The 55,595-nt window shown below is 72.1% G+C and carries 55 protein-coding genes (1 of these 55 running past the window's edge); 26 read left to right on the top strand and 29 right to left on the bottom strand.

Annotation, left to right across the window (positions count from 1 at the left end):
- The 3 genes in view from AC1DP1_RS17930 to AC1DP1_RS17920 are tightly spaced (each overlapping or abutting the next) and all read right to left on the bottom strand, a layout consistent with a single transcriptional unit that may run on beyond the window.
- Window positions 1-370: the beginning of an ABC transporter ATP-binding protein gene (locus tag AC1DP1_RS17930; protein WP_477507986.1), read on the bottom strand. 1,640 nt of this gene lie to the left of the window's left edge; only the first 370 of its 2,010 coding nucleotides appear in the window; it begins with the start codon at window positions 368-370; its stop codon lies off the left edge, out of view.
- The gene (locus AC1DP1_RS17925; RefSeq protein ID WP_477507985.1) at window positions 367-2,100 is read right to left on the bottom strand and encodes an ABC transporter ATP-binding protein; all 1,734 of its coding nucleotides are present in this window, start codon (window positions 2,098-2,100) and stop codon (window positions 367-369) included. The genes AC1DP1_RS17930 and AC1DP1_RS17925 overlap by 4 nt, the downstream gene beginning before the upstream one ends.
- Window positions 2,100-2,687 carry a TetR/AcrR family transcriptional regulator gene (locus tag AC1DP1_RS17920; protein WP_477507984.1) on the bottom strand — a complete coding sequence of 196 codons (588 nt, stop codon included), beginning with the start codon at window positions 2,685-2,687 and terminating at the stop codon, window positions 2,100-2,102. The genes AC1DP1_RS17925 and AC1DP1_RS17920 overlap by 1 nt, the downstream gene beginning before the upstream one ends.
- An 85-nt stretch (window positions 2,688-2,772) precedes the next feature.
- Between AC1DP1_RS17920 and AC1DP1_RS17915 the strand changes: the two genes are divergently transcribed.
- Complete coding sequence (locus AC1DP1_RS17915) at window positions 2,773-5,700, top strand: hypothetical protein (protein ID WP_477507983.1); 2,928 nt, start codon at window positions 2,773-2,775, stop codon at window positions 5,698-5,700.
- Window positions 5,701-5,708: 8 nt separating this feature from the next.
- Here AC1DP1_RS17915 and AC1DP1_RS17910 read toward each other — a convergent pair whose 3' ends face one another.
- Together AC1DP1_RS17910 and pdxH are read right to left on the bottom strand one after the other, a co-directional pair.
- Entirely contained in the window at window positions 5,709-6,665 is a 957-nt protein-coding gene (locus AC1DP1_RS17910; protein ID WP_477507982.1) for an ATP-binding protein, read from the bottom strand.
- A gap of 104 nt (window positions 6,666-6,769) precedes the next feature.
- The gene (gene pdxH, locus AC1DP1_RS17905) at window positions 6,770-7,408 is read right to left on the bottom strand and encodes a pyridoxamine 5'-phosphate oxidase (RefSeq protein ID WP_477507981.1); all 639 of its coding nucleotides are present in this window, start codon (window positions 7,406-7,408) and stop codon (window positions 6,770-6,772) included.
- Window positions 7,409-7,461: 53 nt separating this feature from the next.
- Here pdxH and AC1DP1_RS17900 point away from each other — a divergent pair, with 53 nt between their 5' ends.
- Window positions 7,462-8,568: a citrate synthase 2 gene (locus AC1DP1_RS17900; RefSeq protein WP_477507980.1), complete on the top strand. Its 1,107-nt coding sequence runs from the start codon at window positions 7,462-7,464 to the stop codon at window positions 8,566-8,568.
- A gap of 4 nt (window positions 8,569-8,572) precedes the next feature.
- Here the strand turns inward: AC1DP1_RS17900 and AC1DP1_RS17895 are convergent, their stop codons facing one another.
- From AC1DP1_RS17895 to AC1DP1_RS17885, 3 genes are all read right to left on the bottom strand, one after another.
- Entirely contained in the window at window positions 8,573-9,208 is a 636-nt protein-coding gene (locus tag AC1DP1_RS17895) for a VldE C-terminal domain-containing protein (RefSeq protein WP_477507979.1), read from the bottom strand.
- Between the two features lie 87 nt (window positions 9,209-9,295).
- Window positions 9,296-9,661: a thiol-disulfide oxidoreductase DCC family protein gene (locus AC1DP1_RS17890; protein WP_477507978.1), complete on the bottom strand. Its 366-nt coding sequence runs from the start codon at window positions 9,659-9,661 to the stop codon at window positions 9,296-9,298.
- A gap of 21 nt (window positions 9,662-9,682) precedes the next feature.
- A complete protein-coding gene (locus tag AC1DP1_RS17885) occupies window positions 9,683-10,177 on the bottom strand; it encodes a GNAT family N-acetyltransferase (RefSeq protein WP_477507977.1) in 495 nt (164 codons plus the stop codon).
- A gap of 105 nt (window positions 10,178-10,282) precedes the next feature.
- Between AC1DP1_RS17885 and serC the strand changes: the two genes are divergently transcribed.
- Entirely contained in the window at window positions 10,283-11,419 is a 1,137-nt protein-coding gene (gene serC, locus AC1DP1_RS17880; RefSeq protein WP_477507976.1) for a phosphoserine transaminase, read from the top strand.
- An 8-nt stretch (window positions 11,420-11,427) separates the two neighbouring features.
- Here the strand turns inward: serC and AC1DP1_RS17875 are convergent, their stop codons facing one another.
- From AC1DP1_RS17875 to AC1DP1_RS17860, 4 genes are read right to left on the bottom strand one after another with little or no spacing between them, the layout of a single operon-like run.
- Window positions 11,428-12,423: a DNA topoisomerase IB gene (locus AC1DP1_RS17875; RefSeq protein ID WP_477507975.1), complete on the bottom strand. Its 996-nt coding sequence runs from the start codon at window positions 12,421-12,423 to the stop codon at window positions 11,428-11,430.
- 35 nt (window positions 12,424-12,458) lie between these two features.
- The gene (locus AC1DP1_RS17870; RefSeq protein WP_477507974.1) at window positions 12,459-12,971 is read right to left on the bottom strand and encodes an O-acetyl-ADP-ribose deacetylase; all 513 of its coding nucleotides are present in this window, start codon (window positions 12,969-12,971) and stop codon (window positions 12,459-12,461) included.
- A gap of 3 nt (window positions 12,972-12,974) precedes the next feature.
- Complete coding sequence (locus tag AC1DP1_RS17865) at window positions 12,975-14,390, bottom strand: protealysin inhibitor emfourin (protein ID WP_477507973.1); 1,416 nt, start codon at window positions 14,388-14,390, stop codon at window positions 12,975-12,977.
- A gap of 44 nt (window positions 14,391-14,434) precedes the next feature.
- Entirely contained in the window at window positions 14,435-15,268 is an 834-nt protein-coding gene (locus tag AC1DP1_RS17860) for a hypothetical protein (RefSeq protein WP_477507972.1), read from the bottom strand.
- 285 nt (window positions 15,269-15,553) lie between these two features.
- Here AC1DP1_RS17860 and typA point away from each other — a divergent pair, with 285 nt between their 5' ends.
- Both typA and AC1DP1_RS17850 read left to right on the top strand, forming a co-directional pair.
- Entirely contained in the window at window positions 15,554-17,446 is a 1,893-nt protein-coding gene (typA, locus tag AC1DP1_RS17855; RefSeq protein WP_457190913.1) for a translational GTPase TypA, read from the top strand.
- A 7-nt stretch (window positions 17,447-17,453) separates the two neighbouring features.
- Entirely contained in the window at window positions 17,454-18,107 is a 654-nt protein-coding gene (locus AC1DP1_RS17850) for a hypothetical protein (RefSeq protein ID WP_457190911.1), read from the top strand.
- Between the two features lie 17 nt (window positions 18,108-18,124).
- Here the strand turns inward: AC1DP1_RS17850 and AC1DP1_RS17845 are convergent, their stop codons facing one another.
- Entirely contained in the window at window positions 18,125-21,334 is a 3,210-nt protein-coding gene (locus AC1DP1_RS17845) for a reprolysin-like metallopeptidase (RefSeq protein WP_477507971.1), read from the bottom strand.
- A gap of 79 nt (window positions 21,335-21,413) precedes the next feature.
- Window positions 21,414-22,766: an MFS transporter gene (locus AC1DP1_RS17840; protein WP_477507970.1), complete on the bottom strand. Its 1,353-nt coding sequence runs from the start codon at window positions 22,764-22,766 to the stop codon at window positions 21,414-21,416.
- 94 nt (window positions 22,767-22,860) lie between these two features.
- Here AC1DP1_RS17840 and AC1DP1_RS17835 point away from each other — a divergent pair, with 94 nt between their 5' ends.
- Genes AC1DP1_RS17835 through AC1DP1_RS17825 form a run of 3 tightly spaced genes read left to right on the top strand, consistent with a single transcriptional unit; the run spans window position 22,861 to window position 25,140 of the window.
- Window positions 22,861-23,355: a DUF1707 SHOCT-like domain-containing protein gene (locus AC1DP1_RS17835; RefSeq protein ID WP_477507969.1), complete on the top strand. Its 495-nt coding sequence runs from the start codon at window positions 22,861-22,863 to the stop codon at window positions 23,353-23,355.
- 42 nt (window positions 23,356-23,397) lie between these two features.
- Window positions 23,398-24,558, top strand: coding sequence for an acyl-CoA dehydrogenase family protein (locus tag AC1DP1_RS17830; protein ID WP_477507968.1), 1,161 nt, complete (start codon window positions 23,398-23,400; stop codon window positions 24,556-24,558).
- A 57-nt stretch (window positions 24,559-24,615) separates the two neighbouring features.
- Window positions 24,616-25,140 (top strand): type 1 glutamine amidotransferase domain-containing protein, encoded by a 525-nt coding sequence (locus AC1DP1_RS17825; protein WP_477507967.1) that lies wholly within the window; start codon window positions 24,616-24,618, stop codon window positions 25,138-25,140.
- Window positions 25,141-25,143: 3 nt separating this feature from the next.
- Here the strand turns inward: AC1DP1_RS17825 and AC1DP1_RS17820 are convergent, their stop codons facing one another.
- The gene (locus AC1DP1_RS17820) at window positions 25,144-25,827 is read right to left on the bottom strand and encodes a dihydrofolate reductase family protein (protein WP_477507966.1); all 684 of its coding nucleotides are present in this window, start codon (window positions 25,825-25,827) and stop codon (window positions 25,144-25,146) included.
- Window positions 25,828-25,858: 31 nt separating this feature from the next.
- On the opposite strand from AC1DP1_RS17820, the gene AC1DP1_RS17815 reads away from it, so the two are divergent.
- The gene (locus tag AC1DP1_RS17815) at window positions 25,859-26,761 is read left to right on the top strand and encodes a dihydropteroate synthase (protein WP_477507965.1); all 903 of its coding nucleotides are present in this window, start codon (window positions 25,859-25,861) and stop codon (window positions 26,759-26,761) included.
- Between the two features lie 25 nt (window positions 26,762-26,786).
- Here the strand turns inward: AC1DP1_RS17815 and AC1DP1_RS17810 are convergent, their stop codons facing one another.
- Both AC1DP1_RS17810 and galE read right to left on the bottom strand, forming a co-directional pair.
- A complete protein-coding gene (locus tag AC1DP1_RS17810) occupies window positions 26,787-27,554 on the bottom strand; it encodes an N-acetylmuramoyl-L-alanine amidase family protein (protein ID WP_477507964.1) in 768 nt (255 codons plus the stop codon).
- Complete coding sequence (gene galE, locus AC1DP1_RS17805) at window positions 27,554-28,567, bottom strand: UDP-glucose 4-epimerase GalE (RefSeq protein ID WP_477507963.1); 1,014 nt, start codon at window positions 28,565-28,567, stop codon at window positions 27,554-27,556. Before galE ends, AC1DP1_RS17810 begins: the two co-directional genes overlap by 1 nt.
- 42 nt (window positions 28,568-28,609) lie before the next feature.
- Between galE and gmd the strand changes: the two genes are divergently transcribed.
- Window positions 28,610-29,590, top strand: a complete 981-nt coding sequence (gene gmd, locus AC1DP1_RS17800) for a GDP-mannose 4,6-dehydratase (protein ID WP_477507962.1) — start codon at window positions 28,610-28,612, stop codon at window positions 29,588-29,590.
- The gene (locus AC1DP1_RS17795; RefSeq protein WP_477507961.1) at window positions 29,587-30,522 is read left to right on the top strand and encodes a GDP-mannose 4,6-dehydratase; all 936 of its coding nucleotides are present in this window, start codon (window positions 29,587-29,589) and stop codon (window positions 30,520-30,522) included. The genes gmd and AC1DP1_RS17795 overlap by 4 nt, the downstream gene beginning before the upstream one ends.
- Window positions 30,523-30,534: 12 nt before the next feature.
- Here AC1DP1_RS17795 and AC1DP1_RS17790 read toward each other — a convergent pair whose 3' ends face one another.
- From AC1DP1_RS17790 to rfbA, 5 genes are all read right to left on the bottom strand, one after another.
- Window positions 30,535-31,050 (bottom strand): hypothetical protein, encoded by a 516-nt coding sequence (locus tag AC1DP1_RS17790; protein WP_477507960.1) that lies wholly within the window; start codon window positions 31,048-31,050, stop codon window positions 30,535-30,537.
- A gap of 11 nt (window positions 31,051-31,061) precedes the next feature.
- The gene (locus AC1DP1_RS17785) at window positions 31,062-32,837 is read right to left on the bottom strand and encodes an alpha/beta hydrolase (protein WP_477507959.1); all 1,776 of its coding nucleotides are present in this window, start codon (window positions 32,835-32,837) and stop codon (window positions 31,062-31,064) included.
- Window positions 32,834-33,145 carry a hypothetical protein gene (locus AC1DP1_RS17780; protein ID WP_300047301.1) on the bottom strand — a complete coding sequence of 104 codons (312 nt, stop codon included), beginning with the start codon at window positions 33,143-33,145 and terminating at the stop codon, window positions 32,834-32,836. The genes AC1DP1_RS17785 and AC1DP1_RS17780 overlap by 4 nt, the downstream gene beginning before the upstream one ends.
- Window positions 33,142-33,720 (bottom strand): hypothetical protein, encoded by a 579-nt coding sequence (locus AC1DP1_RS17775; RefSeq protein ID WP_477507958.1) that lies wholly within the window; start codon window positions 33,718-33,720, stop codon window positions 33,142-33,144. Before AC1DP1_RS17775 ends, AC1DP1_RS17780 begins: the two co-directional genes overlap by 4 nt.
- Before the next feature lie 78 nt (window positions 33,721-33,798).
- The gene (rfbA, locus tag AC1DP1_RS17770; RefSeq protein ID WP_300047305.1) at window positions 33,799-34,665 is read right to left on the bottom strand and encodes a glucose-1-phosphate thymidylyltransferase RfbA; all 867 of its coding nucleotides are present in this window, start codon (window positions 34,663-34,665) and stop codon (window positions 33,799-33,801) included.
- A 65-nt stretch (window positions 34,666-34,730) separates the two neighbouring features.
- Here rfbA and AC1DP1_RS17765 point away from each other — a divergent pair, with 65 nt between their 5' ends.
- Genes AC1DP1_RS17765 through AC1DP1_RS17755 form a run of 3 tightly spaced genes read left to right on the top strand, consistent with a single transcriptional unit; the run spans window position 34,731 to window position 39,038 of the window.
- Window positions 34,731-36,629: a DUF4012 domain-containing protein gene (locus tag AC1DP1_RS17765; protein ID WP_477507957.1), complete on the top strand. Its 1,899-nt coding sequence runs from the start codon at window positions 34,731-34,733 to the stop codon at window positions 36,627-36,629.
- Between the two features lie 10 nt (window positions 36,630-36,639).
- Window positions 36,640-37,638 carry a dTDP-glucose 4,6-dehydratase gene (gene rfbB / locus AC1DP1_RS17760; RefSeq protein WP_477507956.1) on the top strand — a complete coding sequence of 333 codons (999 nt, stop codon included), beginning with the start codon at window positions 36,640-36,642 and terminating at the stop codon, window positions 37,636-37,638.
- A complete protein-coding gene (locus AC1DP1_RS17755; protein ID WP_477507955.1) occupies window positions 37,635-39,038 on the top strand; it encodes a sugar nucleotide-binding protein in 1,404 nt (467 codons plus the stop codon). Before rfbB ends, AC1DP1_RS17755 begins: the two co-directional genes overlap by 4 nt.
- An 85-nt stretch (window positions 39,039-39,123) precedes the next feature.
- On the opposite strand, the gene AC1DP1_RS17750 is transcribed toward AC1DP1_RS17755, so the two are convergent.
- Both AC1DP1_RS17750 and AC1DP1_RS17745 read right to left on the bottom strand, forming a co-directional pair.
- Entirely contained in the window at window positions 39,124-39,438 is a 315-nt protein-coding gene (locus AC1DP1_RS17750) for a GIY-YIG nuclease family protein (protein ID WP_477507954.1), read from the bottom strand.
- A 392-nt stretch (window positions 39,439-39,830) separates the two neighbouring features.
- Window positions 39,831-40,124: a DUF2516 family protein gene (locus tag AC1DP1_RS17745; RefSeq protein WP_191193302.1), complete on the bottom strand. Its 294-nt coding sequence runs from the start codon at window positions 40,122-40,124 to the stop codon at window positions 39,831-39,833.
- A 77-nt stretch (window positions 40,125-40,201) separates the two neighbouring features.
- Between AC1DP1_RS17745 and AC1DP1_RS17740 the strand changes: the two genes are divergently transcribed.
- The 6 genes from AC1DP1_RS17740 to AC1DP1_RS17715 are packed head-to-tail and all read left to right on the top strand — an operon-like array spanning window position 40,202 to window position 44,563.
- Window positions 40,202-40,504, top strand: a complete 303-nt coding sequence (locus tag AC1DP1_RS17740) for an urease subunit gamma (RefSeq protein ID WP_457190876.1) — start codon at window positions 40,202-40,204, stop codon at window positions 40,502-40,504.
- Between the two features lie 10 nt (window positions 40,505-40,514).
- Window positions 40,515-40,838: an urease subunit beta gene (gene ureB / locus AC1DP1_RS17735; RefSeq protein WP_477507953.1), complete on the top strand. Its 324-nt coding sequence runs from the start codon at window positions 40,515-40,517 to the stop codon at window positions 40,836-40,838.
- Window positions 40,831-42,528 (top strand): urease subunit alpha, encoded by a 1,698-nt coding sequence (locus AC1DP1_RS17730; RefSeq protein ID WP_477507952.1) that lies wholly within the window; start codon window positions 40,831-40,833, stop codon window positions 42,526-42,528. Before ureB ends, AC1DP1_RS17730 begins: the two co-directional genes overlap by 8 nt.
- On the top strand, window positions 42,528-43,160 hold the full coding sequence (locus AC1DP1_RS17725) for an urease accessory protein UreF (protein WP_477507951.1): 633 nt from the start codon (window positions 42,528-42,530) through the stop codon (window positions 43,158-43,160). Before AC1DP1_RS17730 ends, AC1DP1_RS17725 begins: the two co-directional genes overlap by 1 nt.
- Window positions 43,153-43,866 (top strand): urease accessory protein UreG, encoded by a 714-nt coding sequence (ureG, locus tag AC1DP1_RS17720; RefSeq protein ID WP_477507950.1) that lies wholly within the window; start codon window positions 43,153-43,155, stop codon window positions 43,864-43,866. The genes AC1DP1_RS17725 and ureG overlap by 8 nt, the downstream gene beginning before the upstream one ends.
- Entirely contained in the window at window positions 43,841-44,563 is a 723-nt protein-coding gene (locus AC1DP1_RS17715) for an urease accessory protein UreD (RefSeq protein WP_477507949.1), read from the top strand. The genes ureG and AC1DP1_RS17715 overlap by 26 nt, the downstream gene beginning before the upstream one ends.
- Here AC1DP1_RS17715 and AC1DP1_RS17710 read toward each other — a convergent pair.
- The 3 genes from AC1DP1_RS17710 to AC1DP1_RS17700 form a co-directional block, all read right to left on the bottom strand.
- Entirely contained in the window at window positions 44,545-47,118 is a 2,574-nt protein-coding gene (locus AC1DP1_RS17710) for a hypothetical protein (protein WP_477507948.1), read from the bottom strand. The genes AC1DP1_RS17715 and AC1DP1_RS17710 overlap by 19 nt on opposite strands.
- 190 nt (window positions 47,119-47,308) lie before the next feature.
- Window positions 47,309-48,031: a hypothetical protein gene (locus AC1DP1_RS17705; RefSeq protein ID WP_477507947.1), complete on the bottom strand. Its 723-nt coding sequence runs from the start codon at window positions 48,029-48,031 to the stop codon at window positions 47,309-47,311.
- Between the two features lie 53 nt (window positions 48,032-48,084).
- A complete protein-coding gene (locus AC1DP1_RS17700) occupies window positions 48,085-48,570 on the bottom strand; it encodes a helix-turn-helix domain-containing protein (protein ID WP_477507946.1) in 486 nt (161 codons plus the stop codon).
- A 145-nt stretch (window positions 48,571-48,715) separates the two neighbouring features.
- Here AC1DP1_RS17700 and AC1DP1_RS17695 point away from each other — a divergent pair, with 145 nt between their 5' ends.
- Window positions 48,716-49,216, top strand: coding sequence for a VanZ family protein (locus AC1DP1_RS17695; RefSeq protein WP_477507945.1), 501 nt, complete (start codon window positions 48,716-48,718; stop codon window positions 49,214-49,216).
- On the opposite strand, the gene AC1DP1_RS17690 is transcribed toward AC1DP1_RS17695, so the two are convergent.
- Window positions 49,151-50,137, bottom strand: coding sequence for an asparaginase (locus AC1DP1_RS17690; RefSeq protein WP_477507944.1), 987 nt, complete (start codon window positions 50,135-50,137; stop codon window positions 49,151-49,153). The genes AC1DP1_RS17695 and AC1DP1_RS17690 overlap by 66 nt on opposite strands.
- Window positions 50,138-50,177: 40 nt before the next feature.
- Here AC1DP1_RS17690 and cysC point away from each other — a divergent pair, with 40 nt between their 5' ends.
- The 4 genes from cysC (at window position 50,178) to AC1DP1_RS17670 (ending at window position 54,495) form a co-directional block, all read left to right on the top strand.
- Window positions 50,178-51,392, top strand: a complete 1,215-nt coding sequence (cysC, locus tag AC1DP1_RS17685; RefSeq protein ID WP_477507943.1) for an adenylyl-sulfate kinase — start codon at window positions 50,178-50,180, stop codon at window positions 51,390-51,392.
- Window positions 51,385-51,921: an arsenate reductase/protein-tyrosine-phosphatase family protein gene (locus AC1DP1_RS17680; protein WP_477507942.1), complete on the top strand. Its 537-nt coding sequence runs from the start codon at window positions 51,385-51,387 to the stop codon at window positions 51,919-51,921. The genes cysC and AC1DP1_RS17680 overlap by 8 nt, the downstream gene beginning before the upstream one ends.
- On the top strand, window positions 51,914-52,924 hold the full coding sequence (locus tag AC1DP1_RS17675; protein ID WP_477507941.1) for a sulfite exporter TauE/SafE family protein: 1,011 nt from the start codon (window positions 51,914-51,916) through the stop codon (window positions 52,922-52,924). The genes AC1DP1_RS17680 and AC1DP1_RS17675 overlap by 8 nt, the downstream gene beginning before the upstream one ends.
- 179 nt (window positions 52,925-53,103) lie before the next feature.
- Window positions 53,104-54,495: a tyrosine-protein kinase domain-containing protein gene (locus AC1DP1_RS17670; RefSeq protein ID WP_477507940.1), complete on the top strand. Its 1,392-nt coding sequence runs from the start codon at window positions 53,104-53,106 to the stop codon at window positions 54,493-54,495.
- Between the two features lie 25 nt (window positions 54,496-54,520).
- On the opposite strand, the gene AC1DP1_RS17665 is transcribed toward AC1DP1_RS17670, so the two are convergent.
- Window positions 54,521-55,342, bottom strand: coding sequence for a beta-keto acid cleavage family enzyme (locus tag AC1DP1_RS17665; protein ID WP_477507939.1), 822 nt, complete (start codon window positions 55,340-55,342; stop codon window positions 54,521-54,523).
- A gap of 23 nt (window positions 55,343-55,365) precedes the next feature.
- Between AC1DP1_RS17665 and AC1DP1_RS17660 the strand changes: the two genes are divergently transcribed.
- A partial coding sequence (locus AC1DP1_RS17660) for a hypothetical protein (protein WP_477507938.1) occupies window positions 55,366-55,595 on the top strand: 230 nt, incomplete at its 3' end.

Here is a 55,595-nt window from a genome sequence, read left to right as displayed (position 1 = left end):
GCATGTCGGCCTGGTTGTCCTCGCCCCGGGCGCGCAGCGCCTCGATGGCCTGCTCCTGCGTCGCCCCGGTCGCGAGCACGTCCCTGCCGATCAGCCCCGCGAAGATCAGGTCGGTCGCCCGGCCGAGGATCCACGGGCCGATCGCGGTGGCGATGACGCTGAGCACCGTCAGCACCAGCACGGCGTACGCCTTGTGGCGCTCGGGGTGCAGCCGGGACAGCAGCCGCTTGAGCGAGGGCCAGAACGTGTCCGCCTTCTGCCCGATCATGCCGCCGCCCATCGGGCCGCGGCCGGGACCGCCCGGTCCGGACTGGACGCGCTCGGTCTCCTTCAGCTGCCCGTCCTTGACGGGCGCTTCCTTCGTGCTCATGCCACCTCCTCGGCGGTCAGCTGGGACTCGACGATCTCGCGGTAGGTCGTGCAGGTCTCGAGCAGCTCGTCATGCGTACCGCTGCCGACGACGGCGCCGTCCTCCATCACCACGATCCGGTCGGCGTGACGGATGGTCGCGACGCGTTGGGCCACGATCACCACCGTCGACTCCCGCGTCACCGGCCTCAGCGCCGCCCGCAGCCGGGCGTCGGTGGTGAGGTCGAGCGCCGAGAAGGAGTCGTCGAACAGGTAGATCTCCGGGCGGCGGATCACCGCACGCGCGATCGCCATGCGCTGGCGCTGCCCGCCGCTGAGGCTGGTCCCGCCCTGGGCCACCTCGGACTCCAGCCCGTCGGGCATCGCCTCGACGAACTCCTTCGCCTGGGAGATCTCGAGCGCCGCCCACATCTCCTCCTCGGTCGCGTCGGGCTTGCCGTAGCGCAGGTTGTCGGCGATGGTCCCGCGGAAGAGGAAGGCCTTCTGCGGCACCAGGCCGAGCCGGGACCACAGCGTCTCGGGGTGGATGTCGCGTACGTCGACCCCGCCGACGCGCACCGCTCCCCCGGTCGCGTCGAAGAGGCGCGGGACGAGGTTGACGAGCGTCGACTTGCCGGCGCCGGTCGACCCGACGATCGCCACCGTCTCCCCGGGCCGGGCCGTCATCGTGACCTCGCGCAGCACCGGCTCGTCGGCGCCGGGGTAGGCGAAGGTGACCGCGTCGAGGTCGAGGGCGAGGCGCTCGGGCAGCTCGGTGACGGCGTCGGCCGGCGGGACCACCGACGAATCGGTGTCGAGGACGTCGGTGATCCGGTCGGCGCACACCGCGGCGCGCGGGACCATCATCAGCATGAACATCGCCATCATCACCGACATGACGATCTGCATCAGGTAGGAGATGTAGGCGGTGAGCGCCCCGACCTCCATGTGGCCGGCCTCGACGCGGTGCCCGCCGAACCACAGCACCCCGACGGTCGCGACGTTGGCCACGACCATCACCGTCGGGAACATCGCGGCCTGCCAGCGGCCGGCGCGGATGGCGACCTCGGTCAGCTGCGCGTTGGCGTCGGCGAACCGCGTGGTCTCGTGCTCCTCGCGGACGAACGCCCGCACGACGCGGACGCCGGTGATCTGCTCGCGCAGCAGGCGGTTGACCTCGTCGATGCGCTCCTGCATCAGCCGGAAGCTCGGCACCATCTGGCGGATGATGAGACCGATGGAGATGCCGAGGACCGGCACCACGGCGAGGACCAGCCAGGACAGGCCGATGTCCTCGCGCGCGGCCATGATGATGCCGCCGACCATCATGATCGGGGCGGCCACCATGAGCGTGCCGCCCATCAGCACGAGCATCTGCACCTGCTGCACGTCGTTGGTCTCGCGGGTGATCAGCGACGGGGCACCGAAGTGCTGCACCTCGCGGGTCGAGAAGGAGCCGACACGGCGGAAGATGGCGGCCCGGAGGTCGCGGCCGAAGCCCATCGCGTTGCGGGCGGAGAACCACACCGCGGCGATCGAGCAGACGACCTGCACCAGCGAGACCGCGAGCATCAGCCCGCCGTGGCGCACGATGTAGCCCGTGTCGCCGGTGACGACGCCGTTGTCGATGATGTCGGCGTTGAGGCTGGGCAGGGCGAGCGCGGCCATCGTGCCGACGAACTGGAGCGCGACGACGGCGGCCAGCGGGGCGGCGTACGGCCTGAGATAGGTACGGACGAGTCGGAGCAGCATCAGGAGTCCTTGTCCTGCCGGGGCTTGAGCACGCCGTTGAGCACGGTGTCGACGATCTCCTCGGCGGACAGCGGGTTGCCGTCGGAGATGTGGGGATGGGTTCCGGAGAAGGTGAGCAGCCTGACCATGTGCATCAGCTGGCTCGGCGGCACGCGCAGGGAGTCGCGGTGCCGCTCGGCGAGACCCTCGAGGATCACGGCCACCCGCTCGCGCTCGGCCTCCATGTGCCGGTGGGCCTTGGGCGGTCCGACCATGCCCATCCGGCTCATCAGCTGGAACACCCGGGAGAAGCGCCGCTGGAAGAGCTCGACGACCTCCAGCAGCATGGCACCGAGCTCCTGGTCTGGCTCGACCTGCTGGAGCTGGGCGATGAACGGGTCGAGGTCGAGCGCGTGCTCGAGGGCCGCCAGGACCAGGTCGTCCTTGGAGTCGAAGACCCGGAAGATCGTCCCCTCGGCGATGCCGGCGGCGTCGGCGATCTGCCGGGTGGTCACGGTGCGCCCGTGCTCGAGCAGCAGCGGGACGGTGGCGTCGACGAGGGCTGCGCGGCGGTCGTCGGGCGAGAGGGGCTTGGCGCGAGGCGGCACGCGCTCCACTGTAAGTGAGTGAGTGCTCACTCACCAACTCTTTTTTTTCGCCCCGGTCGGACGCGCCCCTCACTAGAGTGCGCTCGTGATGAAGCGGGGGCTCCAGGTCGTCCTCACCCTCCTGGTGCTCGGCGCACTGGGCGCGGCGACGGCGTACGGCATCTCGAGCGCGCTGGGCATCCGGGTCGAGCCCAAGGAGGTGCCGGCCGAGGTGCTGCGCGCGGCACCGCCGCGGGAGTCCGTCGCTCCCCCGCGCGTGCGCGTCACGGCACCCGACGGCGTACGCCTCGACGCCGCGCGGGCGGAGCTGCGCGACGCGACCGCCGACGGCGAGGGGGCGGCGACCCTGCGGGTCCGCTTCGGCGACGGCGATGATGACGACGACTCCTACCGCCTGACGGGCACCGCCGACCAGCTGCGGATCCGTGCGGCGTCCGAGACCGGGGCGGTCCGGGGCGTCTACGACCTCGCCCAGGCCGCATGGGCGCACCGGCCGCTCACCGAGCGGCTCGGCGAGACGGTGACCTCCCGGTTGCCGTTCCGGATGGTCGACCTCGGCGCGGCGGGGGTCGACCCCGACCCCGAGCAGTGGCGCGGCGGCACCGACTACTCCCACTACTCCCGCGCGTTCGAGGACGTCCTGCTGCCCGAGGCGCCGTGGATCGACGAGGCGGCCCTCGCCGCCGCCCGCGAGGACCTCCGCGACTTCGCCGAGCACGTGCTGGCGCAGGGCTACAACGCCGTCACCGTGCCCGGCTTCCTGGAGTACGTCACCTTCGCGGAGGTGCCGGAGGTCTACGCCGACGACCCGGAGTACGTCGCCCGGGCAGAAGCGGTGCGGGACGCGTTCGGCCCGCTGTGGGCCGAGCTCGACGAGCTGGGCCTCGACGTCTACCTCCGCACCGACATGCTCGTGCTCAGCACCCCGCTCGAGCGCCACCTCACCGAACGGTTCGACCTCGACCCGACCGACCCCGGGCTGTGGGACGTCTACGAGGCGGCGCTCGACGAGCTGTACGAGGAGCTCCCGCAGCTGTCCGGTGTCGTGCTCCGCATCGGCGAGGGCGGGTCGATCTACAACACCCCGGGCATCGACTACTTCTCCGAGATCACGGTGACCACGGCGCCCGCCGTCCGGGCGATGCTCGACGCCTTCACCGGGCAGGCGGAGCGCGCCGGCAAGGACGTCGTCTTCCGGACCTGGAGCGTCGGCGTGGGTGCGGTGGGTGACATGCACACCAACCCCGAGTCGTACGACGAGGTGCTTGCGGGCGTCGACTCCCCGCGGCTGGTGGTGTCGACGAAGTACAGCCTCGGCGACTTCTACTCCTGGCTCCCGCTCAACGAGACGCTCGAGCAGGGCACCCAGCGGCGCATCGTCGAGATGCAGAGCCGACGCGAGTTCGAGTCGTTCGGGACGGTCCCCAACGACCTCGGCGTGCTCCACCAGCTCGCACTGCGCCGCTTCCTCGCAGCCAACCCGCACGTCGAGGGGGTCTGGACGTGGACCCAGGACGGCGGTCCGTGGCGCGCCGGGCCGAGGTCGCTGCTGCTGACGACCGGCTTCTGGCAGCTCTACGACCTCAACACCGAGGTCGCCGGCAGGCTGGCGCGGGACCCGGACGCCGACCCCGCCGAGCTCACCGCCGACTGGGTGCGGCGCTGGCTCTCCACCGACCCCGACACGGTCGCGAAGGTCACCGAGGCCCTCGCCCTCTCGCGCGAGGCGGTCACCCACGGGCAGTACGTCCCGCAGTTCGCCGAGGTGCGCGCCTTCGCCCTCGGCCTCGAGCCGCCGCCGCAGATGCTGCTGTTCGAGTGGGACATCCTCACCGGCGACAGCGCGGTCCTCGACGTCCTCTACGCCGTCACCCGCGACTCCTCCCCTGCGAACGGCACCGTGGAGGGGGTGACGGAGGCCATCGACGACGGGCAGCACGCGATCGACGTGGCCATGACCATGCGCGACCTCGTCGACGACACCGACCAGACGACCTACCGCGACCCCGCGCTGCGCGAGCAGCTGCTCGCCTCGCTCGACTACCAGGTCGACCTGCACGCCCTCCTCGGCGCCTACCGCGAGATGGTGCTGCGCCACGCGCAGTGGCTCGACACCGGCGACGGCCGCCACGTCTGGGAGAGCGCCCGTCGGCGGTTCGACGCCGCCGCAGCGCAGCACGAGGAGACGTACGGCGACGACCTGGCACTGCCGGCCTACAACCTCACCGCCGCCCGGATCGGCGAGGAGCGCGCGGCCCGCGACCTCCCGATGGCGTGGCTGGCCCGCGCCGGCCTCGTTGCTCTCCTGCTCGGCCTCGGCCTGACCCGCACCGGCCGCACCCTCGTCCGCACCGCGGTCACGCCGTGGCGCGACCCCGGCCCGGTGTCGCGGTGGCTGGTGGTGGCGCTGCCGGTGGCCGCGGTGGCGTGGAGCCGACTGGTGCTGACGTGGTTCCTGGCGCCGAGCCACCTGCTCGCCGTCGGCCTCGGCTGGGGCGTGCTCGCCACGGTCGTCGCCGTCGCGACGTGGCGCACCCGGTCGTGGCACGTCGCGACCGCGGTCGGCGGCGCGGTGGTCCTCCGGTCGCTGCTGCTGCTCGCGGTCCTGGCCTGGCGTGGCCCGGGTGGCTACTGGTTCGTCTTCTGGACCGAGCCCCTCGTGCGGACGGCGTACGTCGTGGTGGCGGTCGTCCTGGCCGGCTGGGTCCTCGCCGCCCTGGTGTGGTCACTGGCCGCTCGGTCCGTGGGTCGGCGGGCCGCGGCGACGGCGGCCGGCACCGTCGGTGCCGTGATGCTCGCGCTCGGTGCCCTGCTGGCGGCGGTCGGCCTCGAGGACTCGCTGACCGTCTGGAACGACCAGCTCGCGCTGCTCCCGTGGGGCATGGCGCGCATCCTCGGGATCACGACGTTCCTCGGCATCCCCACCGGCCTGCCCACCTGGCTCGCGGCGGCCGGAGCCGGGGTGGTGGTCGCCGCGCTCGCGCTGGGCCTGCCGCGGCGGCGCGCTGCCTGAGGCGACCCTCAGGCCGCGGGCGTGTCGGCGAGCCACGCCGGCCAGGACATCGGCGCCGCTCCCCTGCTCGTCTGCCCGAGCACCTCGTGGGTCATCCAGGCCCGCAGCGCGCGCAGCTCGGCCGGGGACGCCAGCGTCAGCAACCGGCCCTCCTCGCACAGCCGGTCGGCCCGGGCGACGGCCCGTTGCAGCTGCTCGACCAGCACGCCGAACTCGCGGGGCATGGCCATCTCGACGTCGACGAACTCGAGGTGGTCGTCCCGTGCCTGCTCGGCGGCCCGGCGACCGGTGAGCCGGGCGTGGGTCGGCGAGACCAGGAGCCCCCGGATCTCCTCGGCGATGGCGGCCGACTCGCTGTTGTGCTCGTCGACACCCAGCAGCTGCAGCTCGCGGACCAGCTCGTCGAGGTGGCTGTCCTGCCGCAGGCTCAGCGCGACCGGGCACTCGACGAGGCGCACGAGCGCCCAGCCGGGCGGCAGGTCGCCGTCCACGGGTCCGGCGTCCGGCTCGGCGCGCTCCGGGTCGAGCGCGGCGTGCGCCGCTCCGCCGTCCAGGTCGGCCCACACCCGCTTGCCACGCGTGGTCTCGTCGACGCCCCAGCGTCCGGCCAGCATGGCGACGATGGTCAGCCCACGGCCCGTCGCGTCGAGCTCGTCCCAGTCGAGGTCGTCGCCGGCGAGTGCGCGCGGCAGCACGGCCTCGACCCCCACGGGCCCGTCGTCCTCGACCGCGACGCGGACACCGACGGCGGCGGCGCCCGGCCGCTCGAGCGTCACGTGCATGAACTCCGCGCTCGCGTGCAGTGCGGCGTTGCTCGACAGCTCGCTCGCGACGAGCTCGGCGGCGTCGACCAGTCCGCCCTCGCCCCAGGCGTTCAGGCCGTCCGCCACGAACCGGCGCGCGGCCGGGACGCTGGCGGCGTCGGCGGCCAGCCGCACCTGCAACCTGCTCGGCGCACCCTGCATGGCTCAGAACCTAGCCCTACGGGGCGCTGTCCACACGCGAGAAACGGGCGGTGTTCCTCCGAGATCTGCCGGGCTTTCCACGCGGCTCCCCGACCCGCCGCGGCTCAGGGAGCGAGTCGCTCCGTGGTCCAGCCGTCGTCGTCGCGGCGGTAGACCAGCCGGTCGTGCATCCGGCTCGGGCGTCCCTGCCAGAACTCCACTACCTCCGGGCGCACCCGGTAGCCACCCCACTCCGGCGGCACCGGCACCGGACCGTCGTCGCCGAACCGCTCCTGCACCCGGGCGTACGACGCCGCCAGCGCGGATCGCGAGGCGACGGGCCGCGACTGGTCCGAGGCCCACGCCCCCAGCTGGGCGCCGCGCGGGCGGGAGCGGAAGTAGGCCTCGACCTCGTCGTCGGGGATCACCGATGCGGCACCCTCGATGCGGACCTGCCGTTCGAGGGGGTGCCAGGGGAACAGCAGCGCGCACCGCGGGTTGGCGGCGAGCTCCGCGCCCTTGCGGGACGCGTGGTTGGTGTAGAAGACGAAGCCGTCGGACCCGACGCCCTTGAGCAGCACCATCCGGCTCGACGGCCCACCCTCGGGCGTTGCCGTGGACAGCACCATCGCGTTGGGCTCGTGCACCCCGGCCTCGACCGCCTGGCGGAGCCAGCCCTCGAACATCTCGATCGGGTCGTCGGCCAGGTCCGGCAGGTCCAGCCCGCCTCGCCCGTACTCCTCGCGCAGTCCGGACAGGTCCATGTCACGACCCTAGTGGGGCGCGAGGAACGAGCGCCGGGTGCACAATGACCGCCATGACCGAGATCCAGCACGGCCTCGAGGGTGTCGTCGCGTTCGAGACGCAGATCGCCGAGCCCGACAAGGAGGGCTCGGCCCTCCGCTACCGCGGCGTCGACATCGAGGAGCTGGTCGGCCGCGTCCCCTTCGAGAACGTCTGGGGCCTGCTCGTCGACGGCTCCTACAATCCCGGCCTCCCGCCGGCCGAGCCCTACAACATCTCGATCCACACCGGCGACGTCCGGGCCGACGTGCAGGCCGCGGTCGCGATGCTCGCGCCGATGCTCGGCATGGGCCAGACCTACGACATCTCCGACGAGCAGGCGCGCCTCGACCTGTCGCGCGTCGCCGTCATGGTGCTCTCCTACGCCGCCCAGTCGGCGCGCGGCCTCGGCAAGCCGGTCGTCACCCAGGCCGAGGTCGACCAGGGTCGGACCCTCGCCGAGCGGTTCCTGATCCGGTGGCGCGGCGAGGCGGACCCCCAGCACGCCCACGCGATCGACGCCTACTGGTCGTCCGCGGCCGAGCACGGCATGAACGCCTCCACCTTCACCGCCCGCGTCATCACCTCCACCGGCGCCGACGTGGCGGCCGCCTTCTCCGGTGCCATCGGCGCGATGTCGGGCCCCCTCCACGGCGGCGCGCCGTCGAGGGTGCTCGGGATGATCGAGGAGGTCGAGAAGCGCGACGGCGACGCGTCGTCGTACGTCAAGGAGCTGCTCGACAACGGCGAGCGGCTGATGGGCTTCGGCCACCGCGTCTACCGGGCCGAGGACCCGCGGGCCCGCGTGCTGCGGCGCACGGCCCGCGAGCTCGACGCCCCGCGCTACGAGGTCGCCGAGGCGCTGGAGAAGGCCGCACTGGAGGAGCTGCGCTCGCGTCGACCCGACCGCGTCCTGGAGACCAACGTCGAGTTCTGGGCGGCGATCGTCCTCGACTTCGCGGAGGTGCCCGCGCACATGTTCACCTCGATGTTCACCTGCGCGCGCACCGGTGGGTGGTCGGCGCACATCCTCGAGCAGAAGACCACGGGCCGGCTGATCCGGCCGTCCGCGGTCTACGCGGGCCCGAGCACGCGCCCGGCCGACGAGATCGAGGGATGGGACGCGAGCTGGAGCGCCTGAGCCGTCAGACGGGTGGCTCCTGGGCGTAGTACCAGGACGTGATGCCCTTCGCGCCCTGCCGGGTCAGCGAGACGTGCAGGTGGTCGCGGTGCCGCAGCGTCGGCGAGCAGGTACGACGGTTGCGGCAGCCGGAGCTCAGGTAGCGCTTCTCGACGAACCCGTCGTAGGACGCCCACATCCGGTCGTTCCAGATGATGTACATGATCCCCATCCGGCGCGCGAGCGCGTGCGGCTGGCCGGTGTCGTCGGGGGCGAGGACCTCGTCGAGCAGGGCGGCGGCGAGCGCGGCGTCGGCGGGATCGGTCGCGTCGAGGAGCCAGTCGAAGGCCCGCGACTCCTTGTGCTCGCTGCGGCTCGAACCCGCGCACGACCGGCTGATCGGGCCGTATCCCCCGCCGCGTGCGACGAGCCAGTCGGCCAGCATCAGCACGCCCGGCTTGGGCGTGCGTCGGCAGGACGTCTGCGGCTGGTAACCGGCGTACGGCTCCATCGGCATGAGGAACGGCGCCGACGCCGTGACGGTCCCGCGGCGGCTGCTGCTCCCGTCGGCCGAGGCGGCGGTGAGGCTGCCCGCGAGCAGCGCGAGGAGCAGGGTGCAGATCCCCGCGACGAGTGCGGCAGCGCGCAGTGACGCTCGCATCGAGTCGTCCCACCTTCCCCTGAGATCACATGTGGCACAGGGACCGTAAGCGGCCCCACGAGCCACCGTCAGGGGATCGTCAGAACATCACTGCTGTAGTTCGCAGGCGGCCGTCCCGCCGGGCAGGCGGTGCCGGTTGGCGGCCACCCAGGCGTAGGTGCRCCGGGCGATCGGGTCGACCGGACGGGACTCGATCAGCCGTCCGACGACCCGCCAGGGCAGCGGCCCGGTGCGGAGGATCGAGGCGAAGGCCCGGTGGCCGTAGTCGACCCGGCCGTCGGGGTGGACGTAGGGCATCTCGACGACCGCGCGCACCGGGTCGACGCCCAGCGCCTCGAGTTCGGCAGCCTGGACGGTCGAGCTGTCGACGTCGACCCCGAGCCTCGGCACCAAGCGGGCGGTGCGCATGCAGAAGCCGCAGTCGGCGTCGTTCAGCATCAGTCCGCGGGTCACGCGGGCAAGGCTACGTCGACGTCAGACGCGGCGGGCGAAGCAGCGGCTGAGGTCGGAGTCGCTGTAGTAGCCGAAGCCCGGGATCGGTTCGTAGCCCGACGACAGGTAGAGCTCGATGGCCTCCGGCTGCTTCATGCCGGTCTCGAGGACCAGCGCCTGGATGCCGGCGTCCGCCGCCGTCGCCTCGAGGTGGGCGAGCATCCGGCGGGCCACCCCGCGCCGCTGCGCCGCGGGGACGACGTACATCCGCTTGACCTCGGCGGTGACGTCGGCGCCGAGCGCGGTGACCGACGACCGTCGCCATGCGCCCGTCGCCACCGGGGCGCCGTCGAGGTAGCCGACGAAGAACTGCCCGAGCGGGTCCTCGAAGTCGCGTGGGTCGACCGGCGACTCGTCGCGCCCGCCGTAGCGGGCGACGTACTCCTCCTGGACGGCCTCGACCAGCAGCTGGGCGTCGGGGTGCGTTATCGGGAGTCGCTCGATGCGCGGTGCAGCGACGGACGGGCGGTCAGGCACGCGTGAAATCCCCCGATGTGAGATGCGGTCGAGCAGGTGACAGGATAGGACCCGCTGACAGCGTCGTCAGGACCCACCGTTCCGCATCCCACGTGAGGCCATTCGATGACCGACGCCCAGTCCGACCACACGCTGAAGATCCCCGCGGACCTTCTTCCCGCCGACGGCCGCTTCGGCGCTGGTCCGTCCAAGATCCAGACCAGCCACCTCGACGCGCTCGCCGCGACCGGCTCGACGCTGATGGGCACGTCCCACCGGCAGGCCCCGGTGAAGAAGACGGTCGGCCGGGTCCGTGAGGGTCTGGCAGCACTGTTCGACCTGCCCGACGGCTACGAGGTGGTGCTCGGCAACGGCGGCGCGACCGCCTTCTGGGACATCGCCTGCTTCGGCCTCATCCGCGAGAAGAGCCAGCACCTGTCGTTCGGTGAGTTCTCCTCCAAGTTCGCCACGTCGGCCAGGAAGGCGCCGTGGCTCGCGGACCCGACGGTCATCACCAGCGAGCCGGGCTCGCGTCCCGACGCGGTCGCCGAGGACGGCGTCGACGCCTACGCGTGGGCGCACAACGAGACCTCGACCGCGGTCATGGCGCCGGTGCTCCGCCCCGCCGGCGTGGCCGACGACGCGCTCGTGCTGGTCGACGCCACCTCCGGTGCCGGCGGCCTGCCCGTCGACCTCGACCAGGTCGACGCCTACTACTTCGCCCCGCAGAAGTCCTTCGCCTCCGACGGCGGCCTCTGGATCGCCCTGATGTCGCCGCGGGCGCTGGCGCGTGCCGAGGAGATCGCGGCGAGCGACCGCTACATCCCGCCCTTCTTCGACCTGCCGACCGCGATCGACAACTCCTCGAAGAACCAGACCTACAACACCCCGTCGGTGGCCACCCTCTTCCTGATGGCCGAGCAGCTCGACTGGATGAACAGCCAGGGCGGGCTCAAGGGCATGGTCGAGCGCACGACCGCAAGCTCGGACGCGCTCTACGGCTGGGCGGAGCGCACCTCGTACACGACGCCGTACGTCGCCGAGCCGGCCGACCGGTCGCTCGTGATCGGCACCATCGACTTCGACGACTCGATCGACGCCGCCGCGATCGCCGCCACCCTGCGGGCCAACGGCATCGTCGACACCGAGCCCTACCGCAAGCTCGGCCGCAACCAGCTGCGGATCGCGATGTACCCCGCGATCGACCCGGCGGACGTCGAGAAGCTCACCGCCGCGATCGACCACGTCGTCGCCAACAGCTGACCGGTCGCTCAGGCTGCCAGCAGCTTGAGCACGGCGCGCTCGAGTGCCGCCTGCCGGGCGTCGTCCGTGTCGTACTTCCCGCGGACCTTGACCGTGCGGCCGCGCTCGTAGGCCTCGACGACCCGGGGGTCGACGTAGGCCGTGCGGGCCAGGGTGGGCGTGTTGCCGAGGAACTCCGAGACCTCCTTCATCGCGCCGGAGACCGCGCGCTTGCGCGAGGCCTTCGTCTGCCCCGGCTCGTCGGTCTCGGCCAGCGCGGACGCGGCGATCACCGTGGCGTGCCAGGTGCGGAAGTCCTTGGCGGTGGCGTCGATGCCGAAGCAGGTGCGAATGTAGTCGTTGACGTCGGAGGACGAGAGGTCCTTCCAGTGCCGGCCGTCCTTCCACGCGAGTAGCCTGTCGCCGCCGCCGCGCCGGCGGCGCATGACGTCGAGCGCCTCGGTCGCGGAGGGGTCGTCGATGGTGATGTCGTGCTCGATCCCGGACTTGCCGGTGAAGGTGAACCGCAGCCCGTCCTTGGTGCGCGAGACGTGCTCCCGGAGCATCGTGGTGAGGCCGAAGGAGCCGTTGGCGTCGGTGTAGACGTCGTTGCCGATCCGGAAGTAGCCGAGGTCGAGCAGGCGTACGGCGACCGCGCACGCGCGCTCCTGCGACATGCCCTCGGCGCCGATGTCGGCGAGCACCCGCTCTCGCGCCTTGGAGAGCGCCTTGCCGAACACCAGGATCCGGTCGAACTTCGCCGCGTCGCGGCTGGCGCGCCACTGGGGGTGGTACAGGTACTGGCGGCGACCGGCGTCGTCGGTGCCGACGGCCTGCAGGTGGCCGTTGGGGTGGGGCGTGATCCACACGTCCTTCCACGCCGGTGGGATCACGAGGTCCTTGCACCGCTGCACCTGGTCCGCATCGAGGCGGTTGCCGCGCTCGTCGAGGTAGGTGAAGCCCGAGCCGGACCGGCGGCGGGTCCAGCCCGGCTGGTCGGGGAACGTGCGCCTCAGTCGCGGCATGCGGTGAACCTAGCGAACGCTCCCGCCCCCCGCCGTCACCCTGAGGGAGGTCTGCTCGAGAGGGCTGCCGCGATCTCGTCGAACGCCTGCCGGCCGAACGCCACCAACCGCGCCTCCTCCACCGATGTCGGCGTCGCTTGCAGCGTGTCGATCGCCGCTGCGATCGCGTCGTCCTTGGGCCAGCCGTAGATGCCTGCGCTCACGAGGGGGAACGCCACCGTGCGGGCGCCGAGCTCGTCGGCCACCACGAGCGCTCCGGAGTAGCACGACTCCAGCAGCGACCGGTCGCGCTCGCCGCGGTTCCAGTTGGGCCCGACCACGTGGATCACCCACCGGGCCGGCATCCGGCCGGCGGTGGTCCACCCGGCGGCCCCGGTGGCGAGCCCGTCGGGGAAGCGTCGTCGGCAGTCCTCGAGCACCTCGGGACCGCCGGCCGCGTGGATCGCGCCGTCGACCCCGCCCCCGCCGCGCATCCGGCGGTTGGCGGCATTGACCACGGCGTCGACGTCCTGCGTGGTGATGTCGCCCTCGACGACCGTGACCTCCACGGGTCAGGCCTCCCAGCCGGAGGTCGAGCCCGTCGCCGGGTCGGGGCGCAGGATCCGCCGCGCCAGCTCGGCCTGGCTGGCCGTCAGCAGGTGCTCGGGCACCCGCACCGGGTCACCGTCGTCGACGGTGAAGGTGTAGACGAACATGTCTGGCCGGGGCGGACGGTCCGAGGTCGCTGACGCCAGCACCGCCTCCGTCACCAGCTGCCCGAGGCCCGGGTCGTCGACCTGGCCGAGGTCGACCTCGGCGGTCTCGGTGCGGCCGGCGAAGCCGCCGCTGCGCTCCACGCGCAGCCGGCCGCCCGGCTGCGGCGACGGGGGCTGGGGCTGGGGCGACGGGGGCTGGGGCTGGGGCTGGGGCGACGGCGCCGACGGGGGCGATGGGGGCTGGTCGATCTCCCCTGCCGCGGCGTCGATCTCGACACCGACCTCGGCCCACGCGCCCTGGACGGCTTCGGCGTGGTCGCCGGCGGCTGCGACGGTGGCCGCCGCGAAGGTGGCGAAGGTGGCGCCCGAGGGCACGTCGCCGCCCACCAGGGCGTCGTACCAGACCCGGCCGGCACCGGAGATCGACGTGCCACCGATGGCGACCGCCGCGAGCTGGAACGCCTTGTTGGGGATGCCGGAGTTGAGGTGGACGCCGCCGTTGTCGGCGGTGGTCTCGACGTAGTCGTCCATGTGGCCGACCTGCGGGTCGGCGCCGATCTCGGGGTCGTCGTAGGCGGTGCCGGGCGCGGCCATGTCGCGCAGGGCGCGGGCATTGATGGACGGCGTGAAGATGCCCTGCCCGATGAGCCAGTCGCCCTCGCCGGCGTCCTGGCCGAGGAGCCGCTGCTTGAGGCAGGAGGCGAACGCGTCGGCGACCGACTCGTTGAGCGCGCCGGACTGGCCCCGGTAGGTGAGGTCGGCCGTGTGCTCGACGACCCCGTGGGAGAACTCGTGGGCCAGGACGTCGACCGGCTTGGTGAACCGCTCGAAGACGCGGCCGTCGCCGTCACCGAAGACGAGCTGGGTGCCGTCCCAGAAGGCGTTGTTGTAGCGCGAGCCGTAGTGGACGGTCAGGCTGACCGGGGCACCGGCGCCGTCGTAGGAGTCGCGCGCGAGGTCGTCGAGGAACATCTGGAGGGTCGCCTCGATGCCGGTCGCGGCCTCGTCCACCGCCACGTCGCCGGTCTCGGGCTCCCCGGCGCTGCGGGCGGGCGTGCCGGGCAGCGTGGTGCGCGACTCCGCGTCGTGGACCGTCCAGCCGGGCGCGGCGACCACTCCCTCGGCCGACGGGGGCGTCGGCCGAGGGGCGCGTCCCCGGAGGGCGCGCTCGCGTCGGAGCTCGTCGTCGCGAGCCGCCCGCTCGGGGCCGTCGACCCGCTCCACCAGCCATGGTGGGATGAAGGTGCAGCGGGCCGCCCGAGGTGTCGTCATGACACCTGTCTACTCCCCACCGCTGACAGCGGGAAGTGGACAGGTCAGGCGCAGGACGACGCGGTGAAGGTCAGGTCGGTGAGGAAGACGCCCTGCAGGCCGCGCGACGCGAGGGTGCCCGTCTGGTCGTTCCAGTAGGTGATCGTGTAGACGGCGCTGGCCGGCTTGTTCACGTAGCTGACGTCCACGTTGCCCTGGGCGCCGCTGACCGGGTTGTACTCGGTGTTGGTCCCCGTCGGACGCCACGGGCTGCCGGACGTCCCGGCGCCGCTCAACCCGCCGGCCCGGGTGCCGGCGGGCGCCCCGGACACCCAGATGCGGTCCTGGTACTGGCCGTTGGCCTGCGGCGGGTCCATCGAGTCGATGTCCGTCAGCTTGAACTTCAGGTTGGACACGGGCCGGTTGAACTGGAGGGTGACCTCCTGCCGGTGGCTGCTCCGCGTGCCGGAGAACGACGTCACACCCGGCTTGGCCCGCTGCATGATGGTGAGACCACGCATCGTGGTGCCACCGACCGTGCGCGGGGAGAGCGCGAAGTTGGAGTAGGTGCCGTCGGTCGTCGCCGTGCTGCCCGCCTCCATGTCGCCGAAGAAGCGGCTCGTCACGCTCAGGGTCAACGCCGCGCTCCCGACGGTTCCCGCTCCGGCGGCGCTCACCAGGCCGGCGACGGCGGTCCGCGACTGGGCGTTGTAGTGCGACGCCCACCTGACCTGGTAGTTGGCGTCAGCGCAGGCGACCGGCGACGACGCAGCGGCGTACGCCGGGACGGCCACGACGACGGACACCGCGGGTGCGGTCCAGGCGGCGGCGCGGAGCACGGTGCGACGGCTCGGGACGTACGAATCGGGTGTGGCAGGTCGTGAAGACGTGATGGTCATGCAGATCATCCCTCCCGGATGACAGTGCGACACCGGGCCCGGCCACATCCCCACGCGGCCCCTCCCGGTCTGTGGACCAGACGCTACTGACGGGTACTCCGGCCTCGAGACGGTTTGGACGTGCAGTTGCCGTCCCGTGCGCGAACTGTCTCCTCGCCGTGGCCAGCGGGCGTCGGGATTGAGTGCCTCACCGGTGCCGCCGGTAACCTTGACCAGCGATCTGTGCACTCGTGCGTTCGGCTCTCAGCCGCGTCGCCACCTCATCTCCGCCCGGAAGGCCCCTGCATGCCCACCCAGTCCCGTTCCGACCTGCGCAACGTCGCGATCGTCGCCCACGTCGACCACGGCAAGACCACGCTGGTCGACGCGATGCTCCGCCAGGCCGGCGCGTTCACCGCGCACCAGGCCGAGAGCGTGGCCGACCGCGTCATGGACTCCGGCGACCTCGAGCGCGAGAAGGGCATCACGATCCTCGCGAAGAACACCGCCGTCCACTACGCCGGTCCGGCCGGCGGCGGCCAGCCGATGGTCATCAACATCATCGACACCCCGGGTCACGCCGACTTCGGTGGCGAGGTCGAGCGCGGCCTCTCCATGGTCGACGGCATCGTGCTGCTGGTGGACGCCTCCGAGGGCCCGCTCCCCCAGACCCGCTTCGTGCTGCGCAAGGCGCTCAACGCCGACATGCCGGTGATCCTGGTCGTCAACAAGACCGACCGCAGCGACGCCCGCATCACCGAGGTCGTCGACGAGTCCTACGAGCTCTTCATGGACCTCCTCGACGAGTCGCACAGCCAGGACGCCCTCGACTTCCCGGTCGTCTACGCCTCCGGCAAGGCCGGCATCGCCTCGCTCGAGCAGCCCGAGAACGGCACGATGCCCGAGGGCACCGACCTCGAGCCGCTGTTCAAGACGATCCTCGAGACGATCCCGGCCCCGCAGTACGACGAGGGCGCGCCGCTCCAGGCCCACGTGACCAACCTCGACTCGTCGCCGTTCCTCGGCCGGCTCGCGCTCCTGCGCGTCCACCAGGGCACCCTGAAGAAGGGCCAGACCGTGGCCTGGATGCGTCGCGACGGCGAGGTCAAGAACGTCCGCATCACCGAGCTCCTCGTCACCGAGGGCCTCGAGCGCAAGCCCGGCGAGTCCGCCGGTCCCGGCGACATCGTCGCCATCGCCGGCATCCCGGAGATCACCATCGGCGAGACCCTCGCCGACGCGGAGAACCCGATCGCGCTGCCGCTCATCCACGTCGACGACCCGGCCATCTCGATGACCATCGGCACCAACACCTCGCCCATGGTCGGCAAGGTCAAGGGCGCCAAGGTCACCGCCCGCCTGGTCAAGGACCGCCTCGACTCCGAGCTCATCGGCAACGTGTCCCTGCGCGTCCTGCCGACCGAGCGACCCGACGCCTGGGAGGTCCAGGGCCGCGGCGAGCTGGCGCTGGCGATCCTCGTCGAGCAGATGCGCCGCGAGGGCTTCGAGCTCACCGTCGGCAAGCCGCAGGTCGTCACCAGGGAGGTCGACGGCAAGGTGCACGAGCCCTTCGAGCGGCTCACCATCGACGCCCCGGAGGAGTACCTCGGCACCATCACCGAGCTCCTCGCGACCCGCAAGGGCCGCATGGAGGGCATGACCAACCACGGCACCGGCTGGGTCCGCATGGACTTCGTCGTCCCCTCGCGCGGCCTGATCGGCTTCCGCACGGAGTTCCTCACCGAGACCCGCGGCACCGGCATCGCCCACCACATCTCCGAGGGCTACCACCCGTGGGCCGGCGAGATCCGCTCGCGCAACAACGGCTCGCTGGTGGCCGACCGCTCCGGTGCGGCGACGGCGTACGCCATGACGTCGCTGCAGGAGCGCGGCGTGCTCTTCGTCGAGCCCACCACCGAGGTCTACGAGGGCATGATCGTCGGCGAGAACTCCCGCGCCGACGACATGGACGTCAACATCACCAAGGAGAAGCAGCAGACCAACATCCGGTCCGCCACCTCCGACAACTTCGAGAAGCTGATCCCGCCGAAGCGGCTCTCGCTCGAGCAGTGCCTGGAGTTCTGCCGCGAGGACGAGTGCGTCGAGGTCACGCCCGAGATGGTGCGCATCCGCAAGGTCGTGCTCGACGCCAACGCCCGCGCCAAGACGGCGTCGCGGGCGCGCAAGGCCAACAAGTAGTCGCCCCGTGGCCGAGGTGCCCGACGTCCAGCCCGCGCTCGCAGCAGAGCTCGCGGGCTGGCTCGAGCACCTCGGCCTGAGCGGCCAGCTGGCCGCGGCCGGGCTGCCGACGTACGACCGCGACGGCGACGTCGTGCACTGGCGCGACCCGGCGACCGGCGAGGAGCTCGACGCCGAGCGGCTCACCGAGCTCGACCGGGCCCTCCGCTCGATGGGTGACGACCCGGCCCACGGCGTACCCGTCGAGCTGGTGCGGCTGCGACGTGACGCCGAGGTGCGGCAGTCCCTCCTCGACGGCGGCTGGCTGGACTACGCCGGCGTCGGCAGCCTGCGCGGCACCTCGGAGAACGCCGCCCGCTTCGCCCTGCACAAGGCCGCCCAGCGCCGGACCGTCCTCCTCGTCCAGCACGAGGGCGGCACGCTCGTCCCCGCCTTCCAGCTCGACGACACCGGCGAGGTGCGCGAGGAGCTGCTGGCGGTGCTGGAGCCGCTGCTCGCCGCCGGCGTCGACCCCTGGCGGGCCTGGATCTGGCTGACCACGCCGGCCGCCCTGCTTGGCGGAGCGGTGCCGCACGTGGCGGCACGCGACCCCGAGGAGCTGTCCGTCGTGCAGCACGCCGCGGTCGCCCTGGCCGAGCGGACTCGCTCGGCGCAGGGCTGACCCGGCGTCCTCCTACGTCAGCCGGTCTTCTTGGTGGTCACCACGGCGACGCCCTCGATCCGGACCGGCTTGTTCTTCGCCACGACGACGCGCAGCTTGCCCTTGCGGGCCCGGGGCAGCTCGAAGGTGCGGAGCTGGCTGAACTTCTGCTTGCCGGCGAACTTCACGACACCCAGCTTGCGCTTGCCGAGGAACACGCGCGCCGTGCCGCCGTTCTTCACCTTGCCGATGACGAGCACGATGCGCTCGGTGGTCGGCACGCGGGTGACGAGCTCGGAGCCCTTGCGCCGCGAGGTGATGTAGTCGCCGAACATGGCCCGCTTGTCCTTCTTGCGGTTCCAGGTGCCCTTCCTCGCGAAGGTGCTCTCGTCGCGGGGCACCGTGAACGAGACGGTCGCGGGAGTCGGGTCGGCGACACCGGCGGCGTTGACCGCGGCGACCCCGAACGTGTGCGTGCCGGCCCGGAAGCGGCTGGTCACGCCGAAGGCGTCGCACGGCAGCATCTCCTCGTCGACCGTGCACCTGAAGGTCGCGGGCGCGACGCTCGAGGAGTATCTGAACTTCTGTCGACGCTCCAGCACGATCGACTCGTCCGCGGGTCCGGACGTGATCGTCGTGTCGGGGGCCGGCGTGGCCTTCAGCGCGAACTCGGCGGCGTTGACGGCGAAGAAGTAGTTGTCGACCGCCTCGACCTTGATGCGCACCTTGGCCGCGTCGACGTTGGGCATGACCACCGTCTCGGACCCGTCGTTGGGCGTGCTCGCGGTGAGCACCGTGCCGAACGTCGAGCCGCCGTCGGTGGAGAGCGAGATCTTCACGCTCTTCGCCAGCCGGTCGGTGCCCTTGACGTCCCAGGTGACCGGGACGGACGAGCCGCCGGCCACGGTCGAGCCTGCGGCGGCCTGCGACGTGACGAGGAACGGGCCGGCGCTCGGGTCGACCGTCAGGGCCACCTCGTCGTGGGCGAATCCGCCGCCGTTGGGGAAGAGGTCGCGCGCGGTGAGGCGGAAGCGCATGACCCGGTCGTCGGCCTCGAAGCTGCCGAGGTAGTCGGGCGTCGGCAGGAACTCCGAGTAGCAGTCGAGGAACTTGTCCGGCATCTGGAACCGCTCCGGCGGCACGGTCACCGGCGGGGTCGGGCAGGTGCCGGTGGCTGCGTTGGTGTTGCCGATCAGGACCTGGGCCATGTCCGGGAACACCCGCGTCGGGTTGCCGTCGGCCAGGTTCTCACCCGGCGAAGGCGACTTCAGCGAGTCCTCGTAGCTGACCACGGCGTCGTCGCCGAACACCCGGAACAACGGTCCGTAGACCTTCGTGTTGTCCGCAAGGCGGGTGCCGTCCTCGTCGCCGAAGTTGGTCTGCTCCCAGAGGTAGACGAGGTCGTCCCCATTCGGGTCGGTGGCCGAGCCGGTCAGCGCGAACGGCGTGCGGACCGGGATCGTCTTGGGGTCGGGTGCGTCCACGGCGGGCGCCGCGTTGTCAGCGACCTGCCCCGGTCCGGTGTCGGGCAGCACGATGCCGTCGTTGGTGGCGGGCCCGCCCTGGGCGGTCTCCCCGGTGAAGCCGGTCACCCCCGTGCTCGACGCATCCACGGCCACCAGCTCCGTCACGTCGACGTCCGAGCCGTCGGCCCCGACCACCGTGGCCTCGTCGTTGAAGATGATCTGGAAGCCGGTCTCGTCGGGCTCCGTGGGGGGCACGTAGTTGACCTCGTAGGAGTTGAACTCGTCGTAGCCCCACTGCGCGATGGAGACGTCGCTGCCGGTGACCGCCTCCACGGCAGCCTCGACGGTCGCAGCGTCGTAGTCGGCGAACGGGATCGACGCGGTGGTGCCGTCGAAGGACAGCACCAGGGTGTCGCCGGGGCCGAAGTCGCTGAGCGAGACAGTCTGCACCTCGATGTTGGGATAGGTCCCGGCGCGGTAGGCGTCGACCTCGTCGATCGTGCGGAACGAGAAATAGGGGTCGGTGTGGGGCTGCAGGTTGTCCTGCCGGCAGATGCCGGCGTAGGCCATCACCGACGAGCCGGAGCCCGGCTCGACCGAGGCCTCGGAGATGTTGCCGCCACAGGCGCCGAGGGCGCCGTTGAAGGTGTGGTTGCCGGCGAACTGGTGACCGATCTCGTGGGCGACGTAGTCGATGGCGAAGAAGTCACCCTTCGGCTCCGGAAGACCGGTGCAGCCGCCTCCCTTGTAGTCGCCGCCGACCACGCCGAGGTAGGCGATGCCGCCGCCGTCGACGCCGAGCGCGATGTGACCGACGTCGTAGTTCGACGCGCCGATGAGTTGACCGAGCACGGTGCGGTTCTTGCCCAGCGTCGAGACGCCGCAGTAGTCGAGCTCGCCGTCGGTGTCGTCACCCGGCGCCGGGGTGCCGTTGTCGTCGTAGGGCTCGAAGCACGGTGAGGCGCCGCACGGCCCGTCGGGCCCGGTGGCCTCGGCGTCCGTGTCCAGGTTGAGCTTCTCGGTGTCGTTGACCAGGCGCAGCTCGGTGGCGAGGTCGTCGTTGTAGATCTGGTTGACGCGGTTGATCAGAGTCACCTTCTCGGCCAGCACGTTGGCGGTGCCGAAGTAGGCGGCGTAGGACGGGTCGGACGTCAGCGCCAGGCGGTAGTAGTGGCGCTGGACGGCCTGCCCGGGCTCGGTCGACCGCTCGGCCGCGGAGACAGTCTCGCGGATCGCCTGCACCTCGCCCTCGGCACGCCGCTGGTCGGCTGTCGGCAGGTCGACCGAGCGGTAGCTGAGGTGCGCGGTCGTGCCGGGGCGGTTGTAGGCGGGGTCGACGTACCAGTCGCTCCGGCCGCCGGGCGTGCGCACGAAGGCGTGGAAGCCCATCTGGGTGATGTCGAGGGCGATGGAGGCACGCGGGTCGGTGACGCCGACGCCCGACCAGGTGGCGATCTCGGAGTGGGCCGCGGCGAGCTCGGACTCCATCCGCTGCGTGCGCTCGACGCGGAACGACTGGGACCTGCCGTCCGGTCCGGGGATCTCCACGACCGCGGAGCCGCCAGTCCGGGGAAGCTCACCTCGCAGGGCGCCGAGGTCGACGCGCGTGGCGGCGTACTCCTTGGGCTCGACGCGGACCTTCGCGCCGGCCGGCTCGAAGCCGCGGAGGGGTGCGAAGGCCTGGTCGTCGGGGGCGGCCGCGACCGGAGCGATCGAGCTCAGTGCACCTGCTCCCACGACGAGGGCCAGACAAGCGGCAAGACGGCGAGAGCGAGATGGCACACGAGCTCCTTCGAAGGCGGAACTCGCAGCCTAGGTAGGCGCACTGACACGCGCCATACCTCTTTGGTAGCGAAAGCCGTCAGGCGTCGACCGGCTCGGCGCGCAGCGTCGGGGCCAGCACGACGAGCCCGAGCAGCGGGAGGGCAGCGAGCACGAGCAGCGCCGCGGGCATCCCCAGCGGCCCGCTGAGGCCGGCCACCACGGCCGAGCCGACGCTTCCGCCGATCAGGAACAGCAGCGTCGAGACGCCCATCGCCACACCTCGTACGTCGTCGTGCACGGCGTCACCGACCACGGCGCTCAGGGCCGGCTGGCCGAGGCCGAAGGCGAAGGTCACCAGGATGATGCCGGCGACCAGCACGGGCGCGCTCGCCCAGAGGGCGCCGACGGTGGCGACCAGCAGCGCCGCCGAGGCAGCCAGCCCGGCGACCGCCAGGGACCGGCTCGGCCCGACGCGGGTCAGCATCGGCCCCGCGACCTGCGGCACGAGCAGTGCGACCGCGGCGCTCGGGACCATGGCGAGGCCGACCTGCCACGCCTCCCAACCCTCGGCCAGCAGCACCGCGGGCAGCGCGATGAGCATCGCGAACCACGCCGCCGGGACCGCCGACGCGGCGACGGCGCTGCGCACGACGGTCGCGTTGCGGATCACCTCGACCGGCAGGAAGCCGTCGGGGCGACGTCGTACGCTCGCGCGGACCGCCGGCACGCCCAGCACGAGCAGGCTCGCGCCGATCGCGGCGACCAGCAGCCCGGCCGAGGGCGACTGCACGAGCAGCACCATGCCGGACGCGGTCAGGGCGACCACGATCGCGCCGACGACGTCGAGGCGGGCCCCGCTGCCGCCCGTGGGCAGCGCGCGCCACAGCAGCGGCACGACCAGCGCTCCGAGGATCGGCAGCGCCATGACGGCGCGCCAGCCCCACACCGCCTCGACGAGGCCGCCGATCAGCGGGCCGAGGCAGCTGACGGCGGCCGCGACGCCGGCGAGGCGGCCGAAGGCGAAGCCACGGACCTCGCCGGAGTACTTGGCGGACAGGATGGTGACGCCGAGGGTCGGCACGGCGGCAGCGCCCGCGCCCTGCAGCATGCGCGCACCCAGCAGCACCTCGAAGGTCGGTGCGAGCGCCGCGACCAGCGCGCCCACCGACATCAGCACGAGCCCGGCGAGCAGTGGGGCGCGGACGCCGATCAGGTCGGAGATCCGCCCGTAGAGCGCCGTGGTGACGGCCAGCATCAGGACGTAGAGGCTGATCGCCCAGGCGGCCAGACCGGCGCTCACCCCGAGGTCCTCGGCGAGGAGCGCGAGCGCCACGGCGGCGCTCGAGGAGCCCATCCCGGCGAGGCCGAAGAGGAGGCCCAGGAGCATCGAGACCCGCCTGGAGTCGTCCGGGGCGTCGGTGCGGCTGGTGGCCGGGCTCGGTGTCGTCATCGACGTGGGACAACAGCGAGCGCGCCTGCGCCATTCCCCGCGGATCCGCCGAACACGGCCTCGCGCCCCGCACTGGCGCCGTACCCTGTGGCGCATGAGCATGCCGTACGACGCCCCCTCGGGACCGGGCGACCCCGGGCCTGACGAGGCCTACCGACGGTGGCGGCTCCTCCAGGAGCAGGCCGACGCCCAGCACGACGCGCTGCTCGTCTCCGACGCCGAGCGCGACGGGGTGTGCCGGCGGCTGTCCGCCGCCTTCAGCGAAGGTCGCATCACCTCGCCGGAGCTCGACGACCGCACGTCGCGTGCCCTCGCCGCGCGCACCTACGGCGACCTCGAGGACGTGATGGCCGGGCTGGAGCCGCCCGCCACGACGTCGTACCGCCCCGTGGTGCCGGGCTATCCGCTGCCCCAGCGGAGCGTCCTTCCGCGGCTCGTCTTCTGGCTGGTCGGGCTGGTCACCGCTCCCTTCATCCTCGTCGGCACCCTGCTCACGTTCTCCGGTGAGTCGGTCTTCGGCGTGGTCCTGCTCCTGCTGTTCCTGCCCGGGCTGATCGCGCTCTACCGGTGGGCCCACCCGCGCACCTGACCGATCGGTCGGTCTCGCTCCGTCGCGGGTAACGTGCGTGACATGACCGCTCGCCGCCAGCTGCCCACCGACGAGGCCCGCGACCTTCTCGCCCTCACCCGCGAGATCGCGACCAAGGAGCTCGCGCCGCGGTCGGCGGAGGCGGAGGCCACCGAGACCTTCCCGCGCGACGTCTTCCGCATGCTCGGCCAGGCCGGCCTGCTGTCACTGCCCTACCCGGAGGAGCACGGCGGCGGCGAGCAGCCCTACGAGGTCTACCTGCAGGCCCTCGAGGAGATCGGCGCCGTGTGGTCCTCGGTCGGCGTCGGGGTCTCCGTGCACGCGCTCTCCTGCTTCGGCCTGGCCTACTACGGCACCGACGAGCAGCGCGCCGAGTGGCTGCCCGACATGCTGAGCGGCGACCTGCTCGGTGCCTACTGCCTCTCCGAGGCGCACGCCGGCTCCGACCCCGCGGCGATGCGTACGACGGCCCGCCGCGACGGCGACTCCTACGTCATCAACGGCGCGAAGGCCTGGACGACGCACGGCGGCCACGCCGACTTCTACAAGGTGATGGCCCGCACGTCCGACGACCGCAACGGGATCTCGTGCTTCCTGGTGCCGGCCTCCGCCGAGGGCCTCAGCGCCGACCCGCCGGAGCGCAAGATGGGCCTCACCGGCTCGGCCACCGCGACGATGCGCTTCGACAACGTCCGCATCGACGCCTCCCGCCGGCTCGGCGCCGAGGGCGAGGGTCTGAAGATCGCGCTCGCCGGGCTCGACTCCGGCCGCCTCGGCATCGCTGCCGTCGCGGTGGGCCTGGCCCAGGGGGCGCTCGACTCCGCCGTCGCCTACGCCCGCGAGCGCGAGACCTTCGGCACCCGGATCATCGACCACCAGGGCCTGGCGTTCGTGCTCGCCGACATGGAGGCCGCCATCGTGTCGGCCCGCGCCACGATGCTCCACGCCGCACGGCTGCGCGACGCCGGGCTGCCGTTCTCGCGCGAGGCCTCGGTCGCCAAGCTGATCGCCACCGACAACGCCATGAAGGTCACCACCGACGCCGTGCAGGTGCTCGGCGGCTACGGCTACACCCGCGACTTCCCGGTCGAGCGCTACATGCGCGAGGCCAAGGTCATGCAGATCTTCGAGGGCACCAACCAGATCCAGCGGATGGTCATCTCGCGCTCGCTCGCGAAGGACAACGCCGGGACCATCGGGTAGGTCGCTCCACCCCTTGGTGTGTTGTCGGCCCACTGTGTGCGAGCGACGGTGGAAAGCATGTCCAAGCGCATCGCATTCCTGACCGCATCCGAAGGCGTCGAGGAGGTCGAGCTCACCAAGCCCTGGCAAGCAGCGGTCGACGCCGGCCACACCGCCGAGCTGCTCTCCACCGACGAGGGCGAGGTGCAGCTGTTCGAGCACCTCGACAAGTCCAGCACCCAGCGGATCGACCGACGGGTGTCCGACGTCGCCGTCGCCGACTACGACGCCCTCGTCCTGCCCGGTGGCGTCGCCAACCCCGACGCCCTCCGCATGGACGAGGAGGCGGTCGCGTTCATCCGTGACTTCGTCGACTCCGGCAAGCCCGTCGCCGCCATCTGCCACGCCCCCTGGACCCTCGTCGAGGCCGACCGCGTGAAGGGCAAGCGCCTCGCCAGCTGGCCGAGCCTGCAGACCGACATCCGCAACGGCGGCGGCGAGTGGGTCGACGAGGAGGTCGTCGTCGACGGCAACCTCATCACCAGCCGCAACCCCGACGACATCCCGGCCTTCTCGAAGGCCCTGCTCGACGCTCTGGGCTGAGGCTCACTCCACCAGCCAGCGCCCCAGCAACGTCCCGTCCTGCTCCAGCAGCAGGGCGGGACGCAGCGTCACGTCGACCTCGGCGCCCGTGGCGATGCGTACGGCGCCGCCGCCCGTCAGCCTCGGCACGAGGGTCCAGCACAGCTCGTCGACGACGCCCGCCGCGAGCATGTCGGCGAACAGCGACGGCCCGCCCTCGCACAGCTGCTCGGTCCACCCGCGCTCGGCCAGCGCGGCCTTGAGCGCGACGAGGTCGATCTGGTCCTCGCCGAGGACGAGCACGTTGTCCTCACCCAGGCTCGCGCGCGCCTCCGCCAGCCCGTCCGAGGTCGCGACCGTCGCCATCAGCACCCGCCCGGGCGGCGCCTCGGCGAGCGTCGGCGGGACGTCGGCGGACCGGCTGACCACGACGATCGGCACCCGCGGGACGTCGTACTCCTCCTCGCGGATCGTGCCCGCCCCGACCACCAGGCAGTGCGCGCGCCGCCGGAGCGTGTCGAAGACCCGCTTGTCGGCATCGTTGTTGATCGTGCCGCTGAGCCCGTCCGACCCGGTCGCCGCACCGTCGACGGTGCTGACGAAGTTGACCCGCAGCCACGGCTCGCGCTCCGGCGTGTACGCCGCCGCGAGCTCGTCGTCGGACAGGTCGGCGAGGTGCTGCAGCCGCAGCTCGAGGGGGTCGCTCACGGCCTTCATCCTGCCGCCTACGCTGGACGGCGTGATCACCCTTGCGGATCTGGCCGCCCTGCACGCCGAGCACGGCGCGTCGTGGGACAGCCCCGTCACGCCGGTCGTCCTCGACGGACCCCGCGGACCGGTGTCGATCGGCGACGGCCCGGTGACGCTGATGGGCTGCATCAACCTCTCGCGCGACTCGACCTACCGCGAGAGCGTGGCCACCGGTCCCGCCGACGCCGTCCGCATGGGCCGCGTCCAGGCCGCGCAGGGTGCCGCGCTCATCGACCTCGGCGCGGAGTCGAGCAACGCCCGCGCGGCGCGCGTGTCGGCCACCGACCAGATCGCCACCCTCGTGCCCGCCGTGAAGGAGCTCGCCGCCGAGGCCATCGTGTCGGTCGAGACCTACGAGCCGGAGGTGGTCCGCGCCTGCCTCGATGCCGGCGCCCGCGTGCTCAACATGACCGGCCGCCAGCACGAGGACGACATGCTCGCCCTCGCCGCGGAGTACGACGCCGCTGTCGTCATGTGCTTCGGCACGACCGCCAACGTCCGCGACATCGCCGACGTGCCGCCCGACGCCGATCCGATGCCGGTGCTGCTCGACCACTTCGGACCCCGCCTCGAGCACGCCCGCTCCCTCGGCGTGCACAAGGTCGTCGTCGACCCCGGCATGGGCTTCTACTACGGCAACCTCGTCGACCCGATGACCCGCGCGCGCCACCAGGCCCGGGTGCTCGCCCAGACCTTCCAGCTGCGCCCCCTCGGCGCACCCGTCTGCAACGTGCTCCCCCACACCTACGACATCTTCGGCGACGAGTTCCGCAAGGCCGAGGGCTTCTACGGCGTCCTCGCCGCCCTCGGTGGCTCCCACCTCCTCCGGATCCACGAGGTCGCCCACCTCCGCGTCGTCCTCCGCGCGATGGCGGAGCTCGAGGTCCACTGACCGAGCCGGACGTTCTGAATTGACGTCAGTTCAGGAAGCGGCGCACCCCGGAGACCAGGCCGCGGGCGTAGCGGGCGCGGCCCGAGGGCGAGGTCATCACCCGGGCCTCGGACGCGCTGCGCATGTTGCCGAGCTCGACCATCACGGTGGGGACGTCGGAGAGGTTGAGCGTGCCGAGGTCGGAGCGTACGTCGATCCCGTCCCCACCGGCCGTGTAGGTCGCGACGCCGAAGCGCTGGGACAGCAGGCCGGCCTTCACCGAGGTCGCCAGCCGCATCGACGGCCGGTGGATGTCGGCGGTCCACGGCGCCCGGTCGGGCGGGGCGATGACGTGGAAGCCGCGCGCGCCGGAGGCGTACGAGCCGTCGGCGTGGACCGACACCTTGAGGTCGGCGGCGGGACGGGACGAGGTGGCGTTGCCGGCCCGGCCGCGCTCGTCGACGCACGGACCCCAGCGGTCCTGACGGTTGCTCTGCCGGGTCAGGCGCACCGTCGCGCCGAGCTCGCGCAGCCGCGCCGCGACCAGCCGGGACACCTGCCAGACGAAGGTCGCCTCCGGGTAGCCGCCGTTGGTCGCCGTGCCGGTGGTGTTGCAGGGCTTGGTGAAGCCGCCGGCGGGCACCGGTCGGTGGATGCGTCGCGGGAAGTTGTGGTTGCCGAGCTGGTGGCCCGGATCGATGACGACCAACCGGCCGGCCAGGGGCTTCGACGCCTGCACCTCGACCACCGACGACGCCGGCGGTACGGGCAGCAGGCAGCCCAGCAGGAGCACGACCGCGGCCCGGCGGAGCATCAGCCGGCGAAGCCCCGGGGGTTCTGCGACTGCCAGCGCCACGTGTCGGCCGCCATGTCGTCGACGGTCTTCACGGTGCTCCAGCCGAGCTCGCGGTTGGCCTTGGACGGGTCGGCGTAGGACGTCGCGACGTCGCCGGGGCGGCGGTCGACGATCTCGTAGGGGATCTCACGGCCGACGGCCTTCTCGAACGCGCGGACCATCTCGAGCACGCTCGTGCCGTGGCCGGAGCCGAGGTTCCAGGTGTGGACCGCCTCGTCGGTGTCGGCGAGAGCCTTCAGCGCGGCGATGTGTCCGGCGGCGAGGTCCTCGACGTGGATGTAGTCGCGCACGCCGGTGCCGTCGACCGTGTCGTAGTCGCCGCCGAAGACCATCAGCTTCTCGCGCTTGCCGACCGCGACCTGGGCGATGTAGGGCACGAGGTTGTTGGGGATGCCCGACGGGTCCTCGCCGATCGTGCCGGAGGGGTGCGCGCCGACCGGGTTGAAGTAGCGCAGCAGCGCGAACCGCATCCGGGGACGGGCGATCGCGACGTCACGCAGGATCTGCTCCTGCATGACCTTGGTCCAGCCGTAGGGGTTGGTCGCGTAGGTGGGGCGGTCCTCGGTCGCGGCGGCCTGGTCCTCGCCGTAGACCGTCGCGCTGGAGGAGAAGACCAGGTTGTCGACGTCGTAGCGCTGCATCGCCCGCACCAGCGCGAAGGTGGAGACGAGGTTGTTCTCGTAGTACTCCAGCGGCTTCTCGACGCTCTCGCCGACGGCCTTGTGGCCAGCGAAGTGGATCACGCCGTCGAAGTGCTCGGTCGCGAAGAGGTGCTCGGTCTTGTCGTGGTCGGTGAGGTCGAAGGAGTGCAGCGTGATCCGCGTCCCGGTCAGCGCCTCGAGCCGCCCCGTCACCGTCGGGTGGGAGTTGCTGAAGTTGTCGACGATGACGACGTCGTAGCCTGCGGCGACGAGCTGGACGACGGTGTGCGAGCCGATGTAGCCGGCGCCGCCGCTCACGAGGATCTTCATGCGGCCACCCTAACGAGACGGCGCCCTGACAGAATGCCGCGCATGCCCAGCGCGCTCATCACCGGGATCACGGGGCAGGACGGGCTCTACCTCGCCGAGCTCCTGCTGGAGAAGGGGTACGACGTCCACGGCCTGCTCCGCGGCCAGAACAACCCGCGGCGCGCGTTGGTCGAGGACCTCGTCCCGGACGTCCGGCTGCACACCGGCGACCTGACCGACCTGTCCAGCCTGATGCGGGCGATGCGCGACTCGGATCCTGACGAGGTCTACAACCTCGGCGCGATCTCCTTCGTCGCCTACTCGTGGGAGAACGCCTTCGTGACCAGCGACGTCACCGGCATGGGCGTCCTCAACATGCTCGAGGCCGTACGCCTCCACGCCGGCGACGACCCGTCGGCGATCCGCTTCTACCAGGCCTCGAGCTCGGAGATGTTCGGCAAGGTGCAGGAGGTGCCGCAGTCCGAGCGGACCCTGCTGTGGCCCCGCTCGCCCTACGGGGTCAGCAAGGTCTACGGCCACTACATGACGATCAACTACCGCGAGTCCTACGGCATGCACGCGTCCTCGGGCATCCTCTTCAACCACGAGTCGCCACGTCGCGGGCCCGAGTTCGTCACCCGCAAGATCAGCCAGGCCGTCGCCCGGATCCACCTCGGCCAGCAGGACTCGGTGGCGCTCGGCAACCTCGACGCGCGACGCGACTGGGGCTACGCCGGCGACTACGTCGAGGCGATGTGGCGGATGCTGCAGCAGGACGAGGCCGACGACTACGTCATTGCCACCGGTCAGACGTGGTCGATCCGCGACTTCCTCGACGTCGCCTTCGCCCACGTGGGCATCGACGACTGGACCAAGCACGTCACCCAGGACCCCCGCTTCATGCGCCCGGCCGAGGTCGAGATGCTGATCGGCGACGCGAGCAAGGCCCGCGACCGGCTCGGCTGGACGCCCACCGTCTCCTTCCACGAGCTCGTCGCGATGATGGTCGACGCCGACATCGCCGCCGCCAAGGCGGGCTGGTGACCGCGACCGCGTTCATCACCGGCATCGGCGGACAGGACGGCAGCTACCTCGCCGAGCGGCTGCTCGCCGACGGCATGGAGGTGCACGCGCTGGTCCTCGAGGCCGACGGCCACCCGGCCCACTGCCCCGACGAGGTGGTCCTCCACGCCGGCGACCTCGGCGACGTCGGGGCCACCCGGCGGCTGGTGCGCGAGATCGCACCGCGCGAGGTATACAACCTCGCCGCGATCAGCTCGGTCGCGCAGTCGTGGGGCGAGCCCGACCGCACCGCCCACGTGAACGGCCTGGCCGCGGTGGCCCTGATGGAGTCGGCGCGCGAGGTCGCCGGCGTACGCCTCGTGCAGGCGTCGAGCGCGGAGATCTTCGGCGATGCCGCGACCTCGCCCCAGGACGAGGCCACGCCCATCGCGCCGGTCAACCCGTACGGCGCCGCGAAGGCCTTCGCCCACCTGTCCGCCCGCGTCTTCCGCCAGCGCGACCTGCACGTCTCGAGCGCGATCCTCTACAACCACGAGTCGCCGCGCCGGCACCCGCGCTTCGTGACCCGCAAGATCACCTCGACGGTCGCCGCCATCGCCCGCGGCGAGGCCGACGAGCTGGTCCTCGGCAACGTCGACGTACGCCGCGACTGGGGGTGGGCCCCTGACTACGTCGACGCGATGATCCGCGCCGCCCGCGCGGACGAGCCGGGCGACTACGTCGTCGCGACCGGGATCGCCCACTCCGTCCGGGACTTCGTGGCCGCCGCCTTCGCGGCGGCCGGCATCGACGACTGGGAGCACCTCGTGCGGCAGGACGCAGCGTTCTTCCGGCCGGCCGACCCGGCCGAGCTGGTCGGCGACGCGAGCCGCGCGCGCGACGAGCTGGGTTGGGCGCCCACGGTGGACTTCGCCGAGATCGTGCGGCGCATGGTCGCCACCGACCTCGCCTGAGCGACCGAAGAGTCAGTCGAGGGGGATGTCCTCGGAGTTGTCGCGGTCGACCGGCTCGGAGTCCTTGGGCACCTCGACCTCGCCCTCCTGGTCGAGGGTGAGCACCAGCTCGCGCTCGCCGACCTTGGTCCACCCGATGGTGGTGCGGAAGTCGTCGCGCTCGAGCTGCGCCCACGGCTCGGAGGCGTCGAGGCCGTCGGAGGTCCGCTTCCACCCGGCGTCCTCGAGCGCCGTCGCGGCCTGGTCGACCTGCTCGCCCTCGGCACCCTCGCCGACGACGACCGCCGACGCCTTGTAGTCCTCGGCGCGGTAGGTCGACATGCCCTCGCTCTCGACCCGGCCCTGCGCGCGCTCGAGGGCGAGGCCGGCGCCGGTGATCGCTGCGGCCATGTCGCGGAGCTCGGCGTTGACCGCCTGCTTCATCGACGCCAGGTCGTCGGCGGCCTGCTCGGGGTCGGGGTCGCCGCACGACCCCAGCCCCACGGCGAGCGCGAGGGCCAGGAGGAGCCGGAGCGGGAGGAGTCTCATGCGCTCCATCCTCACCGGTCGGGGCTCGTGTCGGAACGACCGGGCTGGTTGGCGGTCGGGTCGCGGTCCCACTCGGGGTCCTGCGGCGGGCCCCACCACGGGTCGTAGCTCTGCTCCGCGGTGTTGATGTCGTCGCCGTGACCGTCGACGACGCGCCCGATGTTGTAGAGCGACTCGGTGTCCTGGTCGAGGTAGGAGCTGTGCGCGTCGCCGGTGTTGCGGTGCCAGCTGCGGTCGACGTCCTCGGCCTCGAAGCGGTTGGCGTCGAAGTCCTCCGACGACGGGTCGGTGCCCAGCCCGATGCCGAACTTGCCGACCCACCCCTCGTCGCCGAGCACGGCCACGAAGTCGCGGCTGTCGCGACCGACGTAGACGTGGTCGGCGCCGGGACCGAGGTCGCTGGCGTGGTCGGCCGGACCCGCTCCGGGGCTGCCGATGAGGACCACCTCGTCGACGTCGGACGTGTCCCCGTGGGTGGCGTACGACGTCGTGGTGGAGCCGTAGCTGTGGCCGACGGCGGTGAGGTGGGCGGGGTCGTCGGGCCGGGAGGCACGCAGTCCGTCGATGGCGTCGGCGAGGTTGCGGCCACCCTCCTCGGCGCGTCCCTCGCTGAGGGTCGCGAGGTCGGTCGGCCCGTGGGGCGCGTCGTAGCCGAGCCAGAACATGGTGGCGACGCTGGAGCCGTCGCCGTTGTAGCGCGTCGACTCGTAGAGGTTCATCATCCGGTCGGTGTAGTAGGTCGTGTCGCCCATGTCGGTGTTGATGCCCGGCGTGAAGACCGCGACGTCGGTCGCGTGGTCGAGGTCGCCGACCGCGACGGCGACCCGGCCGTCGCCCTCGTAGGCAGCGGGGTCGTAGAGCCACAGCACGCCGCCGGGCTTGAGGTCGGGGTCGAGCGGGTCGGTGTAGGCGTCGGCGTTGGCGAGCGCGTCGCGCGCCTGTCCCGCGTTGGCGAGCATCTTGCGCTCGAGCGGCGAGATGGTGCCGTCGTCGTCCTTGGCGGCGAGCCGCGCGAGGTCGTCGTCGAGGAGCACCCGGTTGGCCTGGTCGCGGGCGCCGGCCGGGAGGCCGTCACCCTGGCCGATCCGCTCGGGGTAGGCCGCGATCACGGCCTCGCGCTCGGCCTCGGTGAGGCTGTCCCACCAGCGCTGCACCTCCTCGGGCGTGGCGCCGCTGCCGGGCGCACCGGGACGGTTCATCGCCGACTCCGCCATCGGCGGGATGCCGCCGTCCGACGACAGCGCCTCCGGCAGGGTGTCGGCGGCCTGGAAGACCTGGCGCAGCAGCGTCTCGTTGTCGCGGACGCGTCGCTGCAGGTCGTCGTCGGCGGTGACCAGCTCGGAGTAGTCGATGCGCAGCTCGACCGCCCGCTCGCGGAAGGCGGCGATCTCGTTGTCGGTGGCCTCGGTGGCGGCGTTGATGTCGGCGATCAGCGCGGTGCGCCGGTCGTCGAGACCGCGCTTGCGCTCGACGAGGTCCTCGTGGTCGCGCAGCAGGTCGCGCAGGGTGTCGGCGAAGGCGGTCACCCCGCGCCCGACGCGGCGCACGGTGGTGGCCATCGCCGAGTGCTCGGTCGACGCCTCGCCGGAGGCCTCCTTGTAGGACTGGTAGGCGATGCCGGCCCAGCTGCCGAGCTCCTGCAGCTCGCGGCAGCGGTCGGCGAACTCCTCGTAGCGCCCGGCCGCGGCGTAGATGGTCGTGGCGAGCCCGTCGGCCCCGCCCGCGTCGCCCTCGGGCTTCTTGATCTGCGCCGGGACCGACGCCGGGATCTCGATCGTGACGGTCATCGGGCCGACCCCAGACGTCCGTCGAGGTCGCTGAACTGCCGGTCGGTGGCGTCGTCGGTGGTCGAGTAGTCGTCGGCGGTCGCGTGCAGCGCGCCCACGAAGCCCTGCGCGATGGCGGCGCTCTCCCCGGCGTAGCCGGACCACCGCGTCAGGAACGTCGTCGCCGCGCCCTGGACGCTCGGCGGCAGCGACGAGGCGGCAGCGCCGCCGAGCTCGCGCGCCGAGGTCTCCATCAGCGTCTCCTGCGACTCCCACCCCTGGGTGCCGCGGCGGAGGGTCTCCATCTGCCAGACCAGCGGGTCGCTCATCGCGCACCCCCGCCGATCGCCTCGGCCACAGCAGCGTCGCCCACGACCACGAGGGCGGAGCGGATCCTCAGCACCACCCGCCTGGCGGCGGGCGCCAGGACCTGCACGTCCTCACGGCCGATCGTCCCGGGGCGTCCGGCCAGCACACGGGGTACGCCGTCGGGCGGCGCCAGCACGTGCCACCCGTCGGACTCGTCGAGCAGGTCCTGGGCGCGCTGGAGCGCGCCGGACGCGACGACCGGGTCGAGGTCGTCGAACGTCGCGGTGCCCTGCCACCGAAGGGTGCCGGGCGCGGACCCGGCGAACCACACGTCGTCGAGGTGGATCGGCTCGGCGTCGAGGCCGAGGGCCGCCCACAGCCCGGCCATCCGGGCTCGCAGCTCCTGACGCGCCGCCTCGGGGTCGACCGTCGGCTCGCCGGCCGGGACCTCGGTGCGATCGGGCGACTCGGGCGGGAGCACCACGAGGTCGACGTCGTCGTGGCGACGGAGCACCGTCGCCCAGAACGGGTCCTGCAGCACCTGTCGGGCCGCGGGCGCACCCGAGACGAGGTCGAGCGAGGTCGGATCGGGCACGGGGCCTCCTTCAGGATGCGGCTGGGGTGCTCTCCGCTACTCCTGACCCTCCCCCGCCGGGGACCCGCCCAAACGCGGTCAGCCGTGCTTGAGGAGGCCGAGCAGGTACTCGCCGTAGCCGCTCTTGCGCAGCGGCTCTGCGCGGGCGACGAGCTCGTCGTCGGAGAGGAAGCCCATCCGCCAGGCGACCTCCTCGGGCGCGCCGACCTTGAAGCCCTGGCGGCCCTCGATGGTGCGGACGAAGTTGGAGGCGTCGTTCAGCGAGTCGAAGGTGCCGGTGTCGAGCCACGCGGTGCCACGCGGGAGCACCTCGACGTGGAGACGACCCTCCTCGAGGTAGCGCCGGTTGAGGTCGGTGATCTCCAGCTCGCCGCGCGCGGACGGCGCCAGCTCGGCGGCGTACTCCACCACGTCGTTGTCGTAGAAGTAGAGGCCCGGCACCGCGAAGTCGCTCTTCGGGTGCTCCGGCTTCTCCTCCAGCGACAGCGCCCGGCCCTGGTCGTCGAACTCCACCACGCCGTAGGCGCGGGGGTCGGCGACGTGGTAGCCGAAGACCGCGGCGCCGTCGAGCTCGGAGAAGCGCAGCAGCTGCTGGCCGAGGCCGGAGCCGTAGAAGATGTTGTCGCCGAGGACCAGGGCGGACCGCTCGGAGCCGATGTGGTCGGCGCCGATGATGAAGGCCTGCGCGAGGCCGTCGGGGCTCGGCTGCACCGCGAAGGTCAGGTTGATGCCGAACTGCGAGCCGTCGCCGAGCAGACGGTGGAAGCCGTCGGCCTCGTGGGGCGTCGTGATGATCAGGACGTCCCGGATCCCCGCCAGCATCAGCGTGGAGAGCGGGTAGTAGATCATCGGCTTGTCGTAGACCGGCACCAGCTGCTTGCTGATGCCCTGGGTGATCGGGTGCAGTCGCGAGCCGGTACCACCGGCCAGGATGATTCCGCGCATGGGTGAACCCTAGGGGGTGCGTCCGGGATTCTCGTGGGTCCTCACCCCTTTGGCACCATGTGCGCATGCCATCCACCCGTCGCGCCGCGCCGCGACGGCTGATCCGGCCGGCGACCGTCATCGGCGGGCTTCTCCTGCTGCTGGTCGTCCTGGTCCTGCTGGCCATCCCGTTCCTCTCGGCCCCGGGCCATGCCGAGGACGCGCGGGCCGAGCTCACCGCCGCCAAGGACGCGCTGGACGCCGGTGACACCGACGCCGCGGTCGCGGCCGTGGAGCGCGCCCGCTCGGAGACCGACGACCTGCAGGGCTCGGTCCAGGGCATCGGCGGCGACGTGTGGAGCTGGGTGCCGGTCGCCGGCGGCCCGGTGCGCGACGTACGACGCCTCGGCAACGCCCTCGACCAGCTCGTCGCCGTGGCGGAGACCGGCGTACGCATCCTGCCGCAGGTGCGCGGCGAGGAGTCGACCCTGGTCAACAACGGCAACGTCGACATCGACGTGCTGGAGGACGTGATCGACGACCTGCGCGGGGTGTCGACGCGACTGGCCGACGCGCAGGCCGAGCTCGCCGACGTCGCCGACTCCCGTGTCGTGGTCGGCGATCGGCTCGCCGAGGCGCGCGACCAGGCGCAGGGCGAGGTGGACCCGCTGGCCGACGGCCTCGAGACGATCGACCCGCTGCTCGACCAGCTGCCCAAGGTCCTCGGGCGCGACGCCAGCCGGCAGTACCTCGTGGCGCTGCTCAACCCCGCCGAGATGCTCTACTCCGGCGGCACCCCGCAGACGTTCGTGCCGGTCGACCTCGACCGGGGCCGCCTGTCGATGGGCGAGACGGTCGACCTGTCGACCGCCCCCGGCGCGGCCCAGCCCCGCTACTGGAAGAAGGTCAGCGGCAACCCGCTCCACCGCGGGCAGATGAAGCCGGCGCTGGCGACCATGGCCCCCGACTGGGAGGTCTCGGGCAACGAGCTGGCCAACGCCTGGCGCAGCCTGCGTGGCCGCCGGCTCGCCGGCGTGGTGGTGATCGACGTGGTCGCGCTGTCCAAGCTGCTCGAGGTCTCCGGTCCGATCGAGGTGCCCACCCTCGGCACCCTGACCGGCGACAACCTGGTCGAGAAGCTCATCGGCAGCTACGACGACTACCCCGACCCCGCCGCGCGCAAGGCGGTCAACCGCGCACTCGCCCCGGTCTTCGTCGAGCGACTGCTCTCCGGCAACGACCCGGTCGGCACCGGCCGCGTGCTGGGCGAGGCCGCCGACGAGCGACGCTTCGCCCTCTACTTCCGCAGCCCCGACGAGCAGGCGGCCTTCGACGGCCTCGGCCTCACCGGCCGGCTCTCCGACACCGAGCACGACTACATCGGCGTCTTCACGCAGAACAAGGTGCCCAGCAAGTCCGACTACTGGCAGCGCCGCACCGTCAGCACCGACGTCGCGGTGCGCGAGGACGGCAGCGCGCGCGTGCGGATGGAGGTCGAGGTCCACAACGACTCACCGGCCTACGTCCAGCCGGTGCCCGACCCGCGGCAGGGCTACTTCACCCGCTGGAACACGCTCAGCGTCGCACCGTTCCTCCCCACCGGCGCCACCTTCGACTCCGTCGAGGTCGACGGCGAGCCCGTCGAGACGTCGCCTCGCAACTTCTTCGGCCGCTACTTCATCCGCCCCGAGATCGAGTTCGCGCCGCAGGCCCGCCACACCCTCGCGGTGACGTACGACGTCCCTGCCGCCGCGGTGCGCGACGGCGACGGGCTCGCCTACCGGCTGGCGCTCGACCCGCAGGGCATGGTCGACCCGCAGGACGTCCGGGTCCGGGTCAGCTTCCCGCGCGGCTACGCCGTCGAGGACGGCCCGTCCGGCACCGGCCTGCCCGACGGCTGGTCGACGCGCGGCGGTCGCGTGGCGACGTACACCACCGACGCGCTCGAGGTGGCCGAGTCGTTCGAGATCGTCGCTCGCCCCTAGACTCCGCGGCATGGAACGCCTTCTTGTGACCGGGGGCGCGGGGTTCATCGGGTCGAACTTCGTGCACCACCTCGTCGACCACACCGACCTGACGATCACGGTGCTCGACAAGCTGACCTACGCCGCCTCGAAGGAATCCCTCGCAGGTCTGCCCGAGGACCGCGTGCAGCTGGTGGTCGGCGACATCGCCGACGAGGACGTCGTCGACCCGCTGGTGGCGGCCCACGACGCGGTCGTCCACTACGCGGCCGAGTCGCACAACGACAACTCGCTCAACGACCCGAGCCCGTTCATCAAGACCAACATCCTCGGGACCTACACGATCCTCGAGGCGGTGCGGAAGCACGACAAGCGCCTGCACCACGTCTCGACCGACGAGGTCTACGGCGACCTCGAGCTCGACGACCCCAAGCGCTTCACCGAGGACACCCCCTACAACCCGTCCTCCCCCTACTCCGCCTCCAAGGCCGGCTCCGACCACCTGGTGCGTGCGTGGGTCCGCAGCTTCGGCGTGCGGGCGACGGTGTCGAACTGCTCGAACAACTACGGGCCCTGGCAGCACATCGAGAAGTTCATCCCGCGCCAGATCACCAACGTCATCGACGGCGTGCGCCCCAAGCTCTACGGCTCGGGCGAGAACGTCCGCGACTGGATCCACGCCGACGACCACTCCTCGGCCGTGCTCACGATCCTCGAGAAGGGCAGCATCGGCGAGACCTACCTCATCGGTGCCGACGGCGAGAAGAACAACCTCGAGGTCGTCCGCCTGATCCTCAAGCTGATGGGCAGGTCGGAGGAGGACTTCGACCACGTCAACGACCGCGCCGGCCACGACATGCGCTACGCGATCGAGTCGGGCAAGCTGCGCCAGGAGCTGGGCTGGCAGCCGCAGTTCCAGGACTTCGAGGCGGGCCTGGCCAACACCGTCGAGTGGTACCAGAACCACGAGGACTGGTGGCGTCCCCACAAGGACGCGACGGAGGCGAAGTACGCGGAGAAGGGCCAGTGACCCTCCCCTCCCTCGAGACGACGCCGATCCCGGGCCTCGTCGTCGTACGGCTCGACCGCCGCGACGACGCCCGCGGGTTCTTCAAGGAGAACTGGCAGCGCGAGAAGATGCTCGCGATCGGCCTGCCCGACTTCGGGCCGGTCCAGAACAACGTCTCCTTCAACGCCGACCGCGGCGTGACGCGCGGCATCCACACCGAGCCGTGGGACAAGTTCGTCTCGCTGGCCACGGGCCGGATCTTCGGCGCCTGGGTCGACATGCGTGAGGGCGACAGCTTCGGCGCGACGTTCACCCTCGACATGGACACCTCGGTCGCGGTCTTCGTGCCGCGCGGCGTGGGCAACAGCTACCAGGTGCTGGAGGACGCGACCGCCTACACCTACCTGGTCAACGCGCACTGGCGCCCCGGCATCGCCTACCCCGCCCTCTCCCTCGACGACCCCACGGTCGCGATCGACTGGCCGATCCCGCTGAGCGAGGCCATCATCAGCGAGAAGGACCAGAACAACCCCGGCCTCGACCCGTCGACGGCGATCCCCGCCAAGAGGACGCTCGTCCTCGGCGGCGGCGGCCAGCTCGGCCTCGCCCTCGCGGACGCCTTCCCGGGCTGCGACTCGGTCACCCGCGCGGAGCTCGACGTCACCGACGCCGAGGCCGTCGCTTCCTGGCCGTGGCACGAGTACGCCGTCGTGCTCAACGCCGCGGCGTACACCGCCGTCGACGCGGCGGAGACCCCCGAGGGGCGGGTCGCCGCCTGGGCGGCCAACGCCACCGGCCCCGCCACCCTTGCCGGCCTCGCCCGCCAGCACGGGTTCACCCTCGTCCACTTCTCCTCGGACTACGTCTTCGACGGCACCGCGCCCCTCGAGCCCGGCCACACCGAGGACGAGCCGCTCTCACCGCTCGGCGTCTACGCGCAGACCAAGGCTGCCGGAGACGTCGCCGTCTCGCTGGCCCCGCGCCACTACGTCCTGCGCACCTCGTGGGTCATCGGCGAGGGCAAGAACTTCGTCCGCACCATGCAGTCGCTCGCCGAGAAGGGCGTCTCCCCCAGCGTCGTCGACGACCAGGTCGGCCGGCTCACCTTCACCGACGAGCTGGTCCGGGCCACCCGCCACCTGCTCGACAGCGACGCCGCGTTCGGCACCTACCACGTGTCCAACGGCGGCCCCGCCATGTCGTGGCGCGAGATCGCGCAGGCGGTCTTCGAACGCTCCGGCCGCAGCGCCGACGACGTGTCGGGCACGAGCACCGCGTCGTACGCCGAGGGGGTGCTGGCGCAGGGCAACCCGTTCGCCCCGCGTCCGCTCAACTCCGCGATGTCGCTGGAGAAGCTCCGCGCCACCGGGTTCGAGCCCGAGGACGCGACGGCCGCCCTCGACCGCTACCTGGCGGGCTGACGCCCGCCTCCCCCGCTGGTTGAGGAGGTCGTGGACTCCCCCGCTGGTTGAGGAGGTCGCGCAGCGACCGTCACGAAACCAGATCTCAAGAAGTAGAGCCCTTCCCGCGCGCCCTGAGGGCCTCCCAGCTGCGGCTCGAGAGCATCCCGAGCTCATCGGTCCGGTCGTCGATCAGCGCCTGGCGCTTCGCGCGGGACCAGCCCTGGATCCGCTTCTCCATCGCGAACGCGTCGGCAATCCGGTCGCACTCACCGGTCCAGACGAGCTCCACCGGCCGCCGCCGACGGGTGTACGCCGCCCCGACTCCCTCGTTGTGCTCGAAAACGCGTCGCTCGATCTCCCACGTGCTGCCGACGTAGAAGCTGTCGTCGGAGCAGCGAAGGATGTAGACGTAGGGCATCCGCCGAGCGTGACCCCTGCGGTGGCGTGCCAGCCAGTGGTTGCTGCGGATCTGTGGATGACCGCACCCCGCTGGTCGAGGAGGTCGCCCCGCGACCGTCACGAGACCCCGTCCGTGGCCAGATGGTCTCGTGACAGGACGACGTCCTTCCTCGACCAACGGAGGAGTCAGCCCAGCACCCCCGCTGGTCGAGGAGGTCGCCCCGCGACCGTCACGAGACCCCGTCCRTGCTCAGAGGTCTCTTGACAGGACTACGTCCTTCCTCGACCGACGGAGAAGTCAGCCCAGCACCCCCGCTGGTCGAGGAGGTCGCCCCCGCGACCGTCACGAGACCCCGTCCGTGCTCAGAGGTCTCGTGACAGGACTACGTCCTTCCTCGACCAGCGAAGGGGTCAGCGGCGTGAGGTGACCTCGGCGAGCGCGGGGCGGACGTCGGCGATGTAGACGAGCGAGGCGATGGTGAAGACGAGGTGGATCAGCCCGAGGGGCGAGGAGCCGATGAGGATCAGCTGGGCGGCGAAACCGAGGCCCGTGATCGCGCACCACGCCTGCTTGGTGAGCTTGCCGGCCGCCTCGTAGGCCTCGGCCGAGTAGGTCAGCGAGTTGATGAACGCGAATCCCTTGACCGCGAGCAGCACGACGAGCACCACCAGCATGAGGGTGCTCTGGAACGCGTAGATGTTCACGCCACGAGGGTAGTCGACGTAGCGAGACGTGACGGTGACGTCACGTGCCCGAAACAGCGGCTGCCTACGTTGCGTGGGTGCACCTGACCCCCTCCGACACCGAGAAGCTGCTGCTCGCCGTGGCCGGCATGGTCGCCCGCGACCGGCTGGCCCGCGGCGTCCGCCTCAACTACCCGGAGTCCGTCGCGCTGCTCAGCACCTGGGTGATCGAGCGCGCCCGCGAAGGCGCATCGGTCGCCGAGCTGATGTCGACCGGCCGAGAGGTGCTCACCTCGGTCCAGGTGATGCCCGACGTGGTGCCGATGCTGACCGAGGTGCAGGTCGAGGCGACCTTCCCTGACGGCCGCAAGCTCGTCACCCTCCACGACCCGATCGGCTGAGAGGCGAGCCATGGCCACCCACACCGAGGGCCCCGGGGCGATCCGGTGCGCACCGGGTACCCACGTCCTCAACGCGGACCGGACCCCCGACGAGCGGCGTACCGTCGTCATCACCAACACCGGCGACCGGCCGGTGCAGATCGGTTCCCACGTTCACCTCCCGCTGGTCAACGCGGCCCTGGACTTCGACCGGGACGCGGCAGAGGGGTTCCGGCTCGACGTCCCGTCCGGCACGTCCCAGCGCTTCGAGCCAGGTGCGTCGCGGTCGGTGGCGATCGTCGCGCTGCGGGGCCGGCGCGTGGTGCCCGGGATCCAGGTGCGGGCCGATGGTTGAGATCAGCCGCGAGGCGTACGCCGCGATCTACGGGCCGACTACCGGCGACCAGGTCCGCCTCGGTGACACCGACCTGTGGATCGAGGTCGAGGACGACCTGACCTTCGGTGGCGAGGAGGCGGTCTTCGGCGGGGGCAAGTCGATCCGCGAGTCGATGGCGCAGTCGGCGGTCCCACGCTCCGGGGGTGCGCTCGACACGGTCATCACCAATGCGGTCGTGCTCGACCACTGGGGCGTCGTCCGCGCCGACGTGGGCCTGCGCGAGGGTCGCATCGTCGCGCTCGGGCGCGCCGGCAACCCCGACATCGCCGACGGCGTGCACCCGGACCTCGTCATCGGTCCCGGCACCGACGTCATCTCCGGCGAGGGCAAGATCCTCACCGCGGGGGCGATCGACGTCCACGTCCACCTGCTGTCGCGCTCGCAGGTCGTGGAGGCGCTCGCGACCGGGACGACCACGATCGGCGGCGGTGGCACCGGCCCCTCCGAGGGTTCGAAGGCGACCACGGTCACCCCGGGAGCCTGGCACCTCCGGGCCGTCCACCGAGCGCTGGACGAGCTCCCCGTCAACGTCCTGCTGATGGGCAAGGGCAACACGGTGTCGGCGGAGGGCCTGGCCGAGCAGGCACTGGCCGGCGCGGCGGCGTACAAGGTGCACGAGGACTGGGGTGCGACGCCCGCGGCGATCGACGCCGCCCTGCGTGCGGCGGACGAGTTCGGCCTCCAGGTGGCGCTGCACTCCGACAGCCTCAACGAGGCCGGCTACCTCGAGTCGACGCTGTCGGCGATCGGCGGCCGCTCCATCCACGCCTTCCATGCCGAGGGCGCCGGGGGCGGGCACGCCCCCGACATCCTCAAGGTCGCGTCGCACCCGCACGTCATCCCCGGCTCCACCAACCCGACGCTCCCGCACACCGTCAACACCGTCGCCGAGCACCTCGACATGCTCATGGTGTGCCACCACCTCAACCCCCGGGTGCCCGAGGACCTCGCGTTCGCCGAGTCGCGGATCCGGGCGACGACGATCGCGGCCGAGGACCTGCTGCACGACCTCGGCGCGCTCTCGATCACGTCCTCCGACGCGCAGGCGATGGGACGGATCGGAGAGGTCATCTGCCGCACGTGGCAGGTCGCGCACGTCATGAAGGCCCGCCTCGGCTCCGTGGGGGGTCCCGCCGACAACGTCCGTGCCCGACGCTACGTCGCGAAGTACACGATCAACCCGGCCGTCGCACACGGGATCGCCCACGAGGTCGGGTCGGTCGAGCCGGGCAAGCTGGCCGACCTGGTGCTCTGGGACCCGCGGTTCTTCGGGATCCGGCCCCAGGCGGTCATCAAGGCAGGGGCGCTGGTGTGGGGCGCGCTGGGCGACCCCAACGCGTCGATCCCGACACCCCAGCCGGTGCTGATGAGGCCGACGCTGGTGGGGGCGGACGGTGCCGACCACGCGGTGACCTTCGTGGCGCCCGCGGCCCTCGAGGCCGGGCTCGCGTCGGCGCTGGGGCTCCGTCGACGGCTCGCGGCGGTGACGCCAACCCGGGACGTCGGCAAGGCCGACATGGTCAACAACGACGCCCTGCCCGCCATCGACATCGACCCCGAGACGTTCGCCATCACCGTCGAGGGCGAGCTGGTCGAGCCGTCGCCCGCGACCACGCTGCCCCTGGCGCAGCTCTACTCGATGTTCTGATGAGCGCCCTCGCCCTGCTCCTCGCCGACGCGCGGCTGCCCGTCGCCGGCCACACCCAGTCCGGGAGCCTCGAGCCCGCGCTCGCCGCCGGACCCGTCGACATTCCGGCCTACCTCGCCCTGCGTCTCGCGACGGTGACGCGGACCGAGGCCGCCACCGCCGTGGTGACCCTGGCCCACCTGCGCCGGGGCGAGGGTCTCGACGCGGTGCACGACGCCTGGGCCGCCCGCACGGCCAGTGCCGCGATGCGCGACACCTCGCGCGAGCTGGGCCGCGGGCTGCTGCGCCTGGCTGACGTCCTGTGGGACCTGCCGCCGGTGTTGACCGGGCTGCCCCGGCCGATGGTGCTCGGCGCCGTCGCGCACGTCACCGGGCTCGCCGCGACGGACGTGGCCGAGGTGATCGGGTACGACGACCTGCAGACCGTCGCGTCGGCGGCCCTCAAGCTGCGGCCGCTCGACCCGGCCGTCGCCACCGGCTGGGTCGTGGCGGCGCTGCCGCGGCTGGCGGTCCTGGTCTCGCAGGTCGCGCACCTCGAGTCACCCACCGACATCCCCGCCACCGCATCACCGTGGATCGAGCAGCTCGCCGAGGACCACGCCGTCACCACCAGGAGGTTGTTCCGTGCCTGAAAGTCCCCGCGAGCTCCGGCTGGGCGTCTGCGGCCCCGTCGGCACCGGCAAGTCCTCCCTGATCATGCTGCTCTGCGCCCACCTCGGAGACGAGCTGGAGATCGGGGTCGTCACCAACGACATCTACACCGACGAGGACGCCCGGATGATCCGGGCCGCGGGCGTGCTGGACCCCGCGAGGATCGTCGCGGTCGAGACCGGAGCATGTCCGCACACCGCCATCCGTGACGACATCACCGCCAACCTGCTGGCCGTCGAGGACCTCGTCGCCGAGCACGGGCCGTTGGACCTGGTGCTGGTGGAGTCAGGTGGGGACAACCTCACCGCGACGTTCTCACCCGCCCTCGTCGACGTCCAGGTGTTCGTGATCGATGTCGCCGGGGGTGGTGACGTGGCCCGCAAGGGCGGACCGGGCATCGAGCGTGCCGACCTGCTGGTCGTCAACAAGACCGACCTCGCTCCCCACGTCGGGGTGGACGTCGACCTGATGCGCTCGGACGCCCTTGCGGCCCGCGACGACCGGCCGGTCGTCGCCCTCTCCAGGCACGACCCCGACTCGGTCACCCGGCTCCTGGACTGGGTGCGGGCCATGGTGGCCCGGCAGCGGACCGGCGACCTGGTCCCGGCCGACCCCGGTCCGATGGCGCCGCACGTCCATGCCGAGGGGAGCCGGCACGACCATGGCGACCACGTCCACGCGCACTGACGCCTGCTCCTTCACCGTCGCCCGCACGAGCGACGCCCGCGTCCGGGTGACCGCTCGCGGCGGTCCCTTCCGTGTCGTCACGCTCTCGGCGGAACACGGAGTGGCCCGGGTGGCGCTGGTGCCCACCCGCGCGCTGCTGCTGGCGGGGGACGCCGTGGAGGTGGAGTGCGACGTCGGGGACGGGCTCACGCTCCACGTGCAGGAGACGAGCGGCACCGTGGCGTACGACATGCGCGGCGGGTCTGCGTCGTGGTCGTTCACCGCCCGGATCGGGGTCGGGTCGCGGCTGGTGCTCGACGCGCTGCCCTGGGTGTCGTCGGGCGGCTCTCACGTCACCCGGACGACGTCCGTCCAGCTGGACGAGGCGGCCACGCTGCTGGCCCGGGAGACCCTCGTGCTGGGCCGGTACGGCGAGCAACCCGGCTCCCTCGTGTCACGGACGACGATCACCCGCGAAGCCCGTCCGCTGCTCGTCGAGGAGCTGCGCTCGGACCACCTGGCGCCCCACCGGGTGCTGGACAGCGTCCTGGCGGTCGGCACCTGCCACCAGCCACCCCCGGGCAGTCCGTCCCCGTTCCGGTTGGACCGCGGGGACCGGCTGTGGCGGAGGCTGGGGCGCGAGGCGCACGAGACCGCCGCAGCGCTCGACCCGGTGTGGACGGCCCTGCACCGCGCGGCTCAGTCGTGCGCCTGGTAGTCGACTGGTCCCATCATGTCGCCCGCGTCGTCGGTCGTGTCGGCGGTCGCTGAGGCCGACTCCTGACGTACGTCCTCGCGCGGGGTCGGCACCGTCGGGGTGCCCCACGTCGTGCCCAGGGTCCGGGCGGCCAGCCACTCGACGGCGTCGTCCCAGTCCGGGGACAGGGCGAAGTGGCTGTGCTGCATCATCGAGGTGAGGGGCTCGGCGTGCAGCTCGCGGTCCGGCGGGCTGGGGTCGAGCAGCCGCCAGTCGCGTCCGCACTCGCGTCGCCCGCTGCGGACGGCGGGCAGGAGGTCGGGCACGAGCGGCCACGGATCCTCCGTGCTCGCCGGCGGGCCCAGCCGGCGCGAGCGCAGCACCTGCTGCGTCTCCTCACCGGTGTGCGCCCAGCTGAGCACCGGGCCCGCGATGGGGTCGGTGTCGCGGAAGAGGTTGATCCAGCGACCTCCGAGCGCGCGGTCGAGGCACGTGAGCACGTGGTAGCTCGTGTACGCCGGGAACGCGCGCGGGAAGATCACCTGCAGCTGGGAGCCGAAGGTGAGGAAGCCGACGCGCGCGAGCTCCTGCGGGTTCAGCCACAGCAGCGCGGCGACCGAGATGAAGCTGCCCTGGCTGTGCGCCTCCACGACGACCGCGTCGGCGACCTCGGTGGTCGACGGCTCCGCCTCGGTGCAGGTGCCGAGGTGGTGCCGGATCCGGTCGCGCAGCGACTGCACCGCGAACTGCGAGTACGGCGGCGGTACGAACGGGTGCACCGACCGCGGCCAGAACGACACCACGTCCCACACCACGTTGACGACCCGCTGCCGGTCACGGGCCCGCAGGGACTGACGTGCGGTGGTCATGAGCAGGCCGGCCAGGGCGATCAGCGTCAGGGCGCCGAGCCGGGAGATCACCTCCACCCAGTCGTCGGGGAGTCCGTCGCGCGGTGCGCCCACGCCGGTCATGAGGTCGATGGCGAGCAGCACCGCGAGCGCCATGCCGAGGAACGAGAAGCAGACGAGCACGACGGGAAGCCCGAGCTTGACCCGCGCGACGGCGCTGGCCGTCGCGATCCGGCGTACCCGCTCGTCCGTGAGCCACGTCGGCGCCTCGGACCCCTCGCCCGCCCCGTCGCCCGCCCCGTCGCCCGTCCCGTCGCGTGACGAGGACCCGTAGACGAGGCCGAAGCTGCGCCGCACCCGTTCGGTACGCCAGTCGCGGTCCGTCCACGTGCGGAACCCGAGCACGAGGCCGACGGCCACCATGAGCAGCACGGAGACGCCCCAGGTGAAGGTGACGCCCTCGACCAGCTTGGGCAGCGCCGCGTCGTCGACCAGCAGCTCGGCGCTGGCCAGCAGCAGCGCCGCCGAGTAGCCGACGGCGAGGAACCCGCCGAGCGCGGCGACGACCGGCGCCGCCATCCCTGCGGCGTAGCGGCGGAAGGGTCGGGGCACCTCCGCGTCGAGGCGCCGGGTGGCGTGCGCCAGACCCGCGGAGGCGGCGAAGAGGACGATCAGCGTGCCCGTCAGGACCACCACGAGCGTGTTGGACACCTCGTCCACGGCTGCGAGCGGGTTGTCGGGGTTCACCCCGCGCAGGAGCAGCATCACCACCGACGAGAGCAGGACCGCCAGCGCGAGGGACGCGGCCGTCAGGCCCACCGCCGGTCGCTGGAGGACCCGGTTCCAGCTCTCCAGCACCGAGTCGCGCTCCCACGACCGGGGAGCGCTGTGCTCGGGGTCGCCGAGCACCGCCACCAGCACGGCGAGGGCGGCCAGCAGCCCCGCGCTGGCGGCGTACACGAACGAGCTCAGGCTGGTGCCCAGCTGCGCGTCGCCGTCAGTGAGGCTGCCGACGAGGGCCACCGTCGCCCAGCCGCCTGCGAGGTGGAGGCGTCCGAGGCTGGTGGCATCGGGGTCGCCGGCGTAGAAGTTCTCCCGGGTCAGGCCGGACGACTCGCCCAGCGAGCGGCCCAGGGTGTCGGCGGCGTCGGGCGGCTGGCGCACGGTCGTGTTGCGTCGGCCCAGTCGGTAGAGCACCAGCACGCCGCCGGCCGCGACCAGCGCGCCCGCCGCCAGGAGCGTGCCCTCCCCGAGCGCCTGGCCGAGCCGGGTCGTGGCCAGCCGTTGGCGGGCGACCAGGTCGATGCTGATGGACGACGCGGCCAGGGCGAACGTCGCCGTCAGCCCGAGGGCGAGCAGCCGCAGCGCCCCGCCGACGACGGTGTGGAAGAACCGCTCGCGCCACGTCGAGGGCGGGCTGAGCATGAACTGCGCGGCGTTGACCATGCCGAACGGGACCAGCGCCAGCCACAGCGCCTGGCGCCAGTTGCCCGAGGTGTAGCGGCCCCAGTGGAAGCCCTCGAGCCTGGTCGACCGCGTGTGCGGGCCCGTCCCGTCCTCGACGGGGTCGGGCGGCTTGTCGCCGAAGCAGTCGACCGCGACGAAGAACCGCGAGTACTCGTCGCCGGCCTCCTGGCGGGCATGGTGCGTCTCGAGCATCTCCTCGGGCGGCGTCCCGCTGACGCCGTGGACCCGCAGCTCCACGATCTTCGCGCTCGTGACATCCATGGCCAGCCTCCGCGGCCTCCCGCGGCGGGTCGAGAACTCACCGCTGCCGCCCCTCCCATTGGAGCGGAGTTGCCCACAGTTGTCCATGCCCGGCAAAGGCGGGCAACGACAGAGGGCCCCCGCTCTGGTGGACGGGGGCCCTCGGCCCTGCTCAGAACAGCATCAGCTGCTGCTCATCGGCTGGTGCTCTTCAGTCGCCGACCTTCTCGGTGGCGTCGGCAAGGGCCTTGACCGCGTTGGTCGCGGTGGCGGTGGCGGCGCTGGCGGTGGCCTTGGCGCTGCTCTGCGCGGTGGCGGTCTTCTTCGCAGCGGTCTTGCGGGCGGTGGTCGCGGCGGCCTTCTTGCCCGCGGCCTTCCGGGTGGCCTTCTTGGCAGTCGGCTTCGGCTTGGGGGCGACCTTGGTGGCGGCCGTCTTGTCGGCGGCGGCGGTGGTGGCCTCGGCGGCCTTCTTGGCCTGGGTCGCGGTGGTCTTCGCCTTCGTCACGGTGGTCTTGGCGGAGGTCACGGTGGCCTTGGTCGACTCCTGGCGGCGGATGCGGCCCACGAGGGACTCGCCGCGCTTGACCAGGTCGGCGTAGGTGGCGTTGGCGGCGGAGACGTTGTCGTCGACCAAGGTGGAGACCTGGGTCGTGACCTTGGCGGGGTACGCCCGGGCCTCGGTCTGCAGCTCGGCGACGCGGGCCTCGATGGCGGCGCGGCGGGCCTGGGCCTGCTTGCGCAGCGCCTTCGGGTCGGTCGCGGTCTTCTGGACGTCGGTCACGCGGGTGGTGACGTCCTTCTGCACGGCGGCGACGCGCTTCTGCACGTCGGCCACGGCCTCACGGACGGCCTCCACAGCCAGGTCGGTGACGCCGACGCCGGCGAGGACGGGCTTGAGGGCTTCGGTCTTGAGGTCGCGCTTGGTGGTGGCCATGGGGTTCTCCTTCAATGGGGGATGGTGCTGACAGTTGTTCTGGTGGTCTGTGGCTAGAGCTCGTCGGCGGGCTCGACGGACTCGACGGGTAGGGCCGGCGCCGCGTCGCGCTCGTTGAGCGCGAGGAACGAGGCGTACACGTCGAGCAGCGAGTGCTTCTGCCGCTCGGTGAGCGCGGCGTCGGCGAGGATGGCGAGCTCCACCGACCCGGGCTGCCCGGGGTCGGGGTGGACGATGCCGGCGCGGACGTAGAGCTGCTCCGCGCTCACGCGCAGGGCGCGGGCCAGCTGTTGGAGCACCTCGGCCGAGGGCTTGCGCAGACCGCGCTCGATCTGGCTGAGGTAGGGGTTGCTCACTCCGACCTGGTCGGCGAGCTGTCGAAGGGAGAGCTGCGCGCCGAGGCGCTGCTCCTTGAGGTAGTCCCCCAGCGTGCCGAGCGAGCCGACGACCGCCTTGCTCGTCTTGCTGCCGGTCTTGGAAGCCGCCTTCGACGCCTTCTTCGAGCTCGCCCTGGCCGGGGTCATCTTGTCCTTGGCCATGTCTCCATTGTGCTAACACCAGTTAGCAAAACACAACCGTTCCCGAGGTGAGTCGTCTCACAACGCCTCAACCAATGAAGATTCCCCGCGCTAGCAAAGCGGCTTGCACTACTCCCGCGCTGAGGCATCGACCTAGGATCCATCCGTGTCCGCCCGCCCCCTGCGTCCCCGCGTCCGTACGGCGCTGGCCGCCGCCCTGGTGGCCTGGGCCGTGCTGCTGGTGGCGGTCCTGCTGGCACCCTCGACCGCGGGCCCGGACTGGCTGATCTTCACGATCGCCGACGGACTCGGACGCACGGGCCTCCCGTCGGGGCTCGTCTCGCCGAGGCGCGTCGAGTTCACGCTCAACGTCGCGGCCTTCGTCCCGCTCAGCCTGCTGGGGACGATGCTGTGGCCGCGGCCCACGTGGCGCGACTGGACGGCCGTCGGCTTCGCGGCGTCGTTCGTCGTCGAGGTGGCGCAAGCACTGGTGCTGGACACCCGGGCGGCGACGCACTCGGACGTGGTCGCCAACACCCTCGGCACCCTGGTCGGCGCCCTGCTCGGGTGGGGGCTCGTCGCGTCGGGCGTCGGACGCGCCTCAGAAGGCCGCGCGGATCTCCCCGACCGGCAGTCCTCCGCCGAGGAGCTCGAACCGCCCCGTTGAGCGGACCGCCTCGGCGTCCACGCCGTCCTCGTCGAGCACACCCGAGCGGCGCAGCGCCTCGGCCATCAGCACCGGGCGTACGCGCGCAGCCCCGTCGTCGGTCTTGAGCGCCCAGGCCCGCCCGTCGGGGAGCGCGACGGCGTAGCAGGACTCGGCGCCGGCCTTGCCGATCAGCCCGGGGACGGCCCGGTGCAGGGCGAGCTCGTCGCGGGTCGTGCCGCTGACGTGCTCCGGGTGGCGGCGGATCGCGTCGGCGACGCGGCGCTGCGGACCGTCGGTCGAGGTGGCGAGGGACGCGAACGCCCGCGCCAGCCCGGTGAGTGACGTGGACAGCAGCGGCGCACCGCACCCGTCGACGGCCACCGCGTCGATCGGCTCCCCCGTGAGCCGGGCGAAGGTGTCGGCGATCGCGACTTGGAGCGGGTGGGCGGGGTCGAGGTAGGTGGCGGTGTCCCAGCCCCGCAGCACGCACGTCGCGAGCATCGCCGCGTGCTTGCCGGAGCAGTTCATCAGGACCGGCGCCTTCGCACCCCCGGCCCGTACGACGGCCTCGCGGGCGTCGTCGTCGAGGGGGTAGTCGGCGGGCGTCTGGAGCGCGGACTCGTCGAGGCCGGCGGACGCCAGCGTGCGGCGTACGCCCTCCACGTGGAACGGCTCGCCGGAGTGCGAGGCGCACGCCAGGGCGAGCAGGTCGTCGGGCAGGTCGAGGCCGAGCTCGACCATCGCGAGGGCCTGGATCGGCTTGTTGCTCGAGCGCGGCAGCACCGGGGCCGCGACCTCGCCGACCGACCAGTCGACCGACCCGTCGGCAGCCAGGGCCACCACGGAGCCGTAGTGGTGACCCTCGACGAAGCCGGAGCGGACGATCTCGGCGACGACGGGGAGACCGACAGACACAGCAACAGACCCAGCGACAGACATGGCGGCAGGCTACTCACCGCAGTTCTGAGAGGATGCGCGGGTGATCCAGCACTGCCCGACGCCGACCGAGCTCGACGACCTGGAGCTCCTGGTCTCCGGCGCCTACGCCCCGCTCTCCCGATTCAACGAGGACGGCAGCGTCGTCACCCTCGACCTGCCCGACGGAGCCACCGAGGCCGAGCTCGTCGACCCCGAGGGCCTGCCGCTGGCCCGGGTCGCCGCCGACGGCTCGCTGGAGCCGCTCACCCACGCGCAGTACGGCCCCTTCCGCCGGTTGCACCTCACCCCCGCCCAGGCTCGCGAGCAGCACGCCGGCGCCACCTTCGTCCCCGTCGTCGACGCGCTCACCGAGGCCGACCTCGAGGAGCTGCGCGGGCTTGGCCGGGTCGTGCTCCTCGCCCTGATGGGCACCGGCACCTCGTCGCTGTCCCCCGTCGCGCTGGTGCGCGCCACGCTGGCGGCCGCCGACCTGCTCGACGACGCGTCCGTCGTGGCCATCCCGCTCCCGGCCCACGGTGACGCCGACGCCGACCACGCCCTCGGCACCCAGGTGGTCGAGACCTACGCCGGCGGTGACCCGGTCCACGCCCTGGGGGGCCCGGCCCCGTTGGTCGAGGAGGGCGCCCCGCGCCCGTCACGAGACCAGCTGCCGCAGTCGATCGCCGCCATCGTCGAGGCTGACCAGCCGGAGCCCGAGGAGCAGGGCCTCGTGCTCTTCTTCACCGGCCTGTCCGGGAGCGGCAAGTCGACGCTCGCCCGCGCGCTGATGGACCTGCTGCTCGAGCAGGGCGGGCGCACGGTGACCAGCCTCGACGGCGACGTCGTACGACGTCACCTGTCCGCGGGCCTGACCTTCAGCAAGGCCGACCGCGAGACCAACATCCGGCGCATCGGCTGGGTCGCCGCGGAGATCGCTCGCCACGGCGGGGTCGCGGTGTGCTCGCCGATCGCTCCGTTCGCCGAGACCCGCGAGCAGGTGCAGGAGATGGTCGAGGCCGCCGGGGGCGCGTTCTTCCTCGTCCACGTCGCCACGCCGCTCGAGGAGTGCGAGCGCCGCGACCGCAAGGGCCTCTACGCCAAGGCCCGCGCCGGTGAGATCCCGGAGTTCACCGGCATCTCCTCGCCCTACGAGGAGCCCGTCGACCCGGCCGTGCGCGTCGACACCACCGGCCGCACCATCGAGGACGCGCTCGACGACGTCCTGGTCGCGCTCGACGAGGCCGGCTACCTCCACCTGCGGGGCACCGATGACTGAGCCGCTCCGGGTGCTCTTCGTCTGCACCGCCAACATCTGCCGCTCGCCCTTCCTCGAGCTCACCGCGCGCCGACTGTCCGGCCCCGGCTCCGGGGTGGAGTTCTCCAGCGCGGGCACGCACGGCTTCGACAGCCACGCGATGGACGACGTCATGGTCGCCACTCTCGTGGAGGACACCTCGTCCGACTTCGCGAGCCGCCGCGTCACCGGGCCGCTCCTCGCGGAGGCCGACCTGGTGCTGACCGCGGAGGCCACGCACCGCAGCTTCATCCTGGAGGAGTTCCCCCAGCACCTCCGCAAGGTCTTCACCGTCGGCCAGTTCGYCGCCGCGGTGGAGGAGCACCCCGACCTGCGCGGGCGGGAGCTGGTCGCCGCGGTCGGCGCACGTCGTACAGCGGCGCGCCGCGAGCACGACATCGCCGACCCCTACCGGCGCGGGGAATCGGCTGCGGCGACGGCAGCAGACACAATGTCGCGAATGTTGGGTGTGATCGTTCCTCGGCTCGCTCCAGGAGGCTCCGGTGGCTGACCTGCTGACCGTCACCGCCCTCTCGATCCTGGCGGCCGGGTTCCTCGTCGGCATCGTCGTCGGCCTGACCGGCATGGGCGGTGGCGCCCTGATGACGCCGGCACTGCTGTTCCTGGGCGTCGGGGAGGCCGCCACCGTCGTGACCGCCGACCTGACGGCGGCCGCCGTCTACAAGACCGGCGGCGCGATCGTGCACAAGCGCGAGGGCTCGCCCAACATGCGGCTCGCGATGTGGCTGATGATCGGCTCCATCCCGATGGCGCTGCTGGGGCCGCATCTGGTCGCGTGGTTCACCGACGACACCGAAGAGCTCAACCAGGTGCTCGTGATCAGCATCGGTTTCGCGCTCCTGCTGGCGGCGGCGACCTACGCCCTGCGCCTCTACGTCAACCTGCGCCGCGTCCGCTCGGGCACCCACGTCCACGACGACAACCCCGCCATCCGGATCGTGCCGACGCTGCTCGTCGGCATGCTCGGTGGCCTGCTCGTCGGCATCACCAGCGTCGGCTCCGGCTCGGTCATCATGATCGCGCTGCTGATGCTCTACCCCGGCCTGTCGGCCGTGCGGCTCGTCGGCACCGACCTCGTGCAGGCAGTCCCGCTCGTCCTGGCCGCGGCGATCTCGAACATCGCCCTGCATGGCATCGACTGGACGATCCTGATCCCCCTCGTCATCGGCTCGGTGCCTGGCACCATCCTCGGCTCGATGCTCGCCCCCCGCGTGCCGCAGTCCTTCATCCGACGCGGCATCGTCGTGGTCCTCACGATGAGCGGCGTCGCGCTGCTCGACAAGTCCGGCTGGGCGCCCCTCGGCGTCGAGGAGACCCACCCGATGCTCATCGCCGGCATCGGCGTCGCCGTGCTGGTCGTGCTGCCCATCGTGTGGGGCTTCCTGCGCAAGCAGCAGGGGCTGCCGATGTTCGGCTCGCCGACCATCGCCGAGATGGAGGACCCGGACTACCAGCCCGGGCTCGTGGGGATGAAGAAGGTCGACCGGCCGTAGGGCCGTCCGGGCGGCCTGAAGCAGGTCACGGGCGGCGTGTCACGAGACGTCGTACGGCGTGTTGCGGGCGCGGCGGACCAGGAGCGGGCCCCCCTTCCGACCCGCCCGCGAGGATGAAGGGCGAGGGCGACCCAGCGCTTACTCTTGTCAAAGTTTCGTTGACAAGAAGAGGAAAAAGCGTGGAGCTGCAGGACTACTGGCGCACCGTTCGACGGCGGTGGCGGCTGGTTCTCGGGAGTGTCCTGGTCGTCCTGGCGGTCGCCGCGGTGTGGACCTGGTCGGTGACTCCGACCTACGCCTCCACCACCCGGATCTTCGTCTCGACCAGCCAGACCGACGAGAACTCCGCCTACACCGGCAACCTGTTCGCCACCCAGCGCGTGGCGTCCTACGCCGACCTGGTGACGAGCAACCAGCTCGCCGAGCGCGTGGCCGGAGAGCTCGGCGACGCCGACGCGATGGAACTGCGCGAGCAGGTCACCGCCTCGGCCGTCCCGGAGACGGTGCTGCTCGAGATCGAGGCCCAGGACGCCGACGCGGAGCGCGCCCGCGACATCGCGCAGGCCTACGCCGAGCAGCTGCAGATCGTCGTGGAGGAGCTCGAGACGCCCCGCGGCGAGTCCGCGGCCGTCGTCAAGGCGACCCTCATCGACGACGCCCAGGTCGCCCGCTCTCCCGTGTCGCCGCAGCCGCTGCGCAACCTCGCGCTCGCCGGCATCCTCGGGCTGCTGCTGGGCATCGGCCTGGCCGTGGCGCGCGAGCTGCTCGACACGAGTGTCAAGGGCGCGGACGACATCGCCGAGATCACGACCGCCCCGGTCCTCGGCAACATCTTCCAGGACAACGACGCCAAGCGGGCACCCAGTGAGGTGCTCTTCACCGCCACCCCGTGGGCCGAGGCGTTCCGGGTGCTGCGCACCAACATGCAGTACGTCGACATCGACAAGGCCCAGAAGGTCATCGTCGTCACCAGCGCCCTGCCCGGCGAGGGCAAGAGCACGACCGCGGTCAACCTCGCGGTCACGCTCACCCAGGCCGGCCAGAAGGTCGCCCTGGTCGAGTGCGACCTCCGCCGTCCGCTCATCGCCGACCGCCTCGAGCTCGACGGCGCGATCGGCACCACCAGCGTGCTCATCGGCAAGGTCAGCGCCGAGGACGTCATGCAGCAGTACGCCGACACGTCGCTCGAGGTCATGGTGTGCGGCCAGATCCCGCCCAACCCCTCGGAGCTCCTGCAGTCGCAGGCGATGGAGATGCTGCTGCTCGAGCTGCGCCAGCGCTACGACGTCGTCATCCTCGACGCGCCGCCGCTGCTGCCGGTCACCGACGCAGCCCTGCTCGCCACGCGAGCCGACGGTGCGGTCGTCGTGGTCAGCCACGGGCGGACGACGCGTGACCAGCTGTCGACGGCCATCGAACGCCTGGACTCCGTCGACGCCACCACGCTGGGCGTCGTGGTCAACCAGGCGCCGGCCAAGAAGTCGGCGAGCGGCTACGGCTACGGCTACGGCTACGCCCCGCTCGAGGACGAGACCGTGACGGCAGGGGGCGGCAAGCGCCGCCGACGCTGAATCAGGCCGGCCCAGCCCGGAAGAATCAGGCCAGGCCGAGCAGCTCGCGGCACTGCGCCGGCTTCATCGGCGTACGCTGCGCGATCCGTCCCAGCTCGACCGCGCGCTCGACGAGCTGGGCGTTCGACTCGACCGGCACGCCGCGGCTGATGGTGAGCACGTCCTCCATGCCCACGCGCAGGTGGCCGCCCATCGCCAGCGAGGCCATCGCCACCGACAGCGTCGAGCGGCCGATGCCGGTGGCCGACCACGAGGTCACCTCGGGCGGGAGGGCGGCCACGCCGGCAACGAGCGCGGGCGCGGTGCCGGGCATGCCGCCGGGGACGCCCATGACGAAGTCCACGTGCACCTTGCCGCCGACCGGAACGCCGTACTGCCGGATGAGGCGGCCGAGCGCGTGCACCTGCCCGAGGTCGAAGAGCTCGAACTCCGGCGCCACGCCGCGCTCGAGCGCGAGCTGGTAGAGGTCCTTCACGAAGGGCCACGGGTTGAGGAAGACGTCGTCGCCGAAGTTGGTCGTGCCCATGGTGAGCGAGCACGAGTCGGGCTCGGCGTCGAGCACCTTGAGCCGCTCGTCGAGCGGGTCGTGGACGGAGCCGCCGGTGGAGAGCTGGACGACGAGGGAGGACGAGTCGCGCACCGCGGCGACCCACTCGCGCAGCAGTCCCTGGTCGAGCGTGGGCTGGTGGGAGGTGTCGCGCACATGGATGTGGATCATCGCCGCACCGGCTGCTTCGCAGTCGGCCGCGGTGCGAGCCACCTCCTCCGGGGTGGTCGGGAGCTGCGGACAGTCGGCCTTCGCCGTCTCGGCGCCCGTCGGTGCCACCGTGATGAGCAGTTCGTCCATGCGGGCACCTTAGACTCCCGCGCGTGACTCTCTCGGCCAGCCCTCGCCACGTCGTCGCCGTGACCGCCCTCGGCACCCAGGTCCACGTCGAGGTGGCCGGCGGCCATGCCGACAGCCTCGCCGACGACCTGGTCCGCGCCTGGTCGCGCTGCGACGCCCGCCTGGTCGATGCCGCGGCAGGCCCGAGCGTGCGGGTGGTGGTCGACGACGACCCCGCCGCGGTCGAGGACGCCGCGGCCCATGGTGCGATCGC

It is taken from the genome of Nocardioides sp. P4_G10, assembly GCF_056401175.1.
This window is presented reverse-complemented; position numbering and strand designations above follow the sequence as displayed.

Excerpts from the sequence above, each read along its gene's own strand:
- AC1DP1_RS17925 (WP_477507985.1), bottom strand. The coding sequence starts at position 2,100 with ATGCTGCTCCGACTCGTCCGTACCTATCTCAGGCCGTACGCCGCCCCG.
- AC1DP1_RS17910 (WP_477507982.1), bottom strand. The coding sequence starts at position 6,665 with ATGCAGGGTGCGCCGAGCAGGTTGCAGGTGCGGCTGGCCGCCGACGCC.
- pdxH (WP_477507981.1), bottom strand. The coding sequence starts at position 7,408 with ATGGACCTGTCCGGACTGCGCGAGGAGTACGGGCGAGGCGGGCTGGAC.
- AC1DP1_RS17900 (WP_477507980.1), top strand. The coding sequence starts at position 7,462 with ATGACCGAGATCCAGCACGGCCTCGAGGGTGTCGTCGCGTTCGAGACG.
- AC1DP1_RS17895 (WP_477507979.1), bottom strand. The coding sequence starts at position 9,208 with ATGCGAGCGTCACTGCGCGCTGCCGCACTCGTCGCGGGGATCTGCACC.
- serC (WP_477507976.1), top strand. The coding sequence starts at position 10,283 with ATGACCGACGCCCAGTCCGACCACACGCTGAAGATCCCCGCGGACCTT.
- AC1DP1_RS17875 (WP_477507975.1), bottom strand. The coding sequence starts at position 12,423 with ATGCCGCGACTGAGGCGCACGTTCCCCGACCAGCCGGGCTGGACCCGC.
- AC1DP1_RS17865 (WP_477507973.1), bottom strand. The coding sequence starts at position 14,390 with ATGACGACACCTCGGGCGGCCCGCTGCACCTTCATCCCACCATGGCTG.
- AC1DP1_RS17860 (WP_477507972.1), bottom strand. The coding sequence starts at position 15,268 with ATGACCATCACGTCTTCACGACCTGCCACACCCGATTCGTACGTCCCG.
- typA (WP_457190913.1), top strand. The coding sequence starts at position 15,554 with ATGCCCACCCAGTCCCGTTCCGACCTGCGCAACGTCGCGATCGTCGCC.
- AC1DP1_RS17840 (WP_477507970.1), bottom strand. The coding sequence starts at position 22,766 with ATGACGACACCGAGCCCGGCCACCAGCCGCACCGACGCCCCGGACGAC.
- AC1DP1_RS17835 (WP_477507969.1), top strand. The coding sequence starts at position 22,861 with ATGAGCATGCCGTACGACGCCCCCTCGGGACCGGGCGACCCCGGGCCT.
- AC1DP1_RS17830 (WP_477507968.1), top strand. The coding sequence starts at position 23,398 with ATGACCGCTCGCCGCCAGCTGCCCACCGACGAGGCCCGCGACCTTCTC.
- AC1DP1_RS17825 (WP_477507967.1), top strand. The coding sequence starts at position 24,616 with ATGTCCAAGCGCATCGCATTCCTGACCGCATCCGAAGGCGTCGAGGAG.
- AC1DP1_RS17810 (WP_477507964.1), bottom strand. The coding sequence starts at position 27,554 with ATGCTCCGCCGGGCCGCGGTCGTGCTCCTGCTGGGCTGCCTGCTGCCC.
- galE (WP_477507963.1), bottom strand. The coding sequence starts at position 28,567 with ATGAAGATCCTCGTGAGCGGCGGCGCCGGCTACATCGGCTCGCACACC.
- gmd (WP_477507962.1), top strand. The coding sequence starts at position 28,610 with ATGCCCAGCGCGCTCATCACCGGGATCACGGGGCAGGACGGGCTCTAC.
- AC1DP1_RS17790 (WP_477507960.1), bottom strand. The coding sequence starts at position 31,050 with ATGAGACTCCTCCCGCTCCGGCTCCTCCTGGCCCTCGCGCTCGCCGTG.
- AC1DP1_RS17785 (WP_477507959.1), bottom strand. The coding sequence starts at position 32,837 with ATGACCGTCACGATCGAGATCCCGGCGTCGGTCCCGGCGCAGATCAAG.
- AC1DP1_RS17780 (WP_300047301.1), bottom strand. The coding sequence starts at position 33,145 with ATGAGCGACCCGCTGGTCTGGCAGATGGAGACCCTCCGCCGCGGCACC.
- rfbA (WP_300047305.1), bottom strand. The coding sequence starts at position 34,665 with ATGCGCGGAATCATCCTGGCCGGTGGTACCGGCTCGCGACTGCACCCG.
- AC1DP1_RS17765 (WP_477507957.1), top strand. The coding sequence starts at position 34,731 with ATGCCATCCACCCGTCGCGCCGCGCCGCGACGGCTGATCCGGCCGGCG.
- rfbB (WP_477507956.1), top strand. The coding sequence starts at position 36,640 with ATGGAACGCCTTCTTGTGACCGGGGGCGCGGGGTTCATCGGGTCGAAC.
- AC1DP1_RS17750 (WP_477507954.1), bottom strand. The coding sequence starts at position 39,438 with ATGCCCTACGTCTACATCCTTCGCTGCTCCGACGACAGCTTCTACGTC.
- ureB (WP_477507953.1), top strand. The coding sequence starts at position 40,515 with ATGGCCACCCACACCGAGGGCCCCGGGGCGATCCGGTGCGCACCGGGT.
- AC1DP1_RS17730 (WP_477507952.1), top strand. The coding sequence starts at position 40,831 with ATGGTTGAGATCAGCCGCGAGGCGTACGCCGCGATCTACGGGCCGACT.
- AC1DP1_RS17725 (WP_477507951.1), top strand. The coding sequence starts at position 42,528 with ATGAGCGCCCTCGCCCTGCTCCTCGCCGACGCGCGGCTGCCCGTCGCC.
- AC1DP1_RS17715 (WP_477507949.1), top strand. The coding sequence starts at position 43,841 with ATGGCGACCACGTCCACGCGCACTGACGCCTGCTCCTTCACCGTCGCC.
- AC1DP1_RS17710 (WP_477507948.1), bottom strand. The coding sequence starts at position 47,118 with ATGGATGTCACGAGCGCGAAGATCGTGGAGCTGCGGGTCCACGGCGTC.
- AC1DP1_RS17705 (WP_477507947.1), bottom strand. The coding sequence starts at position 48,031 with ATGGCCACCACCAAGCGCGACCTCAAGACCGAAGCCCTCAAGCCCGTC.
- AC1DP1_RS17700 (WP_477507946.1), bottom strand. The coding sequence starts at position 48,570 with ATGGCCAAGGACAAGATGACCCCGGCCAGGGCGAGCTCGAAGAAGGCG.
- AC1DP1_RS17690 (WP_477507944.1), bottom strand. The coding sequence starts at position 50,137 with ATGTCTGTCGCTGGGTCTGTTGCTGTGTCTGTCGGTCTCCCCGTCGTC.
- AC1DP1_RS17665 (WP_477507939.1), bottom strand. The coding sequence starts at position 55,342 with ATGGACGAACTGCTCATCACGGTGGCACCGACGGGCGCCGAGACGGCG.